Here is a 57,671-nt window from a genome sequence, read left to right on the forward strand (position 1 = left end):
AAGGCAGGTGTACAAGCTAATCAAACGGTACTTATCCACGGAGCAAGTGGTGCGGTTGGTTTACAGGCGGTGCAAATGGCAAAATCACTTGGGGCAACGGTAATCGGAACAGCCAGTCGTGGAGAAGGAAAGGCGCTTGTAAAGGACGCCGGTGCAGATTATGCGTTTGATCATATTACAGAAGGCAATATGGAGCAGATTCTTGAAGTAACAGAGGGTGCTGGACCAGATGTGATTATTGAATTTTTAGCAAACGTCAATTTAGCGGTCGATTTACAATTGGTGGCGAAGTACGGAAAGATTATCATTGTCGGGAATCGCGGTGACATTGAAATCAACCCGCGTTTAATTATGCAAAAAGAATGTGATGTAACTGGCATGGTGTTATTTAATGCAACGGGTGAACAGCATCGTGAGTTAATGACAAGTGTAGCGGCGATGCTTGAAGCAAATAAGCTTACACCGTTTGTTGGTCATAGCTATCCGCTAGCACAGGCAGGCGAAGCGTTTGATGCGGTAATGGCAGGAAAGCATAATGGTAAGGTTGTACTTCAAATTTTATAAGAAAAATAATGACCAAATATAACTAAACATTGTTTTCCTTATTGGCTTGAGGTTTGTTAAGGGGAAATTATAAAGGATGGACTAGCTATGAGAATTTTTGATGCCCATTTTCATATTATTAATTTTGATTTTCCGGTAATTGAAAATCAAGGCTATATGCCGCCTTCTTATTTAGTGGAAGATTATAAAAAGCAGACAGAGAGCTATAACATTGCAGGTGGAGCCATAGTGTCGGGCTCTTTTCAAGGCTTTGATCAAGGCTATTTACTGCATGCCTTGCAGCTATTAGGAGGAAACTTTTGTGGAGTCACTCAATTGCCGTATGATGTTAGCGATGATGAGATTCTGCAGTTAAATGCAAAAGGGGTCAAGGCGCTACGTTTTAATGTTAAGCGTGGGGGTTCCGAGGATTTATCAAAGCTCGATTATTTCGCGCGTCGTGTGTATGAGCTTGCTGGTTGGCATAGCGAACTGTATATTGACGCTACGGACATTCCAGACATTGCAATCACACTTTCGCAATTACCAGCTCTGTCCATTGATCATTTAGGTTTGTCAGAGCAAGGTTTACCACATTTATTGAAGCTCGTTGAAAAAGGGGTACGTGTGAAGGCAACAGGCTTTGGTCGTGTAGAATTACCGATTGCAGAGACGCTTAAGAGTATTTATGATGTAAATCCTGACGCATTAATGTTCGGTACCGATTTACCGTCAACACGCGCCGAACGTCCATTTGAAACTGCGGATATAGAACTCATTCTGCAGCTTTTTGATGAACGAGCCGCCGATAAAATATTTTATAGTAACGCAAAACAATGGTACTTTAAATAATAGATTACTCCAACTCGAAGCGAATTCGAATTGGAGTTTTTATTTTTGAAAATTAGAGAATAAATGGTAGTTTAGTAGCGATTTCTGTTTGATTACAAAATGTCGCTTCATGATTGTTGAAACATTGGTATTATTTAAAGAGCCATACAACTTCGAAGGGGGCAAACAACTTGGGCTTTAAAGAAGAAATAAAACGCGAAATGCGTAACGCAACAAAGGATGTTGCAAAGGAAGTAGAAAAGCATTGGGTGCTTGATTTTGAAGGGCACAAAATTGAATTTATTAATAAAATGTTAGAAGAAACATTGCTTGTAGACGGAGAAATCATTGCACAGCATATTCGCCAATCGATTTGGTCACATATTGTGCCCTATTCAAAATTAATGGGAACATTTGTAGGCAATGATGGCAAAACGCATAAGGTGTATGTGAAAGTAGGTGGCTTTATTAAGTTAAATGTCACAATCAAAGTCGATGGAAAAAAACTGTTGGCTGAAACACAAAAGTTAACGATGATTCCTTGGAAAAATAAACAAGCAATCGTTCCTTTTTTACAGCAGCAATACTCAGAGCACGGTAAGCTAGTCAATAAGGAGTTACCGGATGATGAGTATTTATATGATGAAAATCAGATGAGGTTAGCCCCTGGGTTTGCCGATCAGCTAGCGAACGAACCGGTGCTGTTGTCATATCCGAAAAAGCTTGTGAAACTGTTGATTACGCAAAGTGAAAATCCTACAGAGGCAAATCGTAAAGCGACTTATGAAAAAATTCAGGAAGAAAAGGTCATTTCTTATTTCCAAGAATTTTTAGTACAATTTACAGAAGCCGAAAAGGACGAAACACTTGTGCAGCAGGAGGCGTTGTGGCTATTAGAGCATGCCGCACATCGTGAAGTCGTAAAGTTTGCACTTGTTGTGTTAGGTACGACTGACTGTAAAAATCTTAAGGAGCAATTAAAGCTTATAGCATTGCATGAGGAATTTACTGGAGTGGCATTATTTGCGCTTTCAAACGGTGTGCGCAATGCCAATGACGATATTTGGGACATCTCAAAAAATGTTTCAGATTGGGGCAAGTTAGAGGCACTGAACTTTTTAGAGCCAGAACGCGAAGAAATCCGTCATTGGTTTTTAACAGATGGTATTGAAGATATCGTGCCAGGGGTTCAGGCTTCGCTACAATGCGCGGATAAAGGTAAACTTGATATTGAGCTGCATGAGGATACGATTAGTGGTGCGATATTTGACGGGGCAAGTAAGTTGATTTTGGCAATGCTTTATGATGGTCCATACCGTGAAATGGATGAATATGACTACGCGGGGCAAGTGCTCATGCGTTATACAAAGCATGCCAAAACGCATTGCGAAGCGATGCACCACTTTTACACGCTAACACAAATAGCAGACTATTTGATTGAAGATGAAGAGGTTTGGAATGGGCGTTTTGAATACAACTGGAAGCCGCATGAAAAGCTAGCGGTCGAAACAGGTATTGAAGAAATTAGCCGAGATATGAAATGGTTGGACGAAGCGAAGGGAATGCTTGTTGATCAGCCAGACAATCAAGATGCGCTAGCAATTGTGAATTTTTATAAAAAGTAAAATGGCGAATTTGCTTGAATCAATGTATTTGATATAGTAAGATGTTGGTAATTGGAAAAAGCGTTGATAAGGAAGAGTACGTAATACGGCGTTATATAGAGAGCTTTTGATGGTGGAAATAAAGCAAACAACGATTACTGAACATGGCCTTTGAGCTAAAGTACCGAAAACATTAGTAGGCTACTTTCGAGAGATGCACTCGTTACAACAGCATCAGTATGAACACGTACTGACTTGAGGCAAATAGTGTGAGCTATTTGTAAATTTAGGTGGTAACACGATTTATTCGTCCTAATCGCATTTTGCGGTTAGGGCGTTTTTTTTTTACAAATGTGTAATGAGGGAAAGCATTTGTAAAAGGATTCGTACATCTCAACGCTTTTATTGAATACAATTTTAGGGGGAAATGTAAATGGCAATTTTAATCGGAGGTGCTTGGCCATATGCAAATGGCTCACTGCATCTAGGGCATATCGCTGCGCTATTACCTGGAGATATTTTAGCGAGATATTATCGCTTGAAAGGTGAGGACGTACTGTACGTATCGGGGAGTGACTGTAACGGCACGCCGATTTCGATTCGTGCAAATCAGGAGCAAACAACGGTTACAGCGATTGCGGACCGATATCATCAGGAGTTTGTCGATTGTTTTAACAAGCTAGGCTTTACGTATGATTTCTACACGCGTACCGATGCCGAACATCATCACAAATCCGTTCAAGAAATTTTCTTGAAGCTTTTAGAAAATGGGCATTTGTATACGAAAAAAATCGAGCAAGCATATTGTGTAGTGGATGAGCAGTTTTTACCTGACCGCTTTGTGGAGGGAATCTGTCCAAATTGTGGGGCAAAAGCGCGAGGTGATCAATGTGATAATTGTTCAGCGATTTTAGACCCGCTTGATTTAATTGATAAGCGCTGTAAAATTTGTGGCACGGAGCCGGAAATTCGTGAAACCGAGCATTTTTATTATACATTTAGTCAGTTTCAGCGTCAGTTAGAGGATTATGTAGCGCGTACTGAACAGTCGAATGCGTGGCGTGATAATGCGATTCAACTAACGAAACGCTATTTAGCAGAGGGGCTGCCTGATCGAGCGGTAACTCGTGATTTGCCAAACGGTATTGATGTTCCGGTAACGGGCTTTGAGGGTAAGAAAATTTATGTGTGGATTGAAGCGGTTGCCGGTTATTATACAGCGAGCGTGGCGTGGGGTAAGGAAAACGGTTTAGATATTAAGCAGTGGTGGAATGCGGAAACAACTTCGTATTATGTGCACGGCAAGGATAATATTCCGTTTCATACAGTAATTTGGCCAGCAATTTTACTCGGCTTAAATACAGAAGCGCTGCCAAAGCATATCGTATCTAACGAGTATTTAACGCTTGAAAAACGAAAGCTGTCGACAAGTCAAAATTGGGCGGTATGGGTGCCAGATATTTTGCAACGATATCATCCAGATTCGCTACGATATTTTTTAACAATCAATGCACCGGAAACACGTGATGCTGACTTTTCGTGGCGTGAGTTTATTTATAGTCATAACAGTGAGTTGCTCGGAGCATTTGCGAATTTTGTAAATCGTACATTGAAATTTATCGAGAAGTCGTTTGATGGTAAAGTACCGAATGTAGAAGTGGATGAAGGAAAAAAAGCGCAAGTTACGGAATTATTTGAAAAGGTCGGACAAAAAATTGAAGCTGGTTCGAGTAAAGCAGCGCTCGATACGGTTTTTGAATTTGTGCGTGCGGCAAATCGTTATTTTGATGAGGAAAAGCCGTGGATTACGGTGCGTGAAGATTTAGCAGCATGTGAAAATACAATGGCGACGTGTACAATGCTTATTCAAAATTTTGCAGTGCTGTTAAAGCCGTTTTTACCTTTTGCAAGTGAAGCGATTGAAGACATGCTACAAGTGCGTGGAGATGCTTGGGAACCGCAAGTGACATTGGCGCAAACGATCGTAAATGTCGTACCACTGTATGAACGAATTGATGTGAAGCAAATTGATGAGGAGTTAGAAAAATTAACTGCGAATGAAAAATAGGGGGACTTATGACAATCGTCTATTTTGTGCGCCATGCACATTCCGTGTATACACCGGATGAATACAAACGCCCTATTTCTGAAGCTGGGCGAATGGAAGCTTTAAAGTTAATCGAACTCTTTGAAAATATTGATGTGCAGGCAATGTATGCGAGTAGTTACTTACGTGCAGTACAAACGATTGAGCCGATTGCACAAGCAAAAAATTTGAGTATTATGCAGATTGAAGCACTAAACGAACGGCTATTGAGTAATCCGCCGGTTGAAAATTTTGACGAAGCGATTTTGAAGGTTTGGCAGAATCCAACGTTTGCCTATCCAGGTGGGGAATCAAATATTGATGCACAAACTCGTGCAGTTCCAGTGTTTAGGGAATTACTAAAACAGCATGAAAATGAAGTTATTGTCATTGGTACACACGGCAATATTTTAACGCTTATGTTACAGGTGTTTGATCATCAATATGGTTTGGAGTTTTGGAAGGGGTTAATCATGCCAGATGTCATTAAGGCTGAGTTTTTGCATAATCAGTTGGTGTCTGTAGAAAAAGTAGTCATAACATAGGGGGAAGTTATGGATACAAAACGTAAGCTGGTACCTGTAGAGTTATGGAACATTGGGGAAATCGAAAGCTGGCTTATCGAACAAGCTCAAAATGGGCGAATACTTGAAAAATTGAGTAGCTTTAGGGCAACGTTTCTTCTAGCAGAGCCACAAAATTTGGAATACCGAATGATCGTCATGCCTGAAAAAGATACCACACGTACGAATGCCCAGGAACTCGAACAAGCAGGTTGGTATTATGTGACAAGCCATCAGTATTATCATATTTTTTGTTCACAGCAGGCAGATGCTACAACGGAGATTGAAAAAGATTTAATGCAGCAGGCACAATCTTTTTCGGGCATTTTGCTGGATTTGCGTAAGAGGCTTCTGTTTAATGTTTTGATGATTGTGGCGTTTATTGGCCTAGTCATTGCTTTATTCATGGATGTTGAGGCGCCGATAACGAGTGTAATTGGAGGGAGTAGTATTTCGGTACTCGTGTTTTTTTATACAAATGGTTCATTAACGGTAACAATTTATAAAGACTACCTCAAGGTGATGCGCATCAAAAATCAGCTCGAACAAGGGATTGTACTGGATCACCACGCAAGTTGGCGTTCAGCAAAAGTGAAAAAATTCGGGTGGAGTTGGTTGAATTTTGTGTTCGCGGCTATTTTAATATGGATGCTCGTAATAAGTTTTACCAAAAGCGGCAACGAAATCTTACCTAAAAATACTGCGGATTTACCACTTCTGCGCTTACATATGATTGAACTGCCTAAAGAAATGGAATTGAGTGTGCGCGATCATGCAGGTGTGAACTCCCTCGAGCAAAACTGGTCAATCTTTGCTCCGGTTCAATATGAAGTGAATGAAAACGTAGATATACCAACAGAAAATCAAGTAACCTATTCACCGTGGCTTCATTTCCGGGTGATTGAATGTACTGTTCCAAGCTTAGCAAACGCATTGTTTTATGAGTGGGTAACCTATTATCGATTTGAAAACGACGCCGAATTGTCGCACGCGGCGTTTGATCAAGTAATTGTAGAACAAATATTTGAGGATAAGGTACGTATTTTAACAAAAAAGGATAATCAAGTGCAGTATGTGGACTATCAGGGTGAGGCAAATGTCGAGGCAATTTTAAGCGCATTAGAAAATTTATAAGTTTGAACAAGAGGTTTGTTTAAAGTTAAAACGCTATAAACAGACCTTTTTCCTTTGAATATAATAATATCCCACATGATAAATAATGAGGTTTATCTGATAGAGGTTGTCATAAATTAATTTTAAAGTTGAACAACCTCTTTAAAAAGTTATCAAGTCAAAGGGGTTTATTATAGGATTGGAATAGCAATAATCGGAAATATTATTCCTAAACACTTGGTTTTATCATTTTTTGTGACTATTACGTTCTAGTGCTAGAATGATAGGGTGGTTGGCGGGAAGAATTTCCTTTAATTTAGTTAACTTTTGTGTCATATCCAATGGCATTGGAGTACTCTCCTTGATTCGATTGAATGGATGATTAGGTGGAAGATTCTGATTTACATTAATCAATTTATCGTTTGGTTTGTTTTCCAAATTCATCACTCCTTTCTCGAAGACGAATGATAGGTTTAATCTTTATCTCAATCTAATGTTCTAAAGTCAGTATCAAGAACAATTTGTCCTGGGAGATTTACGCTTCAAAGGGTACTTAGAAAAAATTTTAAAGCGAATTATGGAATCTGCTATTCCCATAGAAAAGCATGATCTTCCCCATTAGCCGTTTCCGAATCGCCCACAATCTGTCCACGGTTATTAATACCAAAAGCAGTACTGAAGGTTCCCCCGAGCGTACCGAGATCAGTCATCACGCCGTTTTGCCATAGGAAAGCAAGAACGCTCCCATTAGCCGTTTCGGAAAATCCCGTAATCTGTCCCCGGTCATTTATACTAAAAGCTACACTAAAGGTTCCACCAAGCGTACCAAGATCGGTCATCACCCCATTTTGCCATAGGAAAGCATGACTTTCTCCATTAGCAGTTAGCGAATCGCCCACAATCTGTCCACATTCATTTATACTAATAGCTCCACCAACGCTGCCACCAAGCGTACCGAGATCGGTCATCACCCCGTCTTCCCATAGGAAAACATGAAATTCCCCATTAGCCGTTTCCGAACCTCCCACAATCTGTCCCCGTTCATTTATACTAGAAGCTCCACTAATGCTTCCACCAAGCGTACCGAGATCGGTCATCACCCCGTCTTCCCATAGGAAAGCATGAGTTTCCCCACTAGCCGTTTCCGAACCTCCCACAATCTGTCCCCGGTCATTTATATTATTAGCTATACTAATGTTTCCGCCAAGTGTACCGAGATCGGTCATTACACCTTTTTGCCATAGAAAAGCATGTAAAGGCGAATTAGTAGCCGTTTCCGTATATCCCACAACTTGTTTACGGTTATTTATACTAAGAGCTACACTAAAGTTTCCACCAATTGAACCGAGATCGGTCATCACACCTTTTTGCCATAGGAATGCATTTAGTTCCAAATTATTAGCCGTCCGAGATGCTCCTACAATCTGTCCCCGGTCATTAATACCAAAAGCACCACTGAAGATTCCCCCGAGCGTACCCAAATCAATCATATGTGGCATTCTTCCCATATACACCATCCTTTCAAATAATAAATATAATAGGATATGAAAGATTTAATAGGTCTGATTGTGCTATTCTCTCGTCAATATGGAAATCAACTATATTACAACGGTATCACTCAAATTTGATTTGTAATAATTATCCAAGGAAGGTGGGGCAGATGATGATATTTTTCTTCATCTTACTTCTCAGTACGTTTGGAATGGGGAGAATATAGCTTAGTGGAGCATATGAACATCATTGTGATTGTCGGCTATCCCGTTGCAATCGCTAGTTTCATCGCATTGAGCTACAGTGTTTGTAGGAAATTGAACGCCTATCTACATCTTAGAAGAAAAGATAACCATGTGTAGTAATTGCACATGATTTTTCTAATGAACCTCTTATTTCTCAAACGAAATTTTCTGGTTCACCAAAAATCCCCTCTACATTATGTAGTAATTACTTTTTCAGATTGAATACTTTCTACCTCTATTTTACAATAATGGAAAGGAGGCTGATGTCTTGGGCAAAAAACGAAAGCTCGTGCCAGTGGAATTATGGCAGCGTGGTCAGGTGGAGAGTTGGCTCACCGAACAGGCACAGCACGGCCTAAAGCTTGAAAAAATTAATAGCTTCATGGCAACATTTCAAAAAACGGAGCCGCAAGATCTTGAATATCGCATGATTATCATGCATGAAAAAGATAGCTTTCCACCAAATACGAAAGCATTGGAACAAGAAGGTTGGCAATACGTTGTCAGTTATGAGTATTACCATATTTTTTGCTCGCAGCAAGCGGATGCTTCCAGTGAGATCGAATCCTTAGTAGAACAAGCGGCATCATTTGATGAGATTATAAAGAAAACCCGCAATCAAATACTAATAAATAGCGTGTCAACTATAGTCATTTTAACACTGATTATTGCACTGTTTCGGAATGCGATGATGCCGATTACAAATACCATTGAAGGCTATACATTAGGTACGTTATTTATGATTTTTACAAATAGCTGTATGGTTGTTATTTTTCTTACAGAATGGCTTGGGGTTAAGCGCCTAAAAAGGCAATTACAGCAAGGAAGAGCATTAGATTACCGCGCAGGCTGGCGAATTCCACGCCTTAAGAAATTCGGCTGGAAACTGGGCTATTTATCTATTATAATCGTTTGTTTTGTTGTTATTATCAAGCAAGTTAATTCTTCTAGTTATGAAACACTTCCAAATGATACAGGGGACTTACCGATTTTGCGCTTAGCTATGATTGAATCCCCAGAAATTTTAACACAACAAGCGCTCTCTGAAAATGATTGGTACAATTTGCTAGAGCAAAATAGGTCGATCTTTGCTCCAGAGCAATACAAATTTCGTGAAACTTTGTCCGTTCGGCTAGAAAATCAACAATTGTATGAGCCACGTTTCGAATACAACACGATCGAATGTGTCGTACCTAGCTTAGCAATTGCGTTATTTAATGAATGGGCAACTTATTATGAAGTAGATAACGAACCCAATTTCTCGCATACAGAGTTTGATCATGTACTTGTGGCTAAAATATATGAGGATACTTCACGCATTTTAACAATTAAAGAAAAGCGCGTGCAGTATGTCGACTATCAAGGTGAAGCAAATATCGAGACGATTTTGAAAGCTTTAGAAAATTTATAAGGTTAGCAAGAGTGCTAAAGTTAAAACAGTAAGTTGGTGTAGTAGTTTGGAATGGTATTCCCAAACTACTACATTTTGGTTGAGAAAAAATTATCACAAATTATTAATCCAATTGTTCAAATCTTGTCTGTTATTGATGATAATTAGTTTTTCTTCATACATCTCCGTCATTTGTAAAAATCGTACTTTGTCTACTTTTTCAAATTGTTTATTCCATTTAAACATATTCAAAAATAGCCTAAATGTCGGTTGATAATTTGCTTTTTCAAATCCTAGCTTTTGCTTTATGAAACGCTTAATAATCCGTAAAGTTCGAGTAAAATAGCTCGTATTGAGAAATACTATTATATCCGCGTGCTGCCAACTTTGATTTACCCAATCCTTCGTATGTACCCCTTCAATAATCCAACTATTTGTTTGAACGATTGATTGTAAATTTCGTTCAATTTCTTGGTCAGTTCTTCGTATATCTACAGAGGGGTTTCTTATCCATACAGCATTATCGATTTCATAACACGGGATTCCCGTCACTTTAGATAAATTTTTCGCCATAGTTGTTTTTCCACTCCCGACAGAGCCAAAAATATGTATTTTATGAATGGGTTGTTTCTTCATAGCTTCACCTTTGTTTTTTGTCTAACAGTATCCATTCTCTATTGTGAAATTAATATCCTTTAATTTTGATGTTTAATGATCCAATTCAATGCCTTTTTTTAAAAGTAAATTCTTTATTTATCATGCAGTGAGGGTGCTCATGGAGATATGTCTTTTCATGATGGACTTAATTGTGAAGTTTGGATTTTCGTAAAAAATAGTCTTGTTGTAAACGCATGGGGGAGAGTCGCTCATGCTTTTTTTTTATTAATGATTACAATTTAGCTTACTCGAAATAAATTTTTGCAACTGGCTGCCTAAAAAGTAACTTATGCAATGAAGTAGCGAAATTCAATTTCAACTAGCAAACTTTGACATGAATTTCGTAGAGTACTAATCTAATTGTGTTAACTTTTATTAAAAATAGGGTTGACGTAAAAAATCCGTTACTTTATATTTACGTTAACCTATTAAAAAATACGGTTAACATAAAAGGGGAGGCCATTATGGAATCAGTATCACGATCAAACGCATCATGGAAAACAATTGACTTAGTGTATTGTGGTTTATTTTCAACGCTTATGATGATTGGCGCAAACATTACATCATTTGCTCCATTTTTAACAGTAGGTGGCGTACCAATAACTTTACAAACATTTTTTGCCGTGCTAGCGGGCTTAGTGCTTGGAAAAAAGCGCGGGGCAATCGCTTGTACAGTTTACATGCTTATCGGACTTGCAGGAGCACCTGTTTTTGCGAAGTTTAACGGTGGATTTTCAGCAATTTTATCACCAACATTTGGCTTTATCGTAACATTCATCTTAATCGCCTATGTGGCAGGTGTTATTGTAGAAAAATACCAAACGCGCATTGCTTTTATCGCGGCTGCGTTAATCGCGACTATTTTAAATTATATTTTAGGTACGAACTGGATGTATGCTGCTTATAAATTATGGGCAAGTGCACCAGATGAATTTTCATATGGCATGGCATGGTTATGGATGATTCCACCGATGCCAAAAGATTTTGTATTAGCAATCTTTGCAGGGGTTTTTGCTTATCGTTTACAAAAAGTATTGAAAATTTTACCGGTAAAATAGGGGGAAATGAAATATGAATTGGGTTCAATTAGCTGAAGAAGTTCTAGAGGGAAAATTATTATCAAATGATGAAGCATTAGCCATTTTACATGCATCTGATGATGAATTATTGCTACTTATGCAAGGCGCATTTACGATTCGAAAACATTATTACGGTAAAAAAGTAAAATTAAATATGATTATGAATGCCAAGAGTGGCTATTGTCCTGAAAACTGTGGCTATTGCTCGCAATCTTCCATCTCTACGGCGCCGATCGAAAAATATCCGTTTATTACAAAAGAAGAAATTTTAGCAGGTGCGAAGCAAGCATTTGAAAATCAAATTGGTACGTTTTGCATTGTTGCCAGTGGACGTGGACCGACGCGCAAAGATGTGAATGTTGTTAGTGAAGCGGTTCAGGAAATTAAAGAAAAATACGGATTAAAAGTATGTGCCTGCTTAGGGTTATTAAAAGATGAACAGGCCGATCAGCTAAAAACGGCAGGTGTCGATCGCTACAATCACAATTTAAATACGTCTGAAAAGCATCATGATTATATTACGACTTCGCATACATACCAAGATCGTGTCAATACAGTTGAAATTGCGAAGAAGCATGGTATGTCGCCTTGTTCGGGTGCTATTATCGGCATGCGCGAAACAAAGCAAGATGTTGTCGAAATCGCCTATGCACTGCATGCGCTTGATGCCGATTCCATACCGGTCAATTTTTTAAATGCAATTGATGGTACAAAGCTGGAAGGCACAAAGGAACTAGATCCGCGCTATTGTTTAAAAGTACTTGCCTTATTCCGTTACATCAATCCAACGAAGGAAATTCGAATTGCGGGTGGACGCGAAATCAATTTAGGCTCGTTACAGCCACTTGGGATGTACGCAGCAAATAGTATTTTCGTAGGGGATTATTTAACAACAGAAGGACAAGAAGAAAATGCCGATTATGCGCTGATTCGCGATTTAGGCTTTGAAATTGAAGTCAATGAAAAACAAGCAGCATTGCAAGCGTAATCATAAATAAATGGAGGGTGTATTCCGCATGATGAAGCGCGGAATACACCCTCTTATTTTGCATGATGTCGCCCAATTGGAAGAATGAGTGGCGTATCAGACACCGGGTCATTAATCACCGAGCATTCTAATTGAAACGTTTCTTTAATCAGTGCACTCGTTACAATGTCTTTCGGTGTACCTTCTGCGATTAACTGACCTTGTTTCATTGTAAATAAATAGTCAGCATAGCGCGCAGATAAATTAATATCGTGCAATACCATCACAATCGTTGTGCCATACTTTTTATTTAAGTCTGTTAGTAAATCTAAAATTTCGACCTGATACGTAATGTCTAAGTAAGTTGTTGGTTCGTCTAAAAATAAGATGTCAGTTTGCTGTGCAAGTGCCATTGCAATCCACACACGCTGACGTTGACCGCCAGATAATTCATCGATGTTTCGATCAGCAAATTCTGTAATATTCATCATTTCTAACGCTTCGGCGACCGCTTCATAATCCTTTTTCGACCAGCTACCAAAAAGCTTTTGGTGAGGGAAACGCCCACGACCAACTAAATCCACAACGGTAATGCCTTCAGGTACGACAGGGGATTGTGGTAGTAATCCAAGTGTTTTGGCAAGCTGTTTTGGTGGCATTTGATGTATGGATTTACCATCGAGCACAACTTCACCATTGGCAGGCTTAATAAGACGTGCCATCGTTTTTAGTAATGTCGATTTGCCGCAGCCGTTTGCCCCAATAATGATGCTAATTTTATTTTGTGGAATACTTAAACTGACGTCATTTAATATGATTTTTTGCTCATAGCCGGCATGTAATTGTTGTGCCTGTAGTGTATGCTGCGTCATTTATATGTCTCCTTTACGATTGATGCGAATTAATAAGTAAATCAAGTATGGTGCGCCAATAATGCCGGTAATGACACCTACTGGATATCTCGTCGTAAAGGCAAATTGACCAATTAAATCAGACGCCAATACTAAAATAACACCGATTAAACCGGCTGGAATGAGGGCAGAAAAGTTGCTGCCAACAAGACGTTTGGCAATCGGGCCAGCTAAAAAGGAAACGAATGCAATCGGGCCTGTCACAGCAGTTGCTAGTGCAAGTACTAATACCGCGCAAATAATTAATAAAATACGCGTTTTATTTGTATCGACGCCAAGTGAAATTGACATTTCTTCACCAAGCTCCAGCATTTCAAGTCGTTTTGAGAAAATGAGTAGTAGCGGTGTAAAAATCGCGACCGTAATCATTAGTGGCGTTAATGTCTCCATTTTCACACCGTTTAAACTACCACTTAACCAGCGCAGGGCAGTCGGAATATCATGCGTTTTTCCGATTAGCATTAAATAGGAAATAAACGCGTTCAGCATCGCTTGAATCCCAATGCCGATTAATATTAAGCGGCCGATTGAAAAACTCGTGCCTTTTGCTAAAAAGTATATGAATAATGTCGTCGCTAAACCACCAACAATTGAGGCGATCGACACAACGGTATTACTTGCATGCAAAACGATAATACAAAATACCGCAGCAGCGCTCGAACCAGCCGTTATCCCAATAACATTTGGGTTCGCCAGTGGGTTACGTAGCATCGTTTGGAATACATAACCACCTATACCAAACGCAAAGCCAGCAAAAAGGCCAGCAAGCATTCGAGGAAGGCGGATTGTACCAACGGCAAACGTAGCGCCCTTTATATCTTCACCTAGTAATACAGCTACAACATCCTTTACCGGATAGATCGTATTCCCGAGCATAAGCATCGTTGCACATAAACCTAGCGCTAGTAATACTAGAATTAAAGTTGTCAGCACAAATCGTCGTGTGCGCTGCTGTCTTGCTTTCATTATGGAGGTCATTGTTTCGTTTATCATAGGCTACGCACTTTCGCTTTCATTGTAATGTATATTAAAATCGGTGCGCCGATAAAGGCTGTTAAAATCCCCACTTGCAGCTCGCCTGGACTTCCAAGCAGACGACCACAAACGTCAGATATCATGAGTATAATGCCACCTGTTAATGCCGATAGCGGAATAAGCACGCGCACATCTGACCCAATGACAAGGCGTACTAGATGGGTTGCTAACAGTCCGATAAAACCGATTGGACCAGCAAGTGCTGTAGCTGCACCACATAATAGTACACCACCAAGGGAAGCAAACAAACGAATTGTCCCCGTGCGAACACCAAGTCCTGTCGCAACTTCATCTCCTAAAGCGAGTGCGTTAAGGGCAGGGGCAGTGAAGAGGGCTATGAGTAATCCGATGACTAAAAACGGAATAAATAACGAAATCGAATCCCAAGACCCTGAGCCAACACTCCCAACTTGCCAAAAACGGAACTGATCCATGACGTTTGAACGTGGAATCATAACAGCTGTAACAAGCGAAGATAAAATGGCAGTTGTTGCAGCACCAGCAAGGACGAGCTTCAGCGGTGTAGCACCACTTGCACCCATCGAACCAATCCCAAAGACAAAAATAGCAGTGAGTGTCGCACCTGCTATCGCTAAAAAGATATATTCATTGGCAGAGCTAATATTGAAAAAAGCAATCCCACAAACAACAAATAGCGATGCGCCCGTATTAACCCCTAAAATACTTGGGTCGGCTATCGGATTGCGGGTAACCGATTGCATAAGTGCACCAGAAACGCCCAGTGCAGCGCCAACCATAAAACAAAAAATCGTTCGTACAATTCGCTGACGTACAACATTGGCCTCGTGTGACTGAACGTCAGGATGTAGTAATCCATCCATCAGTCCAGTCATGCCAATAGTACGAGAACCGAATACGAGCGATGCGATGATGCTAAGCGCAAGTAATATGATAAGAAAAACGACTACTTTTACAATGTTTTTCGGTAGTAATTGCTTCTTATGTTCGGAAACTTGTAGATTGTTCATCATTACTGAATGTTTTTCGCAACATCCGAAATTAACGTTAAGTACTCATCAATTGTGTACTTAATTGATAGTGGGTTGGGGTTACCAGCTGCTGCAAGTGGTGTGTTGTCTTCTACAATGACAACATTGCCTTTTTCGATTGCAGGAATTTTACCTAAAATCGGATCTGCTTGTAAAGCTTTTACGGTATTTTTATCACCATATGCGATAAAGATTTCAACATCCGCTAATGCATCTGCATGTTCAGCAGATAACTCGAGATAGAAACTTTCGTCAGTTGATAATGCTTTTAAGCTTTCTGGATATTCCATACCTAAATCTGTTAAGAATTCACCACGTGGGTCACCAGGCGTGTAAATGTAGAATTTTGAAAGGTCTGTTACATTGAACATACCGAATGCTGCTTTTTTGCCTTTAATAGCTGAATATTCATTGGCTTTGTCCGCGATTAATTTTTCAGTATCCGCGATTAATTGTTGACCTTCTTTTTCCATACCCATACCAGCAGAATTTAATGTTACTTGGTCACGCCATGAAGTTACCCATGGAGTTTCTTTGTAGGCGATTACTGGAGCGATTTGGCTTAGCGTGTCGTACTCTTCTTGTGTAATACCAGAGTAGGCTGCTAAAATCACATCTGGATTAGAATCAGCAATTGCTTCAAAGTCTAAGCCGTCTGTATCTTGGTAGACGTTCGGGTTTTCTTCACCTAATTCTTTTAATGCATCAGCAGTCCATGGAAGCATACCGCTTTCATCTTGTACACCGTAGTTTGCTGCAGAGAATCCTACAGGAACAGTGCCTAAAGCTAAAGCGACGTCATGGTTTGCCCATGCGATAGTTGCAACGCGTTCTGGTTTTTCTTCGATAATTGTTTCACCAAAAGCATGTTGCACAGTAATTGGATATTGTTGATCAGATGATTCAGTTGATGCTGTATCACCATCTTTATTGTCTGTTGTTGTTTTTTTGTCAGATGAATCTGAGCAAGCGGCTAAAACGATTGCCATGAAGCAAGCGAACAATAGCGTTAGTAATGATTTTTTGTTCTTCATTATTATTATACCTCACATAACTTCTATTTCGGTGATAAAGATTCTCAATACCATCGTGTTTCAAGTATTACTCCAAATTTTAATAATGTCAACAATAAATTATTGGGAATAGGGATAAAAAATACGTAATATTGACAAGTTATTTAATAAACGTTATCTTAATGATAAAGATTATCAATGTCATCTATTGGAGAAGTTATATTGATAAAGTGAACTTGAACAAAAAATTGAATTAATTGGAGTGTTCAATATGGAAGTATTTGATGTAACAATTGTCGGCGGAGGTCCTGCTGGATTATATAGTGCGTTTTACAGTGGTATGCGCGATTTGAAAACAAAAATTATCGAATTTCACCCGTATTTAGGGGGGAAAGTGAATATTTTCTTAGAAAAAATGCTATGGGATATTGGTGGACAACCACCTATTGTTGCAGAAAAATTTATTGGACAATTAATCGAGCAGGCTATGACTTTCGAACCTACTGTTTGCCTAAATACAAAAGTAGAGCATATCGAAAAACAAGATAATGTTTTTGTCATTTCAACAAATAATGGGGAAAAGCATTATTCGAAAACGGTTATTATCGCAATTGGCGGTGGTATTTTCCAACCAATCAAGCTTGAAATTGAAGGTGCGGAAAAGTATGAAATGACAAACTTACATTATACAATTAACGGAATTGAGCGCTTTGCTGGTAAGGATATCCTAATTTCAGGTGGTGGCAACGCGGCGATAGACTGGGCAGTGGAGCTATTACCGATTGCGAAAAAGCTTACGGTTATTTATCGCAGCGACGAATTGAAAGCCCATGAAGCACAGGTGAAAAAACTAAAAGAGCATAACGTGGAAATTTTACTAAATACCGAAATTCAGTCGCTAATTTCAAATGATGAAAAAACAGCAATTGAGCATGTTGTCATTCGTGAAGGGGATGTAGAGAAATCGGTTACGGTGGATGATATTATTATTTGCCATGGCTATAACCGCGAAGTGTCACTCGATTTTGCACAAGGAATTTTACCGAAGCGTAATGACAATCAACTCTTTGAAAGCGAAGGACAATGTCAGACGACAACTCCAGGTATTTTTGCGGTAGGTGATATTGTTGCGTATTCGGACAAGGTGTATTTGTTAGTTGGAACATTTAACGATGCGGTGCTAGCAGTGAATAGCGCGAAGAAATATTTAGAGCCAGATGCCAATAGCTATGCGATGGTGTCTTCGCATAATGAGAAGTTTAGAGATCGTAATCAAAAAATTTTAGTAGATATGAAATAACCATTAGGCTCAAAGCCGTGTGGGATAATGCAATACCTGTAGTGAGGACACTTGAAAGAGAGTGTCCTCACTACAGGTATTTTTTATGGTTTAGCGACGAATTTTTAACTATAAAAATAGTCGCGCATCCTAAATGGATACACGACGATTCATCTTTTCAAACAGCAGTTAAAAATTGATAAGGGCATACAATTTATTCCGTTTCACGTGAAGTATGCGCGCTTTTTGAGTTTTATGCTCGAATTTAATGAGGATGTGCGCGCTTTTCAAAATATACGCTCGAATCACCATTTATCCTTAAACGTAGTTCATCCCAAAACTATGGTGATGAACCTCCACACTATTCTTCTATAATTGAAGTAATAATATAGCCGTTTTTGTTGTCACCTGAAACGTTGAAGTTGCTTGTATTCGGGATGTTTACAGTTGTCGAGTTCGTCGTATACTGTACGAAATACGTTGTGCCATTTACTTTTGTTGTATAGGATTGTTCCTTTTTTAAATAACTAATGTATTCTTCAAGCGCAAAATCCTTTTCCTGCAACGTCACGCTATGCGGTAAGCCAACATAGCGAAAATGCCATGGCTCATAATTGATGTCGGTTACGTCGACTTTATGCTTCGGATAACGTAGAATAAAGCCGAATTTCGGGGCATTTTGTTCGAGCCATTTTCCTTCAGCGGTGTTTTCCATTTTCCCTGCAGTAGAGCCGATATCGAGTGAGAGCCCTGTCTGATGTTCACTGTAACCCGAAGGTAGCGCATAGGCAGCACCATTTTCCTCGAATAATTGCTGCTGTAATATTCCGCTCCGATAGGCACTGTTAATAATAAAATAATGAATGTCATCTTGCTGTGCGGCTTCGAAAAGCTGTTTTAACGGCTGCATGACCTGATTTTCAAGCAAAAAATTTGAATCGACAACAACATTTGCAGCGATGTCTGTCGGTATTTGAGCTAGGTTTATTGGGTCTTGCTGCAACTGGGTGTCTCGATTAACTAATACAAGATCGCCACTTGAAATCGCAAAGGATTCGAGTGGAATTGTTTGAGGTAAGTCAGGTGCTGCAACTTGCTCTTTTGTGAAAAATTGATAGCCAATAACGGCAATTATAATGGCGAATAATAGTTTTTTCATATTGATAACTCTCCTTTGATACTAGCATAAAGTACAAAACTTAATATTATGCGATGGAAATTCTTAAGAATTTATGAAGGTATACTAAAGGTTCATTTTGGTCCAAACTTAACTGATTCATCCCCTACTTATATGTAGGGGATGAATCAAGCTAGGCCCCCGGCGGATGTCGCAAATTTTTTAGAGGGGTTTTAAAGAGGAATTCAGCCTAAAGACGTCACATCGTGTGACAACGGCTGACTGACCCACGTCCTGTGGCCCCGAATTTGAAAAAAATCTGGACTAAAGATAGCTTCGGCGTAATTGATTAAGTTGATACTCGCCTTGTCGTAAGCAATTTCGAATAAATGGCAATGGCAGTTGTACGCATCGAGAATGTTCTTTACTATAGATACAGTACGTGCGCTTATGAAATAATGGTAAGCTACTAAATTGATATAGAGGTGAATGTATGAATCAGATAATAATTGAAAACGCATACGAAGGAAATTTAAAAAACATTTCAGTAACGATTCCACGTAATCAGCTCGTTTGTGTGACTGGTGTTTCAGGCTCGGGGAAATCGACATTGGTGCTGGACACATTATACCAAGAATGTCAGCGTCAATATATGGAGGCAATTGGCTATCAAGGCATTCAAAAGCCAGATGTTGAGGCGGTTCGCAACATTTCACCAGCTATTCAAATAAATCAGCATTTAACAAACAAAAATCCGCGCTCAACAGTCGGTACGTTGACGAATATTTATACCGATTTGCGTATGGTGTACGAAAAAATTAGTGAGCGCCCATGTAGTGACTGTGGTAAGGTGTTCGCGCAGCATGAGGGGAAAGAGGCTACAGAAATCGCCCATGGAGAATATAAGACATTTGTGCAGTGCCCGCACTGTGATAGTAAGCAATTGAAGTTAACACGCGCACATTTTTCTTACAATAAATCAGATGGCGCCTGTCCGACATGTTCAGGACTAGGTGTCGAAGTTGCAATTGATTGGGACAAGGTGCTTGATGAAACTAAGCCATTGGAAGACGGAGCTGTGCATTTTTTAGATAAAGGCTATCGTGATTATGTTATAAATATTTTAAAAAATGGATTTGCCTTTTATGGGTTAGCCGATGTGCAGAATGTTCCATTAAATCAATGGTCCGAGCAGCATCGTGCGCTCCTTATCAAAGGGGCAGAGGCAGCCAATATTGATGCAGAAAAGGGCGTGCCAAAAAATGTGACGAAAGGGCGATTTGAAGGGATAGAGCCGCTATTATGGCGTCGATTTGCCGATAAAAACGGTGATTCGGAGGTAGAGCAATATTTCAAAAAATCAACATGTAGTGCATGTGACGGAGAGCGATTGCGTGAAGAGAGTCGTCAAGCCATTGTTAATAATAAGCGTTTACCGGAGCTATCGAATTATTCATTAGAACATTTAGCGGCCTGGATTGATGCACTAAATGCAAAGTTAACCGATAGCGAGCGTGCCTATGTTGGTCATTTTATTCTTGATATGACGACAAAATTAGCGCGCTTACTAAAGGTAGGTGTTGGCTATTTAACACTAGATCGTCAAACAATTACCTTATCAGGCGGGGAGCAGCAAAAAATTAAGCTGTCGGCGACGTTAGATTCAGAGTTAACAGGGGTTATTTATTTACTAGATGAGCCGACAAGTGGTCTGCATCCAAAAGATACGCTTGGAATGATTGACATTTTGAAAAGGATGCGTGATTTAGGCAATACGGTAATTGTCATTGAGCATGATACGGATGTTATGAAGGCGGCAGATGTCATTTTAGATATTGGCCCTGGCGCTGGCATATTTGGTGGAGAGCTGATTGGACAAGGGACGTTAGCTCAACTATTGGATACAGAAACATCCGTTACAGGTAACTATTTGAAAAAGCCTGTCGAATTAAATACAAAGCCGCGTCAAGCAAATGGTTATATTACGCTAGCAAAAGTATCGGAAAATAACTTGCAAAATGTAACGGTCCAGTTCCCAAAACAATGCTTTACTACAGTAGTAGGGGCGTCGGGCTCGGGGAAATCTACGTTAATTTTTGATGTCCTTGCCAATGAAACATTTGATGATTTCGACCAAGTTATTACAGTACAACAAGCATCGATTTCACGTATGCGACGCTCGAATATTGCAACCTATACAGATGCATTTACTGTGTTACGTAATTTGTACGCAAAGGAACCGTCAGCAAAGGAAAAGGGCTTCACGAACAAGCATTTTAGCTTTAATACAGCAGGTGGGCGCTGTGACCATTGTGAAGGGCTTGGTGTTGTGCCAAGTAATATGATGTTTTTCGATAATGTCGAGCTTGTGTGTCCAGTTTGTAATGGGAAGCGCTTTAAGGATGAGATTTTAGACGTTACGTTGCATGGCTATTCGATTTCAGAAATGCTTGATATGTCAATTACAGAGGCAGCAGAGGTTTTACAGGCTGATAAAAAGCTAACAAAGATTTTCTCACTGCTAATTGAAGTAGGACTTGGCTATATTACGTTGGGTCAATCATTGACGACCCTTTCAGGTGGGGAAGGTCAGCGCTTGAAGCTGGCAAAAGAGCTACTTAGTGTGAAAGGGCAACAAAATCTATTTTTAATTGATGAGCCTTCAACAGGTTTACATCCGGTGGATATTGAAAACTTTATTATATTACTGAACAAAATGGTTGAGGAGGGGCATACCGTCATTGTTGTGGAGCATAACGAGCAAATCATTCGAGAGTCTGATTATCTAATTGAGCTTGGTCCAGAAGGTGGTGATAAGGGCGGTACAGTCATTGCGACAGGAACACCAGAGGAAATTAAAGGTAATAAGCAGTCCATCATGCGAGAATTTTTATAATATTGGAGAATTGAAAAGGGGATGTCCCAGAAGTAATTCTGGAGCATCCCCTTTAAGTAGTAACTTTTTGGGTGGAGTATTCGTATTGTTGACAGTAAATCGCTACTTTAACAAATTTCTGAATAATCCTTTTGACTGCTTTTCAGGTTGTTGTTCAACTGATGCTGTGATTTGATTCTGTGCGACGTTTAGTTTATTCAAAACATTCATAATGGCACTGTTTTGTTGTTCGACACGATCAAGCTGCCGTTGCTGGGCAGGATTTGGTTCGTTTGCCTGCTCTAAAATGTGCTGCATCATGGCACCAAGCTGTTGCTTTAACGTGTGGTTTTGGTCAATTAACAGCTCATTTTGCGTACGCTGTTCTTTAATTAATGTTAATAGCTGCATGTTTTGCTGTTCAATGCCATGAACATGGGTAGCGAGGAGCTGCATTGAATTTGATAGATCCTCAAATTGTGAAACATGTGGTACTGCGGGAACAATAGTGTGCTGTAAATGTTCATCTGGTTTAAAGGATGGTTCAGTTACAATTTGTGCAGCTTCTTTTAACTTGTAGCCATGTTCTTTATTTAATGTTAAAAAGGCACGTAACATAACAAAATCCTCATCTGAAAATTGGCGATGCATCCGGCTATTGCGGCGAACCTCGTATCCATTTTCTTCTAAAATGGTCATGTAATGTTGTAGGGATGCTTTGCTAATTCCAAGTTGTTCAGCAATTGCACCCGTCGCATAAATAGCGGGCATAGTAAAAACTCCTTGAATATCAAAAAAATATTGTATATCACTATGAATTATACGTCTAAAGTAGTGGTGATGTGAAGGGGTAGATATCGCAATTTCCATAAACATGCGAAGATTTATCATTTTTTAATCAATTATCCCGAAGTGTCATAGTTTAGATGTTTTTTGAGGTAGTTCACTTAATATCAAATGAACTACTATGTTAAAGGGAAATAAGGAATTTATGTTAAAATAAAGTAAAATTGTAATGGTGGTACGTGTTTCGATGTAGTGAAAGATTATTTAAGAGTAGGTGCTTACAATGTTACTAAGTGATGGAAGATTTGATATTGTTTTAGAAACAGAAAGATTAGTAATAAGACCATTGAAAACGCAAGATTATAAAAATTGGCTTAATGAATTCGAAAATCGTCAACCGTCTCAACACAGACACGATGAAGGAAAAGTTGATATGAGCGAATGTACGTTTGAATGGTTTGTTAAATTAGTTGATAATCATCAGGAATTAGCTTTGACAGATATTGCTCACGTTTTTGGCGTGTTCAAAAAAGAAGATGGTACACACTTAGGGATGGTGGATTTCTCAACTTTAGCTAGGGGTGACTTCCAATGGGGAAGAATAGGCTACACAATTCATAATCAGTATTGGAGAAAAGGTTACGGCAAAGAAGCGGTAAAAGGAGCACTTAACATCGCTTTTGAGCATTTAGCATTCCACCGAATTGAAGCGCACATAAATTTAGATAACACAGCTTCTATGAATTTAGCTGAAAGTGTTGGAATGGGGTTAGAATGTGTTCGTAAAGGGTTTATATATGAAAATGAAGAGTGGACTGACCATTTAGTCTATTACATAAACTCCAAATAAAATTACTCATTAAAACGCTCAGAAAAATATGAGCGTTTTACTACTATAAATAAAAAGGGGGCGATGACATGTTTTTGAAATCAGCCCGAATTAAAAAGGAACTCATACATGATTACCGTGAATACCCATTTTCCATTCCGTTTGTCCGACATTTAGATGAGCTTGATTTAGATGCGCCCATCACATTTTTTGTTGGTGAAAATGGTGCGGGTAAATCGACGTTACTCGAAGCGATTGCAGATCAAATCGGCTTTAATCCTGCAGGGGGCAGCACGCAAAATTTTCAGGCGTTTGATGTACATAAATCTGACGCTGCACTTGGTGAATTCATTAAGCTAGCGTGGTGGCCGAAAGTGACAAATGGCTTTTTCTTACGCGCGGAAACGTTTTATCAGTTTGCCTCACATGTTGATGAGACTGATCGGAATGGCTACCGTTCATATGGTGGAAAATCGTTGCATCATCAGTCGCATGGTGAATCATTTTTTTCACTGTTTCAGCACCGCTTTAAAGCCAATGCGATTTACTTGCTTGACGAACCAGAGGCGGCACTTTCTCCGACGAGGCAGCTCGCATTTTTGACATTGTTACATGATTTATTAAAGGAAGGCAATGTGCAAATTATTATTGCAACTCATTCGCCGATTTTGCTCGGTTATCCAGGAGCTCGTATTTATCATTTTCATGAGAATGGTGTTGAGGAAATTGACTACGAACAAACGGAGCATTATCAGGTGACGTCTTACTTTTTACAGCACCGCGAAAAAATGCTTGCTGACTTATTCGAGGATGAAGAGGAATAAATGAATCTTCTAGAATGTTGAATCGTAGAGTATAAAAAGGGGTGTGGAAAGTATGGGTAAATATTCAATATCACAATTTGTGCAACAAACGAAGCAGGATGAACAGGAAAATGACTTTTTCGAATTAGAAACAGAGCGGGTATTAGAGGTCAATTTAAACGGTGAAGTATGGGCAAAAATGGGCTCGATGATTTCGTATACAGGTTCAATTAAATTCGAGCGTGAGCGTATGTTAGAGCACGGTGTCGGGAAATTGTTCAAAAAGGCGTTAACAGGAGAGGGCACACCGCTTATGCGCGCAAAAGGTAATGGCCGCTTGTATTTAGCAGATCAGGGGAAAAAGGTGACGATTTTTGAGCTAAATGGTGAAAGTCTATGTGTTAACGGCAATGATTTACTGGCTTTTGAAAATCGGATTAACTGGGATATTAAATTAATGCGTAAAATGGCAGGTATTTTAGCAGGTGGCTTATTTAATGTGACTTTGCAGGGGCATGGTCTGGTTGCGATTACGACACATTTTGAGCCACTAACATTACTCGTTAAGCCAGGAGATAAAGTATACACAGATCCGAATGCGACGGTCGCTTGGTCAGGTAATTTAACACCAGAATTCACGACAGATATTACGATGCGCACATTGATCGGGCGCGGCAGTAATGAATCGATTCAAATGGCATTTTCGGGCGAGGGTTTTGTCATTATTCAGCCATTTGAGGAAGTATACCTATCCTCACAGCAATAAGCTTAGACAGTTCCCATATTTCGGTATAAACTAATACTAAGAGGGGGCGTTGACATGGAGTGGCAACAGCTACAGCTTGCGACAGAAAATTATAAACTTCAATTACTAGAAGCCGAAAAGCTACATAAAAAACAAACAACCGTAGAACGTTTAATGAAGCATGCAGAACGTGAAATTGAGCATTTTGAACAAGAAATGCAGCAGGCGCGTAAAGCATTAAATAAATTAGATCAGTCATCGTTCGTCAATTTATTCCGCAATTGGTCAGGTAAGCAGGATGAGCTAATCGAGCAAAATTTAGACAAAATTGCGGTTACTGAGTTAAAGCTGATCGAGGCACAATTGATGCTAGAAGATTTACAAGACGATGTAGTTGATATTGTTCATAAGCTAAATGCAATCAATGAGTCGTATATTGAACAAGAGCTGCAAACATTAAACAACGAAAAGCAGCAGTGGCTAGCGGAAAATGCACCACAATTTGCGGAAAAACTAACATTCATTGCTGAGCAACAAACATTATGCAAACAGCTTACAAAAGAAATTCAAGAAGCAATCGATGCTGGGAATACAGCGTTAAGCGCATTAACAGATGCCGGCTACGCGTTACATGAGGCTGACTCATATTCAACATGGGACACATTTTTAGGCGGTGGCTTTATTGCAACAGCGATGAAGCATGAAAAACTAGAAACGACAAACAGCTATATTCATACCGCACAAATGGCTCTACAACGCTTTAGCAATGAGTTATTAGATGTAAAAGACATGAGGGACGATACAATTGAAATCGGTATGGACGGCTTTGTAAAATTTACCGACTTCTTCTTCGATAATATTTTCACAGATTGGTCGATCCATTCGAAGATTACAACAGCCATGAACCAAATTTCTCGCGTTCAAGATGATGTGGCAAACACATTGCGTGAATTACATCAAAAATTAACGGTTGCACTCAAAAAAGAAGCTGAACTTTTTTCGGAACGTGAAGCGATTCTTAATTCCGATGAATCAGCATTGTTTTTTGAAAAATAGAGGCGTAAAATAAGTCGTATATTTTATAGGGGTTTTAATAGTAAAACCAAATCAAAGGAGTCTTGTAAAATGAGTCGTTTAGTAGAAGAATTTTTAGAATTAGTACAAATTGATTCTGAAACAAAACATGAACAAGTGATTGCACCCATTTTAGTGCAAAAATTAGAGGATATGGGCTTTGATGTATTCCAGGACGATGCACATACACGTAACGGCCATGGTGCTGGGAATATTATCGCAACATTAAAAGGTGACGATCAAATCGAGCCAATTTACTTCACAGTGCATATGGATACAGTTGTACCGGGTGTTGGCATTAAGCCTGAAATTCGTGAAGACGGCTATATTTACTCAGATGGAACAACGATTTTAGGTGCGGATGATAAAGCAGGTATGGCTGCAATTTTCGAAATGGCACGTCGCATTAAAGAAAAAAATATCAAACACGGGACAATCCAGTTCATTATTACAGCTGGTGAAGAAAGTGGTTTAGTAGGTGCAAAGGAATTAGATCCAGCGAACATTATCGCAAAATATGGTTTTGCCGTAGATAGTGATGGTAAAGTAGGCGGCATCGTTGTAGCTGCGCCATTCCAAGCAAAAGTAAATGTCAAAGTATTCGGTAAAACGGCGCATGCGGGTGTTGCACCTGAAAAAGGGATTTCTGCCATTACTGTAGCAGCAAAAGCAGTAGCCCAGTTAAAGCTAGGTCGCTTAGATGAAGAAACAACTGCGAATATCGGACGTTTTGAAGGCGGTAAGGCAACAAACATCGTGTGTGATGAAGTCACTATTTTCGCAGAGGCACGCTCAATCGATGAAGCGAAATTGAACGCTCAAACAGCCCATATGAAAGAAACATTTGAACGTGTAGCATTAGAAAATGGGGCACGTGCTGAAGTAGAAGTAGCATTATCATACCCTGGCTTCCGTGTAACTGAAGAAGATAAAGTTGTTCAAATCGCACAGGCTGCAGCAAAAGCTGTTGGACGTGAGCCAAAGTTAGGTATTTCAGGTGGTGGTAGTGATGCCAATGTCATTGCAGGCTTTGGTATTCCAACTGTCAACTTGTCAGTTGGTTATGAGGAAATCCATACAACAAACGAAAGAATGCCAGTAGAAGAGCTAGAAAAGTTAGCAGATTTACTAGAGCAAATTATTGTAGAAACAACAAAATAAGAGGTGAATAGATGAGCTTTGAAAAAGCAGTTGTCTTTTTATGTGGGAAAGAAGAATATGCAGTTCCGGTAGAGCAAGTCGTTTCAATTGAAAAGTTAGAGCGTGTAACGCCGATTCCACATTTGCCAAACTACTTGCTAGGCTTCTCTCGCATTCGAGGCGAGTTAACACCCATAATTGATTTTGGACGTATTTTATACAATAGCCCAACGAATACAGAGACGTCAAAAGTAATTGTTCTATCAACAGACATTGTAAATTATGGTTTATTAGTAGCCGATGCACGTGAAATCATTGATTTTGAAAACGGTGTTTTAAAGCAAATGGGGCTTGTAAATTATGAAAAGACTAAATATTTCACAGCCGTTGCCAACCTTGAAGATCGTATGATTTCTTGTGTTGATCCCAACATATTAGTCAATTCATTAGAAGGCATTCGTGAGATAATTAATTATTTACATAAAATGCTGGAAAATGAAGATGTGAAGGCATAAATGAAAAAAGGAGTACAAGATATCGGTCTTGTACTCTTTTTATTGAGAAACAAAGTATGATTTTCAGGGAAGCTGCTGGACCTATTTTGTCGCGACTTGAGTTTTTCTAAATTGTTTGATGTAAGCAAACCCAGTAATTCCAAAGACGATTACTGAAATAATGCCAAGTGTAAGTACTAAATTATCCTCAACCCAAGGAACATTCCCCAAGACAAAGCCGCCAGCTAGCCACACGGTTGTCCAAATAATAGCTCCGACAAAGTTGTAGCGTAAAAACGTACTATACGAGAAGTTGGTGTAGCCAGAAATAAATGGCGTCATTGTTCGCATTAGTGGCACAAAGCGTGAAAATGTAATCGCAACTCGGTCGTAATTCTCAAGGAAATGCTGCGCTTTTTGTACTTTATCTTCAGATACGATTTTCATAAATAAATTGTGCTGAGCTGGGATTTTTCGTATGGATCGACCGATGAAATAGTTGTTGCTATCGGCAAGTGTGGTTGCAACAATAAACAATATAAATAAAACGATTAAATCAAGCTTTCCAAGCGCGGCTAGGGTACCACTTGTAAATACGGTGCTATCTCCAGGTAAAAATGTTAAAATAACGAAAGCGGTTTTTGTAAATACAACAGCAAACAACAGCAAATATATATAAATGCCAAGTTCCTCTATGTAATGAAAAATGACTTGGTCGATTTCTCGTAGAAATTGGATGATTTCAAGCAGCATAGTAGTTTCCTTTCAATGATTATTAATATGTAATAGTATAGCCGAATTTTGGAAATTTTGTTTGTTTCGGCTCTGAAAATTTTCGTGAAACTGGGGTGAAAAATTGTTTAATGATTCAACAAAACCAAAGCTACACATTCCGAAAACAAAATCGGAGCGTGGCTTTGATATAGTAGGGTATTTAGCGCTTGCAACGATGTTTGTCGTGCTAATTGTCAATTGGAGTAACCTACCTTCTCAAGTACCAGCACATTTTGGGGCAAATGGACAGGTCGATCGCTGGGGCTCGAAATGGGAGTTGCTTATATTACCTGGCATCGCAATTGGACTGCATTTTTTTCTGTTTGTTTTAGAAAAGTTCCCAGAAACTCATAACTATCCAGCAACTTTTAATGAAAAGAACGCAGCCGCTTTTTACACTAATAGCCGTCAAACATTGAATTATATGCGTAATATTATTAATGTGCTATTTACATATTCGGTATTTGAGGTCACTTCGATTGCACTTGGACATGACAGTTCACTCGGTTGGCTATTTTACATGATTTTAGGTTTGCTGTTTATTGTACTTGGCTACAAGATATACAAAACGTTTCAAATAAAATGATGAGGTGTTATAAATGAAGGCTTATTTAGCAAATGGACTATTTTCAATTGGGGATCGTTATGTCAATGATCTATTAGCACGCGAATTACGTGCAGCGATTCCACAAATCGAGCTTTACGTACCACAAGAAAATGATGCAATTAATGATAAAAATGCCTACGCGGATAGCTTAGCCATTGCGCAAGCGGATTTAAATAGTTTAAAAGAGAGCGACGTGTTAATTGCCGTAATTGATGGAGTAGAAATTGATTCAGGTGTTGCCGCAGAAATTGGTGCGTTTGCAATGCTTAACCGTCCGATTGTGGCGCTATTTAGCGATGTACGTCAGCAAGGAAGAACGAATGCTAAGAAAATTGAGGCACTCATTGCGGATGGTATAGAAAATCAATTTATTTACCGCAATTTATTCGTTGTAGGGTTGATTAAGCAAAATGGTGTGATTGCAACAACGATTGAGGACGTTGTGGCGCAGGTAAAAGAGTTAGGTAAATAATTTTTAGCATGCTGTATTTCTTAGGGGATATGGCTTTTTTATTTGTACATTAAAATTTTTATAAAAATTTTACATATTTTAATAACTTGTTCGTCTAGTAAGGTAAGAGAGGTGACGCACATGGATTTTGAGGAGCTGTACAATAAGCAGTTTCATTCGACATATGTTTTTATTCGCTACATGGTCGGAAATGCTGAACTGGCAGAGGATTTAACACAAGAAACGTTCTTACGCATTTATAAGGCCAAAAATTTAGATCGGGTTGCGAATGCGCAAGTGTATACGCGGCAAGTCGCACGCAATCTTGTATATGATTATTATCGCAGAAAAGCACTCATAAAGTGGCTGCCATTTTCACAGCGACATGAGCAACAAGAAGTTACATATGTACCCGAAGATTGGTTGCTTCAGCAAGAACAGCGCAAAGCTTTGTTTGAAGCATTGCAGCAGCTAAAGCCTTTACAGCGTGAAATCCTAATTTACCGCAAAATTGAAGAACGCTCAATTGAAGAAACGTGCAAGATTTTAGGACTAACAGCGATGAAGGTCGTCAATACACAGCGCAGTGCAATGAAAAGATTAGAACAAATTCTAGGAGGTGCTTACGATGAAGCTTGAAGAAAACTTCCAACAGCTACAAAACCATCCTGTAAATGAACAATTACAGCATAATATTCGTATGAAATTAGACGATAAGAAACCGCAAGAGCAGTGGAATTGGCTCGGTAGTCGCTTAGGTGAGTTTAGCTTTGTTCTTTTATTAATTGCACTCGGTAGCTTTTTACTATTCACTTCATTACAGCATACACAGCAGGCGGCTTCTAATTCGATTCAGGCAATTTATTCATATGAAAGTGAGGATACTGATCAAGATTTCCGTGCAAAGCCGTCAACAAATTATATAGGGATGGAAAATGTCACAACGGCAAGCCTAGTGTTTTTATTTGAAAATATTAATGAGTTGCCAATCGTTTCGCCAACATCTAAAATGTATGGTGATTATGAAATAATAGTAGTTTATGAAGACGGAGAGCAGCGCCGATTTGAATTTGATTCAAGCTATTTGTATGATGTGGATGAAAAGGTGTACTATCCAGGCTTTGAAGAAATGCCAACAGCGATTTATTCGGATCTGTTCGCGGCACATCATTCGAAGAAATTGCCGATTTATTTAATGCCGCCTTTGATTTTGGGTTTAATTGGCGGTATAGCAGTATTTTATAATCGTAGGAGAATCGAACTTCCTGTGAATAATAAGTCAAAGAATGTCGCATTAGCCATCTACACAGTGACGATGCTAGCAGTATTTTATTATGTATTTAAAATTGGATTGTTGTACTTCCCATTGCTATTGTTAATCATTTTAGCTTTAGCGTATCTAATGTGGTGGGCAATCAAACGTGAAGTGACTAATCCAGTAATACTAAGAGTAGAGAAATTACGAATCATTGCACTTGTAATCATTGTTGTAGTGTTTCTTATATGGGGAAGGTGAGGAAAATGTCAGAAAATCAATGCCCGCTTTGTCAGGGGGAAAATGCATGTAATGTTGAGGATGCACAAAATTGCTGGTGTATGACAGTGAAAATTCCACAACATGTGCGAGAGCTTGTGCCAGAAGGATTAAAAAATACAAGCTGCATTTGCGCGGCTTGTGTGGAGAAATATCGTGTAATTGCAGAGTAATTAGAGGCACCTAGTCGATTTTGGCTAGGTGTTATTAAATGGCAAAGGAGAAAATGAAAAAGTTAGTTACCAAAGTTAAAGCAACGGGTCTCTTCAACTAACGACACTAATAAAATTAGTTCGGAGAAAGAAACTGAAAAGGAATTATTTGCATTGTCTGAAGAATTATTTTAGCTGTTTATGACAAATTGAAACTTCAATTGATCAGTACTTCTTCAATTGTATGGCGTGATTATGGTCGATAGTGGCTAATCATTTTTTGTTAGTCAATTTTAATTACGTATCCTCAAAGTACTCAGTAATTTTGTCTATAGAAATGCTAAACAAATCTTTTAGGTATTTCATAATGAGAAGGTGTCAAAGGTATTTGCTAATGTTTCTTACTCTTGGTAACATATGAGCATACAATCTGGAAGGGACTGAACTATGCGCAGATGGCAATATTTTTTATCTAACGGATTAAAAATATTGGAGGTAAAACGTATTGATAAAAGAAATACACACGCAAAGATTGCATTTAAGAAGAATGGAAGTTTCAGACTCACATAGCTTGTTTAAAATTTGGTCTGATCCAGATGTAACTAAATTCATGAACATCTCTAGCTTTACACAAGAAGCTCAAGCAAAAGAAATGATTGAACTTCTTGAGAATTTGGCTAAGGCTAATGAAGCTATACGGTTCAGCATGGTTGAACGGAAATCTAACGAGATAATAGGTACGTGTGGATTTAATTCATTAGACTTTGAAAATGCTAAGGCAGAAATTGGTTATGATATCGCTAAAGCCTATTGGGGCATGGGGTATGCTCCAGAAGGTATCAGAGCATTACTTAATTATGCTTTCGAAACTTTGAAACTTAATAGAATCGAAGCAAAGGTGGAACCTGCAAATGTGAATTCTATCAAGGTTTTACAAAAACTTAAGTTCACATTCGAAGGAACGCTTAGACAGTACGAAAAATCTAAAGGGAACTTTATTGACATCAATATGTACTCGTTATTAAAAACAGATTGATATAGAATTCCCGAGGCTGGGACAAAACAAAAATACAAATTTTCTCCACGGAGAAAATTTGTATTTTTTTGATGCGATAAAAAATTGGTTTCCGTTCCGGGTCCGGCCTGAGCCAGTAGTTTCAGGCATCGGTGCTCCTGCCACTTCACTACAACTAATTTTGTAAAATTATTTTTTTATTATGCCATTTTCACTTAATTCTTCATTTTTTTATTTCTGCCCCCAACCTCCTTATTTTTGTGTGACCAAATTGCTTAAGCGTTGTCACAATTGAAGTTAAAACATATTTCACTACTGTTGGTTTGAAATAATGTTAGATTGGTTATTAAAGATAAACCGTTTATTAAATAGTTGCACCGTTTTATCCCTTTGGATGGTATAATTTTTTACGTATTTTCAATTAGAAGGAAGTGAATTCATGAGTGATTTAGAAAAAATAAAACTTGTGAAGCCACCATTTCCCAAGCTACGATGTTTTTCTTTCAAACCTATAATTATCTAGGAGAGGATTAATTTGAAGAAAAACATCGGAAACAAAACACCTAGCTTATTATTACTGATTGTATTAGTTGGCTTCCCACAAATTAGTGAAACTATTTTTAGCCCATCATTACCAACTATCGCAGAAGCGTTTGAAACTTCTATGAGTGATGCACAGCTTACGATGAGTGTGTACTTTATCGCTTTTGCCTTCGGAGTATTTTTCTTTGGTCGTTTATCCGATAAAATCGGTCGTCGCAAGGCAATGCTTTATGGGCTGTTTTTTTATTTTGTTGGTAACATACTTTGTTTAGTAGCAAATGAATTGGCGGTTTTATTAGTCGCGCGCTTTATTCAAGCGTTTGGTGCAAGTGTTGGCTCTGTCGTAACACAAACGATTTTACGCGAAAGCTTTTCTGGTGTTGAGCGACATAAATTGTTTGCTCAAATTTCAGCTGCCATTGCCTTCACACCTGCAATTGGCCCGTTAATCGGTGGCTTTACCGACTATTATTTTGGCTTTAGGGTCGTATTTTTGGTGTTAGTTGCTATGAGCGTTATTGTATTTTGCTATGCGTTTTTACGCTTACCTGAAACAGCACTTTCTACAATCGAAATGAAGCCTATTCTACCAATAGTGAAGCGCATGATTACAAATGCCCGTCTATGGCGTTACGGCGTATTAATTGGCGGTATTAACGGTGTATTATTTAGCTATTATACCGAAGCGCCATTTATTTTTACGCAATACTTTACACTATCAAGTGCGATGTATGGTTTTTTAGGTATTATCGTTGCACTCGCTACTATCGCAGGTGCGATGCTATCTAAACGACTCGTTAACCACACAATACCTGAGAAGATTATTGTGCGCGGGTTAGCCATTATGCTCATCGGTACAATGCTCGCTACATCGGTACATTTTTTACCGACTTTAATACAAATGCCATTCATGATTGTTAGTGTATTCATTATTTTATTTGGTACAGGTACTGCTTTACCAAACTGTTTAAGCTTAGCGCTGATTGACTTTCAAGACGTCATTGGTTCTGCGGGTGCGATATTTAGCTTAGGTTATTATTTACTTGTCAGCGCTACAATTTATGGTATGAGCTTTTTTCATAACGGAACAGTCCTTGCGATGCCACTATATTTTTTAGCACTAGGACTTGTTATGCTTTTAATAAGTTTACCGTTACTTAACAAAAAAGATGACGTGTTTTGAATAATGTCGTGATTCTTTAAAAATGTTGCACCATTAAAAAAAATAAATGCTCGACCTTCACCCAATTTAATAGGAGTCACGATATCATTTATAAGCCAAATCGAAAATAAACTCTATAGTCACCTCGAAAGTGATTAAACATTATAATAATAACTAAACTTAAATCTGCTAAGTAAGAATCCATTTTGATCAACCTTGATTCAAAATGGATTCATTTTTTTATCGTAAATTCAGAGGTCTCTTGGTGTTTTTGATCAAACTTTATTTTTAAGCTAGAGAATTACTTCTAAAAAAGGGGGTGTGATTGGAATGACTGTTAATTTGAAAGAAAAGAAAGCGAGACGTAAGAAGATTTGGCGAATTCTTTTAGTTGCAAGTACTCTAGTTTTAGGTGTTATCGGTTACGCAATTTACTGGTTTTTTTTTGATATGAATAGATTGCCAACAGGGGAATATTTAACGGAAGCAACTTCACCTGATGGCACATATACAGTAAAGGCCTATGTAAACAGCCCGAGTTTAAGCGTAGATGCGGTGAGAGGCGAGCTAATATTTAATAAAAAGAATGGTAAAACGAAAAATATATATTGGAATTACCGTGAATCAAGAGCAACAATTGAATGGCTGGACCATCAAACGGTTGTAATAAATGGGCACACACTACATGTGCCAAATGATAGATATGATTTTCGACGGGAAGAATAGTAATAATAGTATTTCTTTTGCTCGCTTTAATAGGTGGGATAGTACAGTACAGCAATCTTTATGAAATTGTAATTGTAAGGAAGAGTTTAGTTGAGAAAGCTTATAAGCCATGAATGTCGATATATCATGGCTTGTATAGGATTTACATAAGTGGTGATGTCGTAATAATAAATTTCTTTAATATGAACGTACCAGTTTTTATGGAGTATATTTAAAAATATCCACCATTTCACCGTCGGTTTCATGGATGGTCTCTACTAATTTCCAACCTCGTTTGATGTAATAATCTGAAGCATTTTCAGTTTTTAAGTAGATTTCGGAAATGCCTAATAATTTCACGTGATTTAATAAATAATTCATAAGTTGCTGACCAATTTTTTGATCACGATACGTAGGTTGTACATAAAGCGAAGCAAGCCACGGTGTATACTGTGGACGCTTTTTAAAATCGTTTTCAAAGACAGATACAGTTCCGACGCATGCATCATTTTTTATTGCGATAAAGGTTAATGGGAATGTATCAAAATTCGTATTCTGAAAAAATACTTCTACATCAGAAAACACCATACGACTCGAAGTTCCTACAACAAACTCCCCATAAATCATGTGAGAAACGTCTTTGGCATAAGACGGCTTTTCAAATAAAGTTGTAATTTCCATTGCCTATCCCCCCTCGATTGCAGAAGAGCGTTATATTAAAATCCATGATATTCTAGAAAATCCCCGACCAATTATTCCGAATACATTTATTTACAAACCCCTAATGGATTGCCGTCAGGGTCATAGAAAGTAAAAAACCTAGTAGTTCCTTCTTCACCAATTGGATTTACTTTGACATCCCGTTCAACTAACAATTTATGAGTCTCTTCAATATCATGAGAAATAAAATTATAATATTTACCAACACCAAAATTATTATCAGGGAACTTCATTGGTTGATGATTTTGTGTTTTAACAAGACATACTACTGTTTGAGACTGTTCTGCTATCTTCATAACAGCTGCTTCTACCTCAATATAAATAACCGTAAAGCCAAGTTTTTCTTCGTACCATTTTGCTGATAATTCAGGGTCTTTCACAGGAATAAATACGCCTTCCATTCCCTTCAATATTGCTTTGGTCATTTTCTTTAGCTCCTTATACAATATCTTGATTAGTGTATACGTTCTCCTTTTATTTACATTTCCCCTTGTGAAATCCTTTATATTTTTGTGCTTCGTGAGTTTAATAAAGACTATTACGAGAATTATACCCTTTGCATATGAGTATCTTTAAAGCTTTGTTTATATTTTAAGCCATAGCCTAAACAGCGATCCAAAAATATGTGAGCAATCCAAATACAAGAAAGCATGAGCAAAGTGTCGATTTCGAGTAGAATCGAAGCACCGATTAAAATTGCCGGGATAACAACACTATGACCAATATTGTAGGTTAATGCGCCAACTTTGGAATTAATGATATAACCAATCATCGCAATGTCTGGGACAAACAATAACAAGAGAAATAGCCAAAATGAAAAATCTAGCTGTAAATAAATGAACAAAGTTAGTATAAAAGCAAAGCCGTATTCAGCATGGAGTACAATTTTATTCATCGTGAAAACCTTCTTTCAATTGGTTAAATAATTGATTTATGGATAGATCAATTTGTTTTTGATTTTTTTCAAATTGTTGATTGCCCATTAATTGTGTAATCAATTGTAGGGTGTTGATGGCTTGTTGGTAAAAAGTGATTTTGTTTGTTAATTGCTGTGATTTTTCATTAAATAGAGCAACCGTTGTTTCGTTACACCCCACGTTTATTTCTTGTGATTTTAACTGTTTTAGATGCTCAATTTCTTTTAAAGAAAATCCGAGCTGCTTTAATACGACAATCATTTTTAGCTGTGCCTCGCAGGATTCATCATAATCACGATAGCCATTCGGTAATCTTTTTGGTTGGAGTAATCCTTCTTTTTCATAGAAACGGATGGTATCCATTGAAACACGAAGTTTTTTTGAGAAAGTTTTTATTTGCATATTCATCACCTCAAGTAAACGATAACATTGGAGTGCACTCTAAGGTCAAGAGGGGAAATTTATTTTGGGTAAATATGTATTTATTGTGAATTATTAAAATACTAAAGAATAATAGGAACAAATTGTAAGTGATAGCGTTTCATCAATGAAGGAGGTAAAAACTGGACAAATAAACTACATGAGGTGAGCATTTTGGATTCACAACAATTATTAAATGTTAGTAACAATTTACTTCTTTGTGGCTTTATATTATTGCTAATCGCAATTGTGCCACTTGGGCTCTCTGTCAAATCAAACAAAACACTATTCGGGAAGCTGGGCATTGTTATAACGTATGCAGCATTTATTTTACAGCTTGGTTATTTTATAACGAGATGGGTCGCGGTAAAGCATGCACCTGTAAGTAATATGTTTGAGTTTGTGACGTTTTTCGGAATCATGCTGATTGGCGGCTTTATACTAATCTATCACTTGTATAAGCAAGTTATCGTCGGTTTATTTGTTATTCCGATTTCCCTCATCATTATTGGCTACGGCAGTGCTTTTTCTAGTGAAGTTTCTCCATTAGTGCCATCGTTAATCAGTAACTGGCTTACCATTCACGTTATTACGGTTGCCATATCGAGTGCAATATTATCGATTTCGTTTGCAACAGGGATAATGTATCTTTTAAAGGTGCTAGATGTGACGAAAAAATCAATCAGCACACGTTCATTAGAATTCGTGCTGTATTGTTTAGTCGTGGTAATCGGCTTTGTTGGTGCATCGACGGTATTTAGCTTTGCAATGGAGCCTGTTACAATTGCCTACAAAGATGTACAAGGAAATGAAAGTACAGTGATTTATGAAATGTACCCGCTTATTGTGACCGAAAATCATGACCAAGTTGGACTTTTGACCATTTCGAATAAAATTGATGCAGCAAAACTAAATTCCATTGCATGGGCTTTTATTGTCGGAACAGTGTTATACATAGTGCTCCGTCTCATCACAAGAAAAAGTATAAGCATGCTTTTAAAGCCTCTTACAAAACGTGTAAATGCTAATTTGATGGACGAAATTTCATACCGTGCTGTTGTCATTGGTTTCCCACTGTTTGCACTTGGCGGCTTATTATTTGCGATGATTTGGGCGCAAATTGCATGGGGGAGATTCTGGGGCTGGGATCCTAAAGAAGTATGGGCACTCATTACGTTTCTGTTTTATGCGGCGATGCTACATTTACGATTATCGAAGTCCTGGGAAGGTGAAAAGACCGCATGGATGACGATTATCGGATTTGGCATTATTATATTCAATCAAGTTTTCGTAAACCTTGTCATCGCAGGGCTTCATTCGTATGCATAACAGTTAGCGTGAAATAAATTTAAAAATGCTTGCTCACTTTTAGGAGCGGGCATTTTTAATTAGGGTGACATCATTTAATGCTACCTACATCATGTAGCTTTGTAATAAAGATTGATTATTTATAATAAAGATCGATAATTTGTAATAAAGTTTATTTAAAATCAACTCTCCTCTGTAGATTTCTTAGAGGTTAGATAATTTTTCGTTGGACATTTTTGTTAATGTAACTATTAAGATTGTGAAGAAATGTACTTAAACTAACGAAGCAGTTTAGTTGAACAAGGATAGATGGTAAATTATGATAAGAATAGAAATGAAATAGGGGGATTTCTAATGTATACAGACAATAAAACAGTATTAAAATTAGTGGAATTTGATAAATATGATGTCTTAGGCTTAGTAGAACTTTCTACATCAGTCGGCTGGGATTATGATGAATATGAAATTAGAACTGTTATGTCATCTGGTAAAATATACGGTCATAAAAATGCTGTGGGGAAAATTGTTTCGAGTGCTGCAATAATACCTTATGATACTGATTTAGCTTCAATCGGTATGGTTATTGTAAATGAAGAATATAGAGGTTTAGGCTTAGGGAAGAAGGCTACTCAGGAGTGTATAGACAGTGTTTCTCAAAATACCTCAATAATGTTAATTTCAACTGAGGATGGAAAACCTTTATATGAAAACTTGGGTTTTATTACTGTCGATTCTGTACATAAATATTTAAGTGATAATTATATTCCAACTAAATTGTTTAATAATCCTCAAGAAATTACCTTAGAGAAATACCAAGAGAAAGATATTAATGAAATTATTGAATTAGATTCTGCTGCATTTGGTGATAAGAGGAGAAAATTACTTCTTAACAGGATAAATCAATCAAAACAATGTTTAGTTGTTAGAAATCTAAAGGGGAAAATTATTGGATTTGGATTATCCATATTAGGTCCAGTAAATCTATTAATAGGACCTATTGTAGCACCAGATTCACAAACAGCTGCTTTAATAATCGATGGGTTAGTTCTTAATCATCAAGGAAAGTTAAGGATTGATGTGACATCCAGTACTGACGAGTTAATGTTGTTCTTGGAGAAAAGTGGATTTATTAAAGTTAGTAATCCTCCGATAATGATAAAGAACTCTATTAAAATGCCACATAGGAATAAAGAGTTGTTTGCTATTGCTGCACAAATCTTTGTTTAGGGAAAGCAATATCCTTATTCAACTAACGGAGGCTTTAGTTGAATATTCGGTTTCCGAAATGATCAATCTAATTACAAAAAGCCCTATACAGATATGAAAAATAGCCCCTATTTTGATCAATATTTGTTCAAAATACGGGCTATGATTTTCTATAAGAATCATCATTTATAGCTGTGTTTTATTCAATCTTTATTCCAAGTCAACACATCAAAAGTAGAATAAATATTGCCCTTTAGAAAATTAACAAAACGGTGATAGGTAAGTGCTTTGAGGATTTTAATTATAATCAACTTTTATTTAAAGATAGGTATTAATAAGTTATTAAATTATTTCCTATTTTAAAAAGGAATGGAATTAACATTAATAAAATTACCCCAATTATCAAAGTAGAAAGAATGATTTCTTTAATCGATACAAAACGATTTTTATAAAGTGTATAAAGAATAATCATATTGATGGGAACATTGAGTATTAAACCGGTAATTAGGCCTGGAGAATAGATATTCATTATTATTGTTGCGATGAGATGTGGAAAAAATGCATTAAATATCATTGCGCCTAAAAAACCAACAAACATCCACTTTATTATTTTTATTTCAGGTGAAAAAATAATAAAGAGGAATGTAATTAAATACGCTAACGCTGTAATAATAATAACGGCAAAGAAAAATTCATTGGAAGTGACAGGTTGTTGAATAGAATGTCCGATTTGAGACCATTCTGGAAGCCATATAGCTTCTTCTATATTATGTAATGTAATAGCTAAGCAGAAAAAAATAGGTAAGCATCTTATATGGGTGTTATTTTTATTCTCATTTAGATATTGTTTATTAAACATATTTCACCATGCCCTTAAAGTTTAAAGTCAATATAATAGTTTTATACTCGTAAGTGAATTACATTTGAAATTGTACCCAAATTGATATTTGGGTACGACTATTAATTCTCAGGAATAATTGTTATTGCGACAGTTCTAACAGGAGCATCTTGGTTACTACTCGATGCGTTAAAATACTTTGTCATTAATTCATGTAGTTCGTTTTGGAACTGTGTGAAATGGTTTTCATCTATCTTTAATTCCACTACAGAAAAGGTTGATCGATCCTCTCGAGAATTTTCTTCCTCTAATTTTTCAAGATAGTTTTTGTATTGAGTCATAAGTAATAATTGATAGTAAGAAATGTAATCTAGCTTTTCCTCGGTCGAGACTTGACTCCATTCATCTCCGTTAATTCTAATTTCATTTTCATTGATTGCGTAATATTTTTCAGAAACAGATTTCACTTTTTTTTCTTGAATTACGCTAATAATACCAGCATCAACTAATATTTGTAGTTGTCTATATAATGTAGCTTGCGGCACATCTTTGAGGATTTTTACCATTTCTAAAGGTGTAAGCCCGTGTTCTCTGTTACGAAGAAGTGCTTGGCTAATTTTTATTCTTACAGGATGCATTAAAATCTCAACTTTATTCTTCATCGAATCACCTAATTTTTTATTCTCATTATATAGAATAAGAATAATGATTGCAATTTTCCATTTAATTCATTATCATTATCGATAATGATAACAAGAGAGGTGAAGTAAATGAAATTACATTACGGAGTAGATGATTTAAAGAAAATTGATATTTTGTCTTATTTACCTATTATCCTGCCTATTTTAATAATAGGGGCACTTTTAGTCTTAATTGCTTTAGTTGACTTGTTTAGACATAGAAACACTAGAAATAATGTACTTATCTGGACATTAGTTATTCTATTAGGTAATACATTTGGACCGATTTTGTACTTTATTTTTGGAAGAAAGGATAGTGATACACGTTGAAATTAGAGATTAAAAATATATCAAAAACATTTAATGAAAAAATGGTGCTCAATAATTTTTCAATGGAAATAGAAAAGGGAGAATGTGTCGGTTTAATTGGTCCAAATGGTGCAGGAAAATCTACATTAATAAAAATTATTTCAGATATCATGTTCCCAAATAATGGGAAAGTCTTATTGAATGGGGTAAAAGTTTCAAAGATGAAGGAAGAAATCGGTTACTTACCACAATATCCAAACTTTTTTCATTGGATGACAGCTAAAGAAACGTTAATGTTTATGGGGCAGCTTTCAGGTTTAAAAAAGGAGGTATTAATAGCCGCTATTCCAGAAATTTTGGCTAAAGTTGGATTAAAGGACGAAGAAAATTCAAAAGTCAGTATCTTTTCTGGGGGGATGAAGCAGCGACTGGGGATTGCACAAGCATTATTACATAAACCGTCATTACTTATAATGGATGAACCTGTATCTGCATTAGATCCAGTTGGGAGAAGAGAAGTATTAAACCTGATAAAAGAGATAAAAAAAGATACAACCATCTTATTATCCACCCATATTTTAAGTGATGCCGAAGAAATCTGTGAACGATTTATCATTATTAAGAATGGAATAAAAGTAGAGGATGCACCTATTACAGAGCTTTTAAAACGCAATAGCAATAATCAAATTCAATTAACAATTACAGCAAACGACTTAAATTGGCTTGATACTGTTAGAAGTCTACCTTATGTAGAAAATGTAGAGATGATTGGACATAAGGTCAAAATAAAAGTTAAGAGTATCGAGAAAAATAAGAATAAATTGCTTGAAAGTGCGCTTATGCATGATGTGAATTTAACTCATTTTGAAATGTATAGTGAAACCTTAGAAGATATCTTTTTAAAATTGGTGGTGCAAAAATGAGCAAATGGATCGTGCTAATGAAAAAAGAATTTGTTCAAATGATTCGTGATTTTAGGATAGTTTGGTTACCAATCGCTTTTATGTTTTTAGGTGCAACGCAACCAGTAGTCAATTACTATTTACCATCAATTTTAAAGTCTATAGGAGGTAGTCAGGGAATTACAATTGACCCAAACATGGCTCAGTTAGAGGGAGGGGAAGTATTAGCCAGTACGTTAGCTTCACAATTTGATCAGCTAGGAATAATGATACTGGTTATCGCTATTATGGGAATTATTCAAACAGATAAAACTAACGGAATGCTTTCCTTCATTTTAACACGACCTGTTGCAGTACCTTCCTATATTGCTAGTAAAGTTGTTTCAAATTATATATTACTAGCTATTAGTGTTTCCGTTGGCTATTTTACTTCATATATATACGTGAATTATCTATTTACTTCGGTACCACTTTCACAAGTCTTTGTTGGACTCATCTTCTACCTTGTGTGGCTTTTGTTTATTGTATCGTTTACAACGATGGTTAGTACCATTTTTAAAAGTCAGGGTGTTATTGCGTTAATTTCAATTGGAACCCTTCTAGGTTGTAGATTAGTAATAGGTCTAAGTCCGATAGTTGATCATGTTAATCCCGCTGTTATGAGTAAATACGCAATCGAATACCTAAGTAATGGGGTGATTCATTCGAACATAATAAGTAGTAGCCTATTTACGTTTGCCTGGCTATTAGTAATATTTATTACGATTTACTATTGGATTTTTAATAAAAAATTTACTACCGAGTAATGAATTTCGCATAAGGAAAGCAGCATGGCTACGTTTGGCTATGCTGCTTTTTTTTAATTTTATACCATGTTACGGAACGATTTAAATAATAGTAAAGCATATAAAAACCACTTAATTTTGATTTAATTATAACTTTATAATCCTTGTTTCCAGTAAAAATAATTCCCATGACCATCTGTTTGGTGCAGCGTTTTCTTTGAGAATGTTTGACCTTGATTAATGAAATCTACATGTAAATCCCCATCAAATATATTGTTATAAATATGATAAATGCTGTGCTGGTTACTTAATTGTTGTAGTAATTCCAGTAAATCATGTTTGAGTTGTGATGGAAACTGATTCGCTACATGTGTGTGAAAAATGACAATTTGAGTTGCTTTGTACGCTTCATTTGCCAATAGTTTAGGAAGTAGCGCGGTGAAATCTCCTGTCAATAACTGCTTTTCACATTGTTCATGTATTGGTCGAGCACGTTCTAGATTCAATTTACGCTCGATAATCTCTGGCCATATTAAACTTTGTAGCCATAGATATTGCTCCTCATCATTTACGTCAATAATATTTAAATCGATGCCAATCCGGTTGTGGATGATTGGCTTCTGCGTGATTACTATCGGGTCTCCCAAATTTTTTGCATATAGGGTTAATGGACTCGTTTCATCGCCGAACGTAATTGTTTCATTTTGTTGAATGTTGTAGTGATAGCGATCTACATTTAATAACAAACCGGCACTTGTACCAATTTCGATGATTGTTAACGGCTTTTCCACTTCAGCTGCAATTTCAGACAATAGGGGATATAAATAGCTTGCTCGCTGGACTTCATTTGTTTGAACGAGTTTCGTTTGAAAAAGTTGAATAAGTTCATGCTGATATTCCTTGCAAAAGGCAATTAGTAATTGAAAGCTTTGTTCTAAGTTAGCGTCCTTTGGATTATCAAATACCTGTTTCAACGCTGTTTCATTTTGAACCGCCAAGTATTGAACCGCCGCAAAAAATAAATTAGGCTTTGGCTGTGTGTGTGGAATATGCATGATTACATTTAATAATGGCTCATGTGTAATGATACGCCTGCACCAATATTCATAGAGAGGGCTTTTACCTTTCGCTTCATTATTTGCAAAGCGTAGAAATGTTGCTTTTAACTTTTCCATATTTACACCCCATTTCATTGATGCTGTTATTGTATAATGGTTGATGAATTAAAGAAATTAATGAAATTTAATAAATATGATTATTAATATTAATCAAAAGGGGTGGGGAAGATATGGATTTAAAATGGCTAAAAACGTTTGTAACTGTATATGAGGAAGGAAGTTTTCGTGCTGCGGCAGAAAAGTTATTTATTTCACAGCCAAGTATTACGGTACATATCAAAGCATTAGAAGAGGAGTTACAGGTAGCTTTATTTCAGCGTGAACATACAAAAATAAGACTTACTACGGTTGGTGAACAGTATTATCCGATTGCCAAAAAATTATTAGCGCATGTAGAGGAGAGTAAAAATGAAATTCGAAGTGTGTCGGGCAATCAGAAAACGCGTCTTGTCATCGCACTATCTGCAGCGTTAATTTCAACCGATCTGTTAAAAGTTATTCATAACTTCATTGCATCACATTCAAAATATGAGGTAGAAATGATTATGGAGGATGGGAATCATTTAGAAGGAATATTAAGGAACCGTCAAGCTGATGTCGTCATTAGCTTACAAAAAACAAAATCAAAAGACCTGCATTCGGAGCGATTGATTCGTTCACCGATGAAGCTTGTTTACTCATCAAAGATACAATTAGAAGGCAAACATCATGATCAGCAATTAAAGTGGCTATTAGAAAATTATCCACTCTATATTGGGTATTTGGATGAACATACGCCGATTATAGAAAGTTTAGAAAGAGAGTATAACGTTAGGCATTATAACAAGGTGCTGGATAGTATTTTTGCAATTAAGCTAATGAACGAAGGACTAGGAATAGGGCTATTACCTGATTTTCAAATAAAAACAGAGTTAACAGAGGGTAAGCTAAAGGTGCTTGATATTGGTGCGATTGCATCCATTTATCCGATTGATATTTATATGAGCCATTTGCGGAATAACGTGAATTTGAATCCTTTTTTAAGTTATGTAAGAAAACATTTTGAATACTCTTGATGCAATATAGAAACATGTAATAATAAAAAATTGTATCGACATTTTATGTAATTATATGTAAATTATGTTAAAGTGTAACTATATTATTGAAAGGTGTGATTTAAATGAAAAATACTTTTACTTTGAGTCAGAAAACTTATATAACAGGAGTTTATTGCGAGTAATTCATTAAATCGAAGAATTTTTTGAATGCTCGTAAACTAGAAAAGTATTGGGGGAGCATTCATGTTAAGTAATCAAGGGTTTAATTTATGGGCTAATGAATATGATAAAACGGTTCAGTTAAGTGAGGAAAATAATCTATATCCTTTTGCAGGTTATAAGGAAATATTAAATGTGATTTTTAATGAAGTGATGCAGAAAAAGAATTCTGAAATTTTAGATATCGGTTTTGGGACAGGTGTATTAACAAGCAAATTATATGCAAATGGACACCAAATTGATGGTGTGGACTTTTCATCGAAAATGATTGCCATTGCAAAATCTAGTATGCCCGATGCCAATTTAATGGAATGGGATATATCAATGGGCCTACCGCCAGAGATACTTGGTAAAAAATACGATTCCATCATTAGCACATATACTTTACACCACTTAACAGACAAAGAGAAAATTGAGTTCATAGCCAATTTAAGACCTTTGCTTAAGGAAGATGGCAAAATTTTTATCGGTGACATTGCTTTTGAAACACGAGAAAAACATAATCAATGTCGTCAAGAAAGTATTAATTATTGGGATGACGATGAATTTTATTTTGTATATGAAGAAATTAGTTCTTTATTGGAGAATGAGTGTGACTTTTATCCAATTTCTCATTGCGGTGGGGTATTTATTTTTTAAATGTAATACGTAATTTTTGGGAGTAGCAAGATAACCTTAGCTACTCCCTTATTTTTAACGATAATTCAGTAATCAAGCGTATTTCCGGAATAAGGTTTGAGGCCTTTATTGCGCATTAAGGCGGTTTCTCCAACAAGGATTGGGCTCCGATGCCATTTAAGAAATACCGATTTGTGTAAAGGAAGGAAAAATTAATAGGGAAGTAGAAACGGAGTAAAGACAAAATTAATAATGGAGGATAAAATTATGAATTCAAATGTGAAAGATATCTTTCAATTTATCGAATCAAATGAGGTGGATGCATTAAACAAAGCGCTTATTTCTAACCCATCCTTAGCAAATAAAGAAAATGAGCAAGGATTAACTCCTTTAGGATTTGCTGCGCATTATGGAAATAAAGATATTGTACAGCTCCTATTAAATAATAGTGCTAATGTTAATGCTGTTTCCCATTCTAAGATAGAATTTATCCCGTCAAATACAGCTCTGCATGCAGCAATTGCAGGAGCGCGGAATTTAGAGGTCATTGAATTACTTTTAAATAATCAAGCAAACCCAGCTATTTTTGATAGCAATGGTCATACAGCCTTACATACTGCTGTGTTTCATGATGATAACATTGAACTGATTAACCTTCTTATTAAACATGGGGCTTCTGTTCAAGCCATGGTTGAAGGTGGAAAAACGGCATTAGAATTAGCAATCGAACTAGGGAACAATCAAGTAGCTGAAAAATTGCACCACGTTATAGAAACAGCCTAATATCTTTATGAAAATTTATTATGAAATACAAAGTCCTGTAGCGAGGAGGGATTCATTTGAAAGTCCGGCTGTCGGAGTATGATGAAAATTGGGGTCGAATGTTCGAAGATGAGGCTCGATTTTTAAGAGAACTATTTGGTGATGAAATCATCAAATTTGAACATTTTGGCAGTACCTCTGTACCAGGCATGAAGGCAAAACCTGTTATTGACATGATGTGCCTCGTTAAAGATATCAAGAAAATTGACGCCTTCAATGATCAGATGAGATTGCTTGGATATGATGTTGCCGGTGAATGGGGAATACAAGGCAGACGACTATTTCGAAAAGGTGAGGAAACTAGAACCCATCATATACATGTTTATCAGTACGATAACCTTCAAATTAAACGACATCTGGTGTTACGAAATTATTTAAGAACTCATCCCGAAGAGGTTGAACGATATAGTTGTTTGAAAGAAGAATTGGCTCAACGCTATGATGATACTGCTTACTACAGCAAAGCGAAAAACCCTTTCGTAAATGAATTGGAACAACGGGCATTAAATTGGTTTGAACACCAAGGAACTTAGAAATTATATTTGCCAATTTATCAGATTGTTGAGCAAATATTTATTTGTTAGCCTTATGCAAGGTGAACCGTACTAGAAGTAAGTGAGGTTTTTAATGTGATTGTCGCTTTTAAATGAACAATTAAACCGAGCGTTTGAGCAATGTGATAAAGAAATATTGAATTAGACAGAAGCGTTATAGAATAGTAGTCATGAAAAATTAAAGAAACCAACTCAAATGAATATGTACACGCTTTACATGGGTTTGGGAATTTGAAAGCAGTGCTAAATAAATATGATTCGGCTCAAAATGGAATATGTACAGTGTTATTATTTCAGGTAATAAATTATTTTTGGGAGGTACGCTATGAATGATGTTGTGAATACTCAAAAAGAAAAATATAAAACTTGGGTTACGGAAAACTTAGGCGAAAAAACAGGTATGTGGTACACGCCATATCTTGAAAAACTTGGACACCTGTTAGAAAAGTTTGGATTAGGTAACGGTTATAAGGAAAATTTCTTTGATTATCAATCCTATTCGGAGTATAAAAATATCTATCAACAAATGACAGAGCAAAGTGATGGGGATATTGAGCGACTAGTAACTGGTACAAGTACACCTCGATATCCAGAAAAGTTTGCTAGGACAAGAATTCAATTTAGAAAAAAATATGCGGAAGATGAATATAATCGCGGCGTAAGAAGTAAGCCTGATAATATAGGTGGGATACCTGACTGGGGCGTTTTAATGCGATCATATTTAATTTTTTTATATTATGATGAAAATCCTACTTTAACTTATCCTAAAAAAGAGAAGAAAATTGCGAATCAAGGAGATGAAATTGATAACAGCGTTAATTATTGGTTAATTTCGCCAGGTGAGTATTCAAGATTATGGAATCAGTTTCATACAGAAAATATGATTGCACTTGGTTGGGACTATTTAGGGGATATAAAAAACTATGATTCAAAGGAAGCTGTTGAACGAAAAATAGCGGAGCAAAGAGCGGACGGGGTGCGCCCTGTCAATGATACAAAGGCTGTGTGGGATTTCTATCGTGGAATTCAAACAGGCGACGTTGTATATGTGAAAGAAGGGATTAAGAAAATTCTCGCACGTGGAGTTGTTACGGGAGATTACTACTTTGATAAGGATGCATCAGAGTATAAACATAGAAGGAAAGTAGATTGGCTTCAAGTTGGAAAGTGGGAACTACACCAGACTTTTGCTCAAAAAACGTTAACATGTCTAAATTCTTATCCAAATTTTATTCAAGAAATTGATCAAGTATTGAATGAAGATTTTATTGATCCAAAAATTGCTGAAGTAAATGAGTTTCGAAATTGGTTATCCAATCAAGTTACAGATACAGGAATTACCTTAAATGATAAAACAGTTACGCAAAAAGTAAGTGCGTTAAAGGATATAGAGCACCATTTTGATGCTTCAATTTTTGGTGAAACAGATATAGAGCAACTTAAACGGTTGAAAGATATCGTTGTATCAGATGAATCCTACAAAAAATATAAAGGCGTATCGGGAAGTTCCATTGACTACTACATTCGTTTTATTGAATCTAAGCCTACGGTACTAGAAAATGAATCGTTTACAATGGATGATTTTCTTTCGGATGTTTTTATCGAGAAGGAGGAGCTTGTAAGGCTAATTTCGCTACTTGAAAATAAGAAGAATCTTATTTTGAAAGGTGCACCGGGAGTAGGGAAAACGTTTATTTCCAAACGTTTAGCGTATGTAATGATGGAAGAAAAAGATGAAACGCGTATCCAGATGGTTCAGTTCCACCAAAGCTATAGTTATGAAGACTTCATTGAAGGGTTCCGTCCGAAAGCTGAAGGAGATGGGTTTGAGCTGAAACAAGGTCCGTTTGTGAAGTTTGCTAGAAAAGCAGCACGAGATCCTGAACGAGACTACTTCTTTATTATTGATGAAATTAATCGTGGAAATATGAGTAAAATATTTGGGGAATTAATGATGCTTATCGAAGCGGATAAGCGAGGCGAGCAAATCAATCTCCTTTATTCTAATGATAAGTTTTCTGTGCCAACGAATTTATACATCATTGGAATGATGAATACGGCAGATAGAAGCTTAGCTTTATTAGACTACGCACTAAGAAGAAGATTCTCGTTTTTTGAAATTAAACCAGCGTTCCAAAATGAGACATTTAAGTCGTATGTAAATGAATTAAATAATCCAGAAGATTTAAAGCGTATCATTGATGAAATTAAAAGCTTAAATAATCAAATTGTTGAAGAGCTAGGAACAGGCTTTCAAATTGGGCATAGCTATTTTGTAGGTGATGCTTATAAAGTAGATACTGCAAATCGTGTAGAGGAAGTAATCGAATATGAAATTATTCCACAACTTGTAGAGTATTGGTTTGATGATGAGCAGAAGGCAAACGATTGGGCTGAACGACTAAGAGGTTGTTACGATGGAGAGAAATAATAACATTCCAATTCGTAATATATACTATATGATTTCCTATGCATATCAAACGTTAAATCTTTCCGAGTATAAAAAAATTGGAACAGAAGAGTTTGAGAACGTCAAAGAGCTTTACGCAGAAATTTTAACGATTGGTATACCTGTTTTGATTCGCGGAGGATTAAGTAAAGATTACATAAGTGTTGAAGAGACTTCTAATGTTATTAAGGGAAAAATAGATATCAATTCTACGATAAAGAAAAATGCATTGGTAAATAAGAAAGTTGCTGTGATTTATGATGAGTTCTCTGAAAATATATTGTTGAATCAAATTATTAAAGCTACACTCGTTTACCTATCGCGCTCAAATAAAATAAGTCAAAAGTTCCGTAGATTTTTTTATGGTTTGCTACCTTATTTTACAGAGGTATCAGATGTAGAGCTAGATTTGAAGCTATGGAAAAACGTTAGATATAATCGCCAAAACATTCGCTATCAATTTATTGTAGACGTATGTAGATATCTTTATGAGCAGTTATTATTTGATGAAAGCTCTACATCTCAAATGATGAAAGAGGTTCAAGAAGAAAAAAGATTATCGTCTTTATATGAAAAGTTCATCTATGAATTTTTCAAACGTGAAACGGATTATAATGTATCCCATCCTCAAATTCAGTGGAGTGTTGATAATGAATTCAAAGATGCATTACCTATTATGCAAACAGACCTTGTACTTCAAAAAGATAAAAAAACATTGATTGTGGATGCGAAATTTTATTCTGAAAATATGGTAGCAAGATTTGAAGGTGGAGCTACAAAACAAAAATCCGGTAATCTTTATCAGATATTTACATATATAAATAATTGGAAAAAAGATCTGGATGAAACAGTTGCAGGTATGTTACTTTATGCGAAAACAACCGCATTAAATCAACCTAACCATATTTATCACATTAAAGGTAATCAAATTTTTGTTGTATCTCTTGATTTACAACAAGATTTTAGCGGCATAAAGGAAAACTTATTAGCATATGCCAATCAGTTTTTTTCATAGTTTTATAAATTCGCTTTATCTATATACGAAATATCCCTCGATTCATCATTTGGGGGATGTTTTCTATCGTTTTTCGGTAAGCTAGAAAATAGGGGGTTATAGGATATGGATGTTTCTGCGTGGAAGCATGATAAATGGACATGGAAAGAATTTACGTTATTGTTATTGCTCGAATTTATTTTCGTAATTATAGTTGTTAAGTATGGCGTCCAATCGCTTTATCAAACTTGGTTTAACAATACCTTATACTCAGGAACACTGACTGGACTAACAATTGCGATTGTTCTGATGTTGGGATTGTATTTTATTGCATTACGTCCTCAAAAGCTATCTTGGGGAGAAGTCGGAATAAGAAGATTTCCTGCAAAGTATTGGTTGAAAATTCCTATATGGTTATTAATAACGATTGTTTTAAGTGTCGCGTTATTAGTACTAACAAGCGCATTAGGGAATGGCGTAGACAATAGCAAGACCGAAAGCTTACAACAAAATATTAATCTATTTACAATCCTCATTGGAATTATTTCTGCGGGTATAGTCTCTCCGATATACGAAGAGATATTTTATAGAGGGTTTATTTACCGTTGGATAAGAGTAAGGCTTGGCATGAAATGGGGTATCTTGCTTAGTTCGCTAATATTTACGATAGCGCACTTTCCGACCTTAAATGCAATGCCAGTGAATTTCATCACCGGTGTTATGTTTGCTTGGGCATATGAAAAGACGGGTTCTGTTATTCCGGCAATGATCATTCATGGGGTATTTAATACAATCGCAGTTTTATTAACAGTATCAGGGTAAGATGAAAGGTAGAAACATATTCAGTTAACGGGCACTATCCTGGAGCAAGGGGGAGTGCCCATTTTTTATTCTAGGGGCATTCTTTTTAACAAGAAAAATAATTGAAGAAGATAATTATTTATAAGGGCAAATCCTAGATGTTCACAAATGACTTCTTACTAAACAGTTGTTACAAGTCCCCATATAATGGGCTTAGTGATGTGTAATCGAGGCACGCTTTTTTTGTTCTTTAAAGAAGGATTATCGTATAAAACGTCGAATCTAGGTAAAAAAAAGGGGGCATTGTATGCTTACGCATAGCGCTGAACATATGAAAGTTAATCTATTTATGACCTATGATGAATTGTCTGAATACATATTGGTGATGTTAGACAAGCATGAATTAATTGTCAAGGTACTATATTATAAAGCGAGAAAAGACGAAGTAACTGAGATAGACCTAGAGAAATTTGAAGTTGTAAAGAGTTTCGCTGCTTCAAATTTAGAGGATGCGGAGCTTATGTATTCTAAATGGAACGATGTACGTATAGCTGTTTCAATGATTTCAGAGTACATAAAAAGTCGTAGTTACTAAAAGAAATAGAATAGGGTGCACAAAATTATAAGCCTTCCACAGGGGAAATGAACTGCACCCTAATTGTTAGCGGTGTTTGTCCATATAGTTGTCGCATCAAGCCATATTATTTTTTCTAGCCAATCTACAGGTTGCTCCTTTAAAAACCCCAAGTTATTCGAAGCTATCGCGCTGCGCTTGATGGCCAGTTGATCTGTAACGGAAGGAAAAGTTTCTTCCATTACAGGTCAACAGAGAGAGGGGGATTTTTTATTCCCTCGCGACTTCCTTCATCGGATTTAGTGCGACTTGCTCCTGCGCTAACCAATTGCGCGTTTGTCCCGCCGCTAAGATTGCCGTGTGTAACAAGTGCAATTGTTTCAGATTCCTTATTACTTAATTCTTGTACTAATGAAAGAATGCGCTGAAGCCCGCCCCGATAGTCATGGATTTAGCAATGGGTTACCATACGTTTGCGAAAATGATGAATCCAACAGCCATTTGATTAGCCAATTAACAAGAAGAAATCTGTAATTATCATCAATCATGCTTTACGAATGCGGCAGTTGAAGGTAAAAAAATCTGAATAAAGCGCTTCAATGACGCCATTATTTCACGCGCAATCCGCAACACTATATAGAAGAGTGCAACACGGAATCGATTCAGTATCACTCTTAGTCAAGCGCATGTTTTGGTGTAGAGCCAAGATTATTAATCCATAAAATTTCCGAAAAGAAACATGATATTTTATTTGCAAAATATAGTATTTTCATAATTCAAAGTCAGTGGAATTTATTTTCACACAAGAAATCTTAAGGATTCTTAAGGATTTTACGCATATTCTCTTAAGGTTTGAATTATAAAGTATGATTAATAATTTAAACCTATGAGGTGAATAAGTGTGAAAAAACTGCCTTTCTTATATCAATTTATTGTGAACCCAAAATCAATTGGTGCAATTCTTCCAATATCAAGTTTTCTTGGTGATAGAATGATAGAAAAAATCAATTTTAAGGAAGCAAAATATATTGTTGAATATGGTCCAGGTACAGGTGTGTTCACAGAAAAAACTGATTAATAGAATGCATCCTAAGACCATTATTTTATTGACCCGCCTACATCTTTACCTGTTCAATGTCAAAAAAATTTACGGAGGAACTTAATGATGTCAAGAATACTAATTGTTGATGATGATAAAGCGATAAGAAATCTTATTTCGGTGTATTTAGAAAATGAAGGAATTCAAACGCTAAAGGCTGAGGATGCTGTTGAAGCGATAAAAATGCTAGAAAAAAATGCGTTTGACCTAATTATTTTAGACATTATGATGCCGAAAATGGACGGGATTCAAGCTTGTATGAAAATTAGAGAGGAACGCAACATGCCGATTATTATGCTTTCTGCAAAATCAGAGGACATGGATAAAATCCAAGGGCTTGCTGCGGGTGCAGATGATTATTTATCGAAACCATTTAACCCATTAGAATTAATTGCTAGGGTGAAATCTCAATTAAGAAGATATAAAAAATACAATTCTGAGCCAACTATCGAAAGAAATGTTATAGAAATTGGTGATTTAACAGTAAATTCCGACACGCGACAAGTTTGGGTACAAAATGAAGAAATTCGATTGACACCAAAAGAATTTGATATTTTGGAGCTTCTTGCTCGAAATAAAGGAAATGTATTAAGTGTTGCAAAAATTTATGAAACTGTTTGGAAGGAGGATTTTTTAAAATCGGACAATACAGTAATGGTACATATTACAAAAATTCGAGACAAAATAGAGGTGGAACCAAAACATCCAATATACATTAAAACGATTTGGGGAGTAGGCTATAAAATATGACTACAATTAAATTTCGACATACACTAACCCTAAATCTATTATTAATGATTGTCATTAGTTTTTTTGGAACGCTTGCTGTAATGATCTTCTTTGCTAAAATGGATATTTTTATCAATCCGAATGGTAGTGTTTTGCAAGCTGGTTTGTTACTAACATTTTGGTTTTTTATAGTAATAATAACGTTCATTGTAATATTTTCATTGCTCGTAAGGAAAAAAATACGGTACTTAAGAAATATTACTGAAACTGTGCAACATATTGCTAATGGAAAACTTGGGCTAACAATTGACATTAAGGGAAAGGACGAGCTGTCTCAGCTTGCAGAGAACATTAATTTTATGTCAAAGGAGTTAGAAAATAAGTTTATCCATGAAAGGCAATTAGAAAAGGTAAAAAATGAACTGATTACAAATATATCGCATGATTTACGGACACCATTGACATCAATTATTGGATATTTAAATTTAATAAAAAATGGACAATATGAAAATAAAGATCAACGTCAAGAATATTTTGAAACGATTTATTCGAAATCACATAGACTTAAACATCTAATTAATGAACTATTTGAATTTTCCCGTTTATCAAGTCCTGATGTACAACTAACTCTGAGTGAAGTAGACTTACCGAGCTTATTGCACCAAATCGTAGGAGAATATACTCCAATATTTGAGGAAGAGCAATTAAATGTTCAAAAGTCGATAACTGATGAGAATATCCCAGTTTTAATAGATGTAGAAAAAATGGTGCGTGTTTATGAAAATCTCTTTATGAATGCTATAAAATATAGCATTAAACGTTCTGATATACGAATTTCCTTTAACACACTAGATAATACTGCAATTTTAAAAGTATCCAATAGAGTAGAAAACCCTCCCGTAGAAGATGTAAATAAATTATTTGAACGTTTCTTTAGGGGAGATAGGGCGAGAATAGATGCGCAAGGGACCGGTCTTGGACTTTCGATTTCCAAAAGAATTGTAGACCTTCATAATGGGAAAATTCATGCGGAATATAAGGATGGTTGGATTATCTTTATAGTTGAACACCCTATATTTAAAAAATAATTTATTGCACAAACAGTTCTCGTTTTAAACTGTCAATAAAATAAACTATAAAAGACTATGTACATTTTAATTGTGCATAGTCTTATTTAATAATTTTTATACTAATTCTTCAGCCATTGGGAATCGGAACATTTTTGAAATAGTTGAAAAAATTTAGCCTGAAACCTTTATTTTATGTACAACTTAAGGAATCTTAATGATTTTAATATGATTTTCTTAATTTTCATTACTTATTGTATATATATCGAAAGCAATGGGGAGATGAAGAAATTGAAAAAGAAATTGATCATAATAGCTATTTGGATAATGTTTGTTTTAATATTGAATTACTTTGACTTACTTTCCCTTGATATAAATACAGTTATAAAATTTGCTTCTGCAAATAAAGATTACGCCTATTTACTGATTTTAGGCCTATGGATAGTTAGGCTCATATTATTTATTCCGAGTACACCTCTTATGATTTTGGGTGGGGTATGCTTTAATCCAGCTGAAGCTGTATTTTTATCTACAGTGGGTATGTTTTTAAGTGAAACTTGTGTTTATATATTCTCAAAGAGTTTTGCTGGCAATAAGGTGAAAAATTATTTAGTGAATCGACAGCCAGATTTGACCAGTTTAATTGAAGCTTACAATTACAAATTACTTGCACTAGGAGTTATTAATCCAATAGCTCCAGCGGATGTAATCTGTTTCTTATCTGCTTCCGTAGGTATAAAATATTCAACTTACATTTTAACAGTCATTATTGCGAGTAGCCCTCTAAGGATATTATATAGTTTTATTGGTATTAGTCTTAGCGAATCTAAAATTGCTCTAGCCTTAGTTATAGTATCATTAGTACTGGTTTTTACTATATCAATAAGAATTTGGAATACACTTAGGAGTAAGAAAAAAAATGGAGTTTCAACAATAACATAGTTGAAATTATTAACATATGCACTTCAAATAACGGTGCGTTATATAAGGAGAAATTGTTTGGAAATAAAAAAGGCATGGTTCTACTGTGATAGGACCTAGCCATTTTCATAAACCAACCAGTTGAGATGTTATCATCGTCTTTCCCTTTTATAAGACCTTCTCCATAATCTGATCTCGTTTTGCTGCTCCGTCATTTCCAAACCCTTTTATACAGCGCTTCATTCAAATCTGTTTCTATCATGTAAACATCAGGATTTGTTAATTGCTCCCATTGTTCAAAGCCAAAACTTGATGAAAGTGCATTTAACAGTAGTGCGCTAAGATTGCCGTGTGTAACAAGTGCAACAGTTTGTGCATCTTCATTATTTAGCTCATAAAGTAAAGAAAGAATGCGCGTTGTCGCTTTAAGGCTAGATTCGCCACCTGGAAATTCTAGATGCATATCTTTAAAGGTTTGTTGTAACTTGTCGTACCAATCGGGTAGATTTTCTTTACTTAATACACGCTCCTTTAAACGCTCGTCGATTTCAATTTGAAGATTATTTTTCAGAGCAAATGGTGTAATTGTTTGGATTGTTCTTGTAAATGGACTAGAGATAATTCGGTCAATCGGGTACGTTTCTAGAAAATCGGCTAATTGCTGTGCTTGGTCCAAACCTGCTTCTGTTAATACTGCTTCAGGTTCTTGTCCTTCAGCTGAGCAATGTCTAATTAATATGAACTTGGTCAATTAGTATCCCTCCAAATTGAGATTTAGTAGCTGTTTGAATCAGGCTATACTCCTCAAACAGTTGCCCGAACTATGTAACGGGAAAAGGTAGTGGGTAAACCATCTTCTGTTGCATTTTTTTCAAAAATCTTCGTGATTGTATGTAAATCTTTTTCTTTTAATGTTTCAAAAATAGAAGGGTGTTGACCAAAACACCTAAGCTTTAGTAGATCTTCCGGTGATTCAATAAACTCAGTACTATTTAAGGTTTCAATGGTGTATGAGTTGAAATTACTTTTCTCTAATTGCTGATTAATACGTTGTAAAACTGGTGCACCAGTTGTTGATTCAAAGAGATTTGGAAATAATTGAGGCAACTCTTTATTCATGTCATCACCTGGATGGAGTCCAAAAATTTTGCCGCCGTCTTTAATTACTTTCCTTAATTGAGGATATGCAGAAGTAGGGCCTTTTCGTATATAGGCACAATCAAATTCGTTGTTATCAAATGGGAGACCTTTTTTAGCATTTCCTAAAACAAATGATACGTTCTTCGTATTATTGAATAATCCAGTTTGAAGAAATTGCTCTGTTATATCAAAGCCTACGATTTCATTTGCAACTAAACCACATTTTTTTGTAAACTCACCGTGCCCACAACCAACATCTAACACCTTTTTACCTGCTATCATTTGCATTACTTCTTGATCAAAAATTGATTCACCATTAGGCTCGGTTAATTTAGAATTCCAAGAGTAGCTATAAATGCCTTGAATTTCACTTAGCTGTTGATACCATTCAATTGAATGTGGCTGGACCCATTTTAAAAGTGTTTTAGGGTCAGTTAATACCATACATTTTGCCTCCTTTCGTTATAATATGATATTAACATAAATTGGGATTTTGTTTTCAAAGACAATTGGACTTGTATTTTAAATAGTCTTTGAAACATGCTTTGATGGGCTATCTCATAATTGAGAGGCGTTAATACGTGCGGTTTTTTAGGCTTTATGTGCGAATTCAGAGCATTTGCGTGCGACTTTTGGGAAATACGTGCGAATTTAGACCATTTGCGTGCGATTTTTAGAAAATGCGCGGAATCCCCAATAAATAACATTCTAATAGTGCTATAAAATTCATAGCACATCCCAACTTGTGGCTGTTATCTGTTATTTTACTTTTTTAGTAAAATACAATAATTAATGAAATTAATTTTAATAACCATAATCTT

At 36.6% G+C, this 57,671-nt stretch carries 61 protein-coding genes and 1 other annotated feature (1 of these 62 running past the window's edge); of the genes, 42 read left to right on the top strand and 19 right to left on the bottom strand.

Annotated elements, in window-relative coordinates; genetic code table 11:
- The 6 genes from O7776_RS07140 to O7776_RS07165 form a co-directional block, all read left to right on the top strand.
- On the top strand, positions 1-564 hold the 3' portion of the coding sequence (locus O7776_RS07140; RefSeq protein WP_274309898.1) for an NADPH:quinone reductase. It extends 411 nt beyond the left edge of the window; only the last 564 of its 975 coding nucleotides appear in the window; its start codon lies off the left edge, out of view; its stop codon occupies positions 562-564.
- Positions 565-651: 87 nt separating this feature from the next.
- Positions 652-1,395 carry an amidohydrolase family protein gene (locus O7776_RS07145; RefSeq protein WP_274309899.1) on the top strand — a complete coding sequence of 248 codons (744 nt, stop codon included), beginning with the start codon at positions 652-654 and terminating at the stop codon, positions 1,393-1,395.
- Positions 1,396-1,565: 170 nt separating this feature from the next.
- Positions 1,566-2,999: a hypothetical protein gene (locus O7776_RS07150; RefSeq protein ID WP_274309900.1), complete on the top strand. Its 1,434-nt coding sequence runs from the start codon at positions 1,566-1,568 to the stop codon at positions 2,997-2,999.
- Positions 3,000-3,053: 54 nt separating this feature from the next.
- Positions 3,054-3,296, top strand: a binding site (T-box leader).
- Positions 3,297-3,411: 115 nt separating this feature from the next.
- The gene (metG, locus tag O7776_RS07155) at positions 3,412-5,046 is read left to right on the top strand and encodes a methionine--tRNA ligase (RefSeq protein ID WP_274309901.1); all 1,635 of its coding nucleotides are present in this window, start codon (positions 3,412-3,414) and stop codon (positions 5,044-5,046) included.
- An 8-nt stretch (positions 5,047-5,054) separates the two neighbouring features.
- On the top strand, positions 5,055-5,609 hold the full coding sequence (locus tag O7776_RS07160; protein WP_274309902.1) for a histidine phosphatase family protein: 555 nt from the start codon (positions 5,055-5,057) through the stop codon (positions 5,607-5,609).
- Positions 5,610-5,618: 9 nt separating this feature from the next.
- Entirely contained in the window at positions 5,619-6,761 is a 1,143-nt protein-coding gene (locus O7776_RS07165) for a DUF2812 domain-containing protein (RefSeq protein WP_274309903.1), read from the top strand.
- 225 nt (positions 6,762-6,986) lie between these two features.
- On the opposite strand, the gene O7776_RS07170 is transcribed toward O7776_RS07165, so the two are convergent.
- Together O7776_RS07170 and O7776_RS07175 are read right to left on the bottom strand one after the other, a co-directional pair.
- Positions 6,987-7,178 (bottom strand): hypothetical protein, encoded by a 192-nt coding sequence (locus tag O7776_RS07170; RefSeq protein ID WP_274309904.1) that lies wholly within the window; start codon positions 7,176-7,178, stop codon positions 6,987-6,989.
- A gap of 149 nt (positions 7,179-7,327) precedes the next feature.
- A complete protein-coding gene (locus O7776_RS07175; RefSeq protein WP_274309905.1) occupies positions 7,328-8,248 on the bottom strand; it encodes a hypothetical protein in 921 nt (306 codons plus the stop codon).
- Positions 8,249-8,744: 496 nt separating this feature from the next.
- Between O7776_RS07175 and O7776_RS07180 the strand changes: the two genes are divergently transcribed.
- A complete protein-coding gene (locus O7776_RS07180) occupies positions 8,745-9,887 on the top strand; it encodes a DUF2812 domain-containing protein (protein ID WP_274309906.1) in 1,143 nt (380 codons plus the stop codon).
- 93 nt (positions 9,888-9,980) lie between these two features.
- Here the strand turns inward: O7776_RS07180 and O7776_RS07185 are convergent, their stop codons facing one another.
- Complete coding sequence (locus O7776_RS07185; protein ID WP_274309907.1) at positions 9,981-10,502, bottom strand: P-loop NTPase family protein; 522 nt, start codon at positions 10,500-10,502, stop codon at positions 9,981-9,983.
- A gap of 485 nt (positions 10,503-10,987) precedes the next feature.
- Between O7776_RS07185 and O7776_RS07190 the strand changes: the two genes are divergently transcribed.
- Positions 10,988-11,581 carry a biotin transporter BioY gene (locus tag O7776_RS07190; RefSeq protein ID WP_274309908.1) on the top strand — a complete coding sequence of 198 codons (594 nt, stop codon included), beginning with the start codon at positions 10,988-10,990 and terminating at the stop codon, positions 11,579-11,581.
- Between the two features lie 13 nt (positions 11,582-11,594).
- Positions 11,595-12,590: a biotin synthase BioB gene (bioB, locus tag O7776_RS07195; protein ID WP_274309909.1), complete on the top strand. Its 996-nt coding sequence runs from the start codon at positions 11,595-11,597 to the stop codon at positions 12,588-12,590.
- A 53-nt stretch (positions 12,591-12,643) separates the two neighbouring features.
- Here bioB and O7776_RS07200 read toward each other — a convergent pair whose 3' ends face one another.
- From O7776_RS07200 to O7776_RS07215, 4 genes are read right to left on the bottom strand one after another with little or no spacing between them, the layout of a single operon-like run.
- The gene (locus O7776_RS07200) at positions 12,644-13,441 is read right to left on the bottom strand and encodes an ABC transporter ATP-binding protein (protein WP_274309910.1); all 798 of its coding nucleotides are present in this window, start codon (positions 13,439-13,441) and stop codon (positions 12,644-12,646) included.
- Positions 13,442-14,473: a FecCD family ABC transporter permease gene (locus O7776_RS07205; RefSeq protein ID WP_274309911.1), complete on the bottom strand. Its 1,032-nt coding sequence runs from the start codon at positions 14,471-14,473 to the stop codon at positions 13,442-13,444.
- Complete coding sequence (locus tag O7776_RS07210; protein WP_274310460.1) at positions 14,470-15,504, bottom strand: FecCD family ABC transporter permease; 1,035 nt, start codon at positions 15,502-15,504, stop codon at positions 14,470-14,472. Before O7776_RS07210 ends, O7776_RS07205 begins: the two co-directional genes overlap by 4 nt.
- Positions 15,505-15,506: 2 nt before the next feature.
- Positions 15,507-16,559: an iron-siderophore ABC transporter substrate-binding protein gene (locus O7776_RS07215; protein ID WP_274309912.1), complete on the bottom strand. Its 1,053-nt coding sequence runs from the start codon at positions 16,557-16,559 to the stop codon at positions 15,507-15,509.
- 250 nt (positions 16,560-16,809) lie between these two features.
- Here O7776_RS07215 and O7776_RS07220 point away from each other — a divergent pair, with 250 nt between their 5' ends.
- Positions 16,810-17,838, top strand: a complete 1,029-nt coding sequence (locus O7776_RS07220; protein ID WP_274309913.1) for an NAD(P)/FAD-dependent oxidoreductase — start codon at positions 16,810-16,812, stop codon at positions 17,836-17,838.
- A 340-nt stretch (positions 17,839-18,178) separates the two neighbouring features.
- On the opposite strand, the gene O7776_RS07225 is transcribed toward O7776_RS07220, so the two are convergent.
- Positions 18,179-18,976: a M15 family metallopeptidase gene (locus O7776_RS07225; protein ID WP_274309914.1), complete on the bottom strand. Its 798-nt coding sequence runs from the start codon at positions 18,974-18,976 to the stop codon at positions 18,179-18,181.
- Between the two features lie 451 nt (positions 18,977-19,427).
- Between O7776_RS07225 and O7776_RS07230 the strand changes: the two genes are divergently transcribed.
- The gene (locus tag O7776_RS07230) at positions 19,428-21,830 is read left to right on the top strand and encodes an excinuclease ABC subunit UvrA (protein ID WP_274309915.1); all 2,403 of its coding nucleotides are present in this window, start codon (positions 19,428-19,430) and stop codon (positions 21,828-21,830) included.
- Between the two features lie 102 nt (positions 21,831-21,932).
- On the opposite strand, the gene O7776_RS07235 is transcribed toward O7776_RS07230, so the two are convergent.
- Positions 21,933-22,580, bottom strand: coding sequence for a MerR family transcriptional regulator (locus O7776_RS07235; protein WP_274309916.1), 648 nt, complete (start codon positions 22,578-22,580; stop codon positions 21,933-21,935).
- Positions 22,581-22,878: 298 nt separating this feature from the next.
- Here O7776_RS07235 and O7776_RS07240 point away from each other — a divergent pair, with 298 nt between their 5' ends.
- From O7776_RS07240 to O7776_RS07265, 6 genes are all read left to right on the top strand, one after another.
- On the top strand, positions 22,879-23,445 hold the full coding sequence (locus tag O7776_RS07240) for a GNAT family N-acetyltransferase (RefSeq protein WP_274309917.1): 567 nt from the start codon (positions 22,879-22,881) through the stop codon (positions 23,443-23,445).
- Between the two features lie 68 nt (positions 23,446-23,513).
- Positions 23,514-24,248: an AAA family ATPase gene (locus O7776_RS07245; RefSeq protein WP_274309918.1), complete on the top strand. Its 735-nt coding sequence runs from the start codon at positions 23,514-23,516 to the stop codon at positions 24,246-24,248.
- A gap of 52 nt (positions 24,249-24,300) precedes the next feature.
- Complete coding sequence (locus tag O7776_RS07250; protein WP_274309919.1) at positions 24,301-24,993, top strand: AIM24 family protein; 693 nt, start codon at positions 24,301-24,303, stop codon at positions 24,991-24,993.
- A 54-nt stretch (positions 24,994-25,047) separates the two neighbouring features.
- Positions 25,048-26,028, top strand: coding sequence for a hypothetical protein (locus O7776_RS07255; RefSeq protein ID WP_274309920.1), 981 nt, complete (start codon positions 25,048-25,050; stop codon positions 26,026-26,028).
- 69 nt (positions 26,029-26,097) lie between these two features.
- A complete protein-coding gene (locus O7776_RS07260; RefSeq protein ID WP_274309921.1) occupies positions 26,098-27,207 on the top strand; it encodes a M20/M25/M40 family metallo-hydrolase in 1,110 nt (369 codons plus the stop codon).
- Between the two features lie 11 nt (positions 27,208-27,218).
- Positions 27,219-27,701: a chemotaxis protein CheW gene (locus O7776_RS07265; RefSeq protein ID WP_274309922.1), complete on the top strand. Its 483-nt coding sequence runs from the start codon at positions 27,219-27,221 to the stop codon at positions 27,699-27,701.
- A gap of 81 nt (positions 27,702-27,782) precedes the next feature.
- Here the strand turns inward: O7776_RS07265 and O7776_RS07270 are convergent, their stop codons facing one another.
- A complete protein-coding gene (locus O7776_RS07270; RefSeq protein WP_274309923.1) occupies positions 27,783-28,433 on the bottom strand; it encodes a DedA family protein in 651 nt (216 codons plus the stop codon).
- A 103-nt stretch (positions 28,434-28,536) separates the two neighbouring features.
- Here O7776_RS07270 and O7776_RS07275 point away from each other — a divergent pair, with 103 nt between their 5' ends.
- The 8 genes from O7776_RS07275 to O7776_RS07310 all read left to right on the top strand — a co-directional run bounded on the left by O7776_RS07275 (position 28,537) and on the right by O7776_RS07310 (position 34,644).
- Positions 28,537-29,040, top strand: a complete 504-nt coding sequence (locus O7776_RS07275; protein ID WP_274309924.1) for a DUF1648 domain-containing protein — start codon at positions 28,537-28,539, stop codon at positions 29,038-29,040.
- Between the two features lie 13 nt (positions 29,041-29,053).
- The gene (locus O7776_RS07280; RefSeq protein WP_274309925.1) at positions 29,054-29,533 is read left to right on the top strand and encodes a nucleoside 2-deoxyribosyltransferase; all 480 of its coding nucleotides are present in this window, start codon (positions 29,054-29,056) and stop codon (positions 29,531-29,533) included.
- Positions 29,534-29,653: 120 nt separating this feature from the next.
- A complete protein-coding gene (locus tag O7776_RS07285; protein ID WP_274309926.1) occupies positions 29,654-30,151 on the top strand; it encodes an RNA polymerase sigma factor in 498 nt (165 codons plus the stop codon).
- Positions 30,141-31,028, top strand: a complete 888-nt coding sequence (locus tag O7776_RS07290) for a hypothetical protein (protein WP_274309927.1) — start codon at positions 30,141-30,143, stop codon at positions 31,026-31,028. The genes O7776_RS07285 and O7776_RS07290 overlap by 11 nt, the downstream gene beginning before the upstream one ends.
- Positions 31,029-31,033: 5 nt before the next feature.
- Entirely contained in the window at positions 31,034-31,219 is a 186-nt protein-coding gene (locus tag O7776_RS07295; protein ID WP_274309928.1) for a cysteine-rich CWC family protein, read from the top strand.
- 484 nt (positions 31,220-31,703) lie between these two features.
- Complete coding sequence (locus tag O7776_RS07300; RefSeq protein WP_274309929.1) at positions 31,704-32,234, top strand: GNAT family N-acetyltransferase; 531 nt, start codon at positions 31,704-31,706, stop codon at positions 32,232-32,234.
- Positions 32,235-32,748: 514 nt separating this feature from the next.
- Positions 32,749-33,939: a multidrug effflux MFS transporter gene (locus tag O7776_RS07305; protein WP_274309930.1), complete on the top strand. Its 1,191-nt coding sequence runs from the start codon at positions 32,749-32,751 to the stop codon at positions 33,937-33,939.
- A gap of 309 nt (positions 33,940-34,248) precedes the next feature.
- Positions 34,249-34,644: a DUF5412 domain-containing protein gene (locus O7776_RS07310; RefSeq protein ID WP_274309931.1), complete on the top strand. Its 396-nt coding sequence runs from the start codon at positions 34,249-34,251 to the stop codon at positions 34,642-34,644.
- 198 nt (positions 34,645-34,842) lie between these two features.
- Here O7776_RS07310 and O7776_RS07315 read toward each other — a convergent pair whose 3' ends face one another.
- The 4 genes from O7776_RS07315 to O7776_RS07330 form a co-directional block, all read right to left on the bottom strand.
- Positions 34,843-35,304 carry a GNAT family N-acetyltransferase gene (locus tag O7776_RS07315; protein WP_274309932.1) on the bottom strand — a complete coding sequence of 154 codons (462 nt, stop codon included), beginning with the start codon at positions 35,302-35,304 and terminating at the stop codon, positions 34,843-34,845.
- Between the two features lie 86 nt (positions 35,305-35,390).
- Positions 35,391-35,768 (bottom strand): VOC family protein, encoded by a 378-nt coding sequence (locus O7776_RS07320; RefSeq protein ID WP_274309933.1) that lies wholly within the window; start codon positions 35,766-35,768, stop codon positions 35,391-35,393.
- A gap of 122 nt (positions 35,769-35,890) precedes the next feature.
- Positions 35,891-36,238 carry a DUF4260 domain-containing protein gene (locus O7776_RS07325; protein WP_274309934.1) on the bottom strand — a complete coding sequence of 116 codons (348 nt, stop codon included), beginning with the start codon at positions 36,236-36,238 and terminating at the stop codon, positions 35,891-35,893.
- The gene (locus O7776_RS07330) at positions 36,231-36,662 is read right to left on the bottom strand and encodes a MerR family transcriptional regulator (RefSeq protein ID WP_274309935.1); all 432 of its coding nucleotides are present in this window, start codon (positions 36,660-36,662) and stop codon (positions 36,231-36,233) included. Before O7776_RS07330 ends, O7776_RS07325 begins: the two co-directional genes overlap by 8 nt.
- Before the next feature lie 192 nt (positions 36,663-36,854).
- On the opposite strand from O7776_RS07330, the gene ccsB reads away from it, so the two are divergent.
- Together ccsB and O7776_RS07340 are read left to right on the top strand one after the other, a co-directional pair.
- Positions 36,855-38,009, top strand: coding sequence for a c-type cytochrome biogenesis protein CcsB (gene ccsB / locus O7776_RS07335; protein ID WP_274309936.1), 1,155 nt, complete (start codon positions 36,855-36,857; stop codon positions 38,007-38,009).
- A gap of 333 nt (positions 38,010-38,342) precedes the next feature.
- The gene (locus tag O7776_RS07340; RefSeq protein ID WP_274309937.1) at positions 38,343-39,215 is read left to right on the top strand and encodes a GNAT family N-acetyltransferase; all 873 of its coding nucleotides are present in this window, start codon (positions 38,343-38,345) and stop codon (positions 39,213-39,215) included.
- A gap of 310 nt (positions 39,216-39,525) precedes the next feature.
- Here O7776_RS07340 and O7776_RS07345 read toward each other — a convergent pair whose 3' ends face one another.
- Positions 39,526-40,053 carry an HXXEE domain-containing protein gene (locus O7776_RS07345; RefSeq protein ID WP_274309938.1) on the bottom strand — a complete coding sequence of 176 codons (528 nt, stop codon included), beginning with the start codon at positions 40,051-40,053 and terminating at the stop codon, positions 39,526-39,528.
- Between the two features lie 101 nt (positions 40,054-40,154).
- Positions 40,155-40,694, bottom strand: a complete 540-nt coding sequence (locus O7776_RS07350) for a helix-turn-helix domain-containing protein (protein ID WP_274309939.1) — start codon at positions 40,692-40,694, stop codon at positions 40,155-40,157.
- Between the two features lie 108 nt (positions 40,695-40,802).
- Between O7776_RS07350 and O7776_RS07355 the strand changes: the two genes are divergently transcribed.
- From O7776_RS07355 to O7776_RS07365, 3 genes are read left to right on the top strand one after another with little or no spacing between them, the layout of a single operon-like run.
- On the top strand, positions 40,803-41,042 hold the full coding sequence (locus tag O7776_RS07355; RefSeq protein WP_274309940.1) for a PLD nuclease N-terminal domain-containing protein: 240 nt from the start codon (positions 40,803-40,805) through the stop codon (positions 41,040-41,042).
- The gene (locus O7776_RS07360; protein ID WP_274309941.1) at positions 41,039-41,944 is read left to right on the top strand and encodes an ABC transporter ATP-binding protein; all 906 of its coding nucleotides are present in this window, start codon (positions 41,039-41,041) and stop codon (positions 41,942-41,944) included. The genes O7776_RS07355 and O7776_RS07360 overlap by 4 nt, the downstream gene beginning before the upstream one ends.
- Positions 41,941-42,729 carry an ABC transporter permease gene (locus O7776_RS07365; protein ID WP_274309942.1) on the top strand — a complete coding sequence of 263 codons (789 nt, stop codon included), beginning with the start codon at positions 41,941-41,943 and terminating at the stop codon, positions 42,727-42,729. Before O7776_RS07360 ends, O7776_RS07365 begins: the two co-directional genes overlap by 4 nt.
- A gap of 134 nt (positions 42,730-42,863) precedes the next feature.
- Here the strand turns inward: O7776_RS07365 and O7776_RS07370 are convergent, their stop codons facing one another.
- Positions 42,864-43,883: a DUF2332 domain-containing protein gene (locus O7776_RS07370; protein WP_274309943.1), complete on the bottom strand. Its 1,020-nt coding sequence runs from the start codon at positions 43,881-43,883 to the stop codon at positions 42,864-42,866.
- Positions 43,884-43,996: 113 nt separating this feature from the next.
- Between O7776_RS07370 and O7776_RS07375 the strand changes: the two genes are divergently transcribed.
- The 12 genes from O7776_RS07375 to O7776_RS07430 all read left to right on the top strand — a co-directional run bounded on the left by O7776_RS07375 (position 43,997) and on the right by O7776_RS07430 (position 55,731).
- Complete coding sequence (locus O7776_RS07375; RefSeq protein WP_274309944.1) at positions 43,997-44,881, top strand: LysR family transcriptional regulator; 885 nt, start codon at positions 43,997-43,999, stop codon at positions 44,879-44,881.
- 225 nt (positions 44,882-45,106) lie between these two features.
- Positions 45,107-45,721: a class I SAM-dependent methyltransferase gene (locus O7776_RS07380; RefSeq protein ID WP_274309945.1), complete on the top strand. Its 615-nt coding sequence runs from the start codon at positions 45,107-45,109 to the stop codon at positions 45,719-45,721.
- Between the two features lie 246 nt (positions 45,722-45,967).
- Positions 45,968-46,483, top strand: a complete 516-nt coding sequence (locus O7776_RS07385) for an ankyrin repeat domain-containing protein (RefSeq protein ID WP_274309946.1) — start codon at positions 45,968-45,970, stop codon at positions 46,481-46,483.
- 56 nt (positions 46,484-46,539) lie between these two features.
- Positions 46,540-47,055, top strand: a complete 516-nt coding sequence (locus O7776_RS07390) for a GrpB family protein (protein WP_274309947.1) — start codon at positions 46,540-46,542, stop codon at positions 47,053-47,055.
- Between the two features lie 346 nt (positions 47,056-47,401).
- Positions 47,402-49,507, top strand: a complete 2,106-nt coding sequence (locus O7776_RS07395; protein ID WP_274309948.1) for an AAA family ATPase — start codon at positions 47,402-47,404, stop codon at positions 49,505-49,507.
- Positions 49,494-50,540, top strand: coding sequence for a 5-methylcytosine restriction system specificity protein McrC (locus tag O7776_RS07400; protein WP_274309949.1), 1,047 nt, complete (start codon positions 49,494-49,496; stop codon positions 50,538-50,540). Before O7776_RS07395 ends, O7776_RS07400 begins: the two co-directional genes overlap by 14 nt.
- 105 nt (positions 50,541-50,645) lie before the next feature.
- On the top strand, positions 50,646-51,341 hold the full coding sequence (locus O7776_RS07405) for a CPBP family intramembrane glutamic endopeptidase (protein ID WP_274309950.1): 696 nt from the start codon (positions 50,646-50,648) through the stop codon (positions 51,339-51,341).
- Positions 51,342-51,627: 286 nt separating this feature from the next.
- Positions 51,628-51,915 carry a trypsin gene (locus O7776_RS07410; protein WP_274309951.1) on the top strand — a complete coding sequence of 96 codons (288 nt, stop codon included), beginning with the start codon at positions 51,628-51,630 and terminating at the stop codon, positions 51,913-51,915.
- A gap of 880 nt (positions 51,916-52,795) precedes the next feature.
- Positions 52,796-52,972 (top strand): hypothetical protein, encoded by a 177-nt coding sequence (locus O7776_RS07415; RefSeq protein ID WP_274309952.1) that lies wholly within the window; start codon positions 52,796-52,798, stop codon positions 52,970-52,972.
- 84 nt (positions 52,973-53,056) lie between these two features.
- Positions 53,057-53,743, top strand: coding sequence for a response regulator transcription factor (locus O7776_RS07420; protein WP_274309953.1), 687 nt, complete (start codon positions 53,057-53,059; stop codon positions 53,741-53,743).
- Complete coding sequence (locus O7776_RS07425) at positions 53,740-54,810, top strand: sensor histidine kinase (protein WP_274309954.1); 1,071 nt, start codon at positions 53,740-53,742, stop codon at positions 54,808-54,810. The genes O7776_RS07420 and O7776_RS07425 overlap by 4 nt, the downstream gene beginning before the upstream one ends.
- A gap of 270 nt (positions 54,811-55,080) precedes the next feature.
- On the top strand, positions 55,081-55,731 hold the full coding sequence (locus O7776_RS07430) for a TVP38/TMEM64 family protein (protein WP_274309955.1): 651 nt from the start codon (positions 55,081-55,083) through the stop codon (positions 55,729-55,731).
- Positions 55,732-55,921: 190 nt separating this feature from the next.
- Here the strand turns inward: O7776_RS07430 and O7776_RS07435 are convergent, their stop codons facing one another.
- Positions 55,922-56,461, bottom strand: a complete 540-nt coding sequence (locus O7776_RS07435) for a histidine phosphatase family protein (RefSeq protein ID WP_274309956.1) — start codon at positions 56,459-56,461, stop codon at positions 55,922-55,924.
- A 53-nt stretch (positions 56,462-56,514) separates the two neighbouring features.
- The gene (locus O7776_RS07440) at positions 56,515-57,294 is read right to left on the bottom strand and encodes a class I SAM-dependent methyltransferase (protein ID WP_274309957.1); all 780 of its coding nucleotides are present in this window, start codon (positions 57,292-57,294) and stop codon (positions 56,515-56,517) included.
- Positions 57,295-57,671: the final 377 nt, after the last annotated feature.

The sequence above is a fragment of the Solibacillus daqui genome, from assembly GCF_028747805.1.
Taxonomy (GTDB): Bacteria; Bacillota; Bacilli; order Bacillales_A; family Planococcaceae; genus Solibacillus; species Solibacillus daqui.

Bases quoted from the DNA above. Each gene is read 5' to 3' on its own strand.
- O7776_RS07325 (WP_274309934.1), bottom strand. From the start codon at position 36,238: ATGAATAAAATTGTACTCCATGCTGAATACGGCTTTGCTTTTATACTA.
- O7776_RS07310 (WP_274309931.1), top strand. From the start codon at position 34,249: ATGACTGTTAATTTGAAAGAAAAGAAAGCGAGACGTAAGAAGATTTGG.
- O7776_RS07210 (WP_274310460.1), bottom strand. From the start codon at position 15,504: ATGAACAATCTACAAGTTTCCGAACATAAGAAGCAATTACTACCGAAA.
- O7776_RS07385 (WP_274309946.1), top strand. From the start codon at position 45,968: ATGAATTCAAATGTGAAAGATATCTTTCAATTTATCGAATCAAATGAG.
- O7776_RS07265 (WP_274309922.1), top strand. From the start codon at position 27,219: ATGAGCTTTGAAAAAGCAGTTGTCTTTTTATGTGGGAAAGAAGAATAT.
- bioB (WP_274309909.1), top strand. From the start codon at position 11,595: ATGAATTGGGTTCAATTAGCTGAAGAAGTTCTAGAGGGAAAATTATTA.
- O7776_RS07345 (WP_274309938.1), bottom strand. From the start codon at position 40,053: ATGTTTAATAAACAATATCTAAATGAGAATAAAAATAACACCCATATA.
- O7776_RS07205 (WP_274309911.1), bottom strand. From the start codon at position 14,473: ATGATAAACGAAACAATGACCTCCATAATGAAAGCAAGACAGCAGCGC.
- O7776_RS07220 (WP_274309913.1), top strand. From the start codon at position 16,810: ATGGAAGTATTTGATGTAACAATTGTCGGCGGAGGTCCTGCTGGATTA.
- O7776_RS07225 (WP_274309914.1), bottom strand. From the start codon at position 18,976: ATGAAAAAACTATTATTCGCCATTATAATTGCCGTTATTGGCTATCAA.
- O7776_RS07340 (WP_274309937.1), top strand. From the start codon at position 38,343: ATGTATACAGACAATAAAACAGTATTAAAATTAGTGGAATTTGATAAA.
- O7776_RS07410 (WP_274309951.1), top strand. From the start codon at position 51,628: ATGCTTACGCATAGCGCTGAACATATGAAAGTTAATCTATTTATGACC.
- metG (WP_274309901.1), top strand. From the start codon at position 3,412: ATGGCAATTTTAATCGGAGGTGCTTGGCCATATGCAAATGGCTCACTG.
- O7776_RS07245 (WP_274309918.1), top strand. From the start codon at position 23,514: ATGTTTTTGAAATCAGCCCGAATTAAAAAGGAACTCATACATGATTAC.
- O7776_RS07250 (WP_274309919.1), top strand. From the start codon at position 24,301: ATGGGTAAATATTCAATATCACAATTTGTGCAACAAACGAAGCAGGAT.
- O7776_RS07160 (WP_274309902.1), top strand. From the start codon at position 5,055: ATGACAATCGTCTATTTTGTGCGCCATGCACATTCCGTGTATACACCG.
- O7776_RS07355 (WP_274309940.1), top strand. From the start codon at position 40,803: ATGAAATTACATTACGGAGTAGATGATTTAAAGAAAATTGATATTTTG.
- O7776_RS07440 (WP_274309957.1), bottom strand. From the start codon at position 57,294: ATGGTATTAACTGACCCTAAAACACTTTTAAAATGGGTCCAGCCACAT.
- O7776_RS07240 (WP_274309917.1), top strand. From the start codon at position 22,879: ATGTTACTAAGTGATGGAAGATTTGATATTGTTTTAGAAACAGAAAGA.
- O7776_RS07290 (WP_274309927.1), top strand. From the start codon at position 30,141: ATGAAGCTTGAAGAAAACTTCCAACAGCTACAAAACCATCCTGTAAAT.
- O7776_RS07400 (WP_274309949.1), top strand. From the start codon at position 49,494: ATGGAGAGAAATAATAACATTCCAATTCGTAATATATACTATATGATT.
- O7776_RS07215 (WP_274309912.1), bottom strand. From the start codon at position 16,559: ATGAAGAACAAAAAATCATTACTAACGCTATTGTTCGCTTGCTTCATG.
- O7776_RS07145 (WP_274309899.1), top strand. From the start codon at position 652: ATGAGAATTTTTGATGCCCATTTTCATATTATTAATTTTGATTTTCCG.
- O7776_RS07370 (WP_274309943.1), bottom strand. From the start codon at position 43,883: ATGGAAAAGTTAAAAGCAACATTTCTACGCTTTGCAAATAATGAAGCG.
- O7776_RS07365 (WP_274309942.1), top strand. From the start codon at position 41,941: ATGAGCAAATGGATCGTGCTAATGAAAAAAGAATTTGTTCAAATGATT.
- O7776_RS07285 (WP_274309926.1), top strand. From the start codon at position 29,654: ATGGATTTTGAGGAGCTGTACAATAAGCAGTTTCATTCGACATATGTT.
- O7776_RS07260 (WP_274309921.1), top strand. From the start codon at position 26,098: ATGAGTCGTTTAGTAGAAGAATTTTTAGAATTAGTACAAATTGATTCT.
- O7776_RS07190 (WP_274309908.1), top strand. From the start codon at position 10,988: ATGGAATCAGTATCACGATCAAACGCATCATGGAAAACAATTGACTTA.
- O7776_RS07235 (WP_274309916.1), bottom strand. From the start codon at position 22,580: ATGCCCGCTATTTATGCGACGGGTGCAATTGCTGAACAACTTGGAATT.
- O7776_RS07165 (WP_274309903.1), top strand. From the start codon at position 5,619: ATGGATACAAAACGTAAGCTGGTACCTGTAGAGTTATGGAACATTGGG.
- O7776_RS07420 (WP_274309953.1), top strand. From the start codon at position 53,057: ATGATGTCAAGAATACTAATTGTTGATGATGATAAAGCGATAAGAAAT.
- O7776_RS07380 (WP_274309945.1), top strand. From the start codon at position 45,107: ATGTTAAGTAATCAAGGGTTTAATTTATGGGCTAATGAATATGATAAA.
- O7776_RS07175 (WP_274309905.1), bottom strand. From the start codon at position 8,248: ATGGGAAGAATGCCACATATGATTGATTTGGGTACGCTCGGGGGAATC.
- O7776_RS07200 (WP_274309910.1), bottom strand. From the start codon at position 13,441: ATGACGCAGCATACACTACAGGCACAACAATTACATGCCGGCTATGAG.
- O7776_RS07280 (WP_274309925.1), top strand. From the start codon at position 29,054: ATGAAGGCTTATTTAGCAAATGGACTATTTTCAATTGGGGATCGTTAT.
- O7776_RS07185 (WP_274309907.1), bottom strand. From the start codon at position 10,502: ATGAAGAAACAACCCATTCATAAAATACATATTTTTGGCTCTGTCGGG.
- O7776_RS07375 (WP_274309944.1), top strand. From the start codon at position 43,997: ATGGATTTAAAATGGCTAAAAACGTTTGTAACTGTATATGAGGAAGGA.
- O7776_RS07425 (WP_274309954.1), top strand. From the start codon at position 53,740: ATGACTACAATTAAATTTCGACATACACTAACCCTAAATCTATTATTA.
- O7776_RS07315 (WP_274309932.1), bottom strand. From the start codon at position 35,304: ATGGAAATTACAACTTTATTTGAAAAGCCGTCTTATGCCAAAGACGTT.
- O7776_RS07350 (WP_274309939.1), bottom strand. From the start codon at position 40,694: ATGAAGAATAAAGTTGAGATTTTAATGCATCCTGTAAGAATAAAAATT.
- O7776_RS07320 (WP_274309933.1), bottom strand. From the start codon at position 35,768: ATGACCAAAGCAATATTGAAGGGAATGGAAGGCGTATTTATTCCTGTG.
- O7776_RS07395 (WP_274309948.1), top strand. From the start codon at position 47,402: ATGAATGATGTTGTGAATACTCAAAAAGAAAAATATAAAACTTGGGTT.
- O7776_RS07405 (WP_274309950.1), top strand. From the start codon at position 50,646: ATGGATGTTTCTGCGTGGAAGCATGATAAATGGACATGGAAAGAATTT.
- O7776_RS07270 (WP_274309923.1), bottom strand. From the start codon at position 28,433: ATGCTGCTTGAAATCATCCAATTTCTACGAGAAATCGACCAAGTCATT.
- O7776_RS07330 (WP_274309935.1), bottom strand. From the start codon at position 36,662: ATGCAAATAAAAACTTTCTCAAAAAAACTTCGTGTTTCAATGGATACC.
- O7776_RS07230 (WP_274309915.1), top strand. From the start codon at position 19,428: ATGAATCAGATAATAATTGAAAACGCATACGAAGGAAATTTAAAAAAC.
- O7776_RS07295 (WP_274309928.1), top strand. From the start codon at position 31,034: ATGTCAGAAAATCAATGCCCGCTTTGTCAGGGGGAAAATGCATGTAAT.
- O7776_RS07255 (WP_274309920.1), top strand. From the start codon at position 25,048: ATGGAGTGGCAACAGCTACAGCTTGCGACAGAAAATTATAAACTTCAA.